Source organism: Streptomyces rimosus (assembly GCF_008704655.1).
Taxonomy (GTDB): Bacteria; Actinomycetota; Actinomycetes; order Streptomycetales; family Streptomycetaceae; genus Streptomyces; species Streptomyces rimosus.
Genome location: NZ_CP023688.1, coordinates 8,465,584 through 8,522,012, shown reverse-complemented (window position 1 = coordinate 8,522,012; position 56,429 = coordinate 8,465,584). Strand labels below are relative to the sequence as shown.

At 72.9% G+C, this 56,429-nt stretch carries 53 protein-coding genes and 1 pseudogene; 33 read left to right on the top strand and 21 right to left on the bottom strand.

What is annotated here, in order from left to right; translation table 11 throughout:
* The first annotated feature begins 63 nt into the window (after positions 1-63).
* On the top strand, positions 64-513 hold the full coding sequence (locus CP984_RS37370; protein WP_202480332.1) for a hypothetical protein: 450 nt from the start codon (positions 64-66) through the stop codon (positions 511-513).
* 100 nt (positions 514-613) lie between these two features.
* On the opposite strand, the gene CP984_RS37365 is transcribed toward CP984_RS37370, so the two are convergent.
* Positions 614-1,576: an NAD(P)-dependent alcohol dehydrogenase gene (locus CP984_RS37365; RefSeq protein ID WP_003983099.1), complete on the bottom strand. Its 963-nt coding sequence runs from the start codon at positions 1,574-1,576 to the stop codon at positions 614-616.
* A 98-nt stretch (positions 1,577-1,674) separates the two neighbouring features.
* On the opposite strand from CP984_RS37365, the gene CP984_RS37360 reads away from it, so the two are divergent.
* The gene (locus CP984_RS37360; RefSeq protein ID WP_003983100.1) at positions 1,675-2,256 is read left to right on the top strand and encodes a TetR/AcrR family transcriptional regulator; all 582 of its coding nucleotides are present in this window, start codon (positions 1,675-1,677) and stop codon (positions 2,254-2,256) included.
* A gap of 222 nt (positions 2,257-2,478) precedes the next feature.
* Here CP984_RS37360 and CP984_RS37355 read toward each other — a convergent pair whose 3' ends face one another.
* The 3 genes from CP984_RS37355 to CP984_RS37345 form a co-directional block, all read right to left on the bottom strand.
* Entirely contained in the window at positions 2,479-3,027 is a 549-nt protein-coding gene (locus CP984_RS37355; protein WP_003983101.1) for a GNAT family N-acetyltransferase, read from the bottom strand.
* Between the two features lie 377 nt (positions 3,028-3,404).
* The gene (locus CP984_RS42380) at positions 3,405-3,500 is read right to left on the bottom strand and encodes a class I SAM-dependent methyltransferase (protein WP_231512735.1); all 96 of its coding nucleotides are present in this window, start codon (positions 3,498-3,500) and stop codon (positions 3,405-3,407) included.
* Positions 3,501-3,709: 209 nt separating this feature from the next.
* A complete protein-coding gene (locus CP984_RS37345; RefSeq protein WP_003983102.1) occupies positions 3,710-4,087 on the bottom strand; it encodes a hypothetical protein in 378 nt (125 codons plus the stop codon).
* 148 nt (positions 4,088-4,235) lie between these two features.
* Here CP984_RS37345 and CP984_RS37340 point away from each other — a divergent pair, with 148 nt between their 5' ends.
* Complete coding sequence (locus tag CP984_RS37340) at positions 4,236-4,820, top strand: hypothetical protein (protein ID WP_043977267.1); 585 nt, start codon at positions 4,236-4,238, stop codon at positions 4,818-4,820.
* A gap of 167 nt (positions 4,821-4,987) precedes the next feature.
* On the opposite strand, the gene CP984_RS37335 is transcribed toward CP984_RS37340, so the two are convergent.
* Positions 4,988-6,577, bottom strand: a complete 1,590-nt coding sequence (locus CP984_RS37335; protein ID WP_030177679.1) for an alpha/beta hydrolase — start codon at positions 6,575-6,577, stop codon at positions 4,988-4,990.
* A 335-nt stretch (positions 6,578-6,912) separates the two neighbouring features.
* Here CP984_RS37335 and CP984_RS37330 point away from each other — a divergent pair, with 335 nt between their 5' ends.
* The 8 genes from CP984_RS37330 (at position 6,913) to CP984_RS37295 (ending at position 21,999) form a co-directional block, all read left to right on the top strand.
* Positions 6,913-7,584 carry a histone deacetylase gene (locus tag CP984_RS37330; RefSeq protein ID WP_129820916.1) on the top strand — a complete coding sequence of 224 codons (672 nt, stop codon included), beginning with the start codon at positions 6,913-6,915 and terminating at the stop codon, positions 7,582-7,584.
* Positions 7,585-7,850: 266 nt separating this feature from the next.
* Entirely contained in the window at positions 7,851-9,182 is a 1,332-nt protein-coding gene (locus CP984_RS37325) for an MFS transporter (protein WP_003985946.1), read from the top strand.
* Positions 9,183-9,403: 221 nt separating this feature from the next.
* The gene (locus CP984_RS37320; RefSeq protein ID WP_003985947.1) at positions 9,404-10,804 is read left to right on the top strand and encodes a condensation domain-containing protein; all 1,401 of its coding nucleotides are present in this window, start codon (positions 9,404-9,406) and stop codon (positions 10,802-10,804) included.
* 141 nt (positions 10,805-10,945) lie between these two features.
* On the top strand, positions 10,946-14,107 hold the full coding sequence (locus CP984_RS37315) for a non-ribosomal peptide synthetase (protein WP_003985948.1): 3,162 nt from the start codon (positions 10,946-10,948) through the stop codon (positions 14,105-14,107).
* Positions 14,104-15,264, top strand: a complete 1,161-nt coding sequence (locus CP984_RS37310; RefSeq protein WP_003985950.1) for an acyl-CoA dehydrogenase family protein — start codon at positions 14,104-14,106, stop codon at positions 15,262-15,264. The genes CP984_RS37315 and CP984_RS37310 overlap by 4 nt, the downstream gene beginning before the upstream one ends.
* A gap of 90 nt (positions 15,265-15,354) precedes the next feature.
* On the top strand, positions 15,355-17,259 hold the full coding sequence (locus CP984_RS37305) for a non-ribosomal peptide synthetase (RefSeq protein ID WP_030177684.1): 1,905 nt from the start codon (positions 15,355-15,357) through the stop codon (positions 17,257-17,259).
* 1 nt (position 17,260) lies between these two features.
* Positions 17,261-19,084, top strand: coding sequence for a non-ribosomal peptide synthetase (locus tag CP984_RS37300; protein WP_003985952.1), 1,824 nt, complete (start codon positions 17,261-17,263; stop codon positions 19,082-19,084).
* Positions 19,081-21,999, top strand: a complete 2,919-nt coding sequence (locus tag CP984_RS37295) for a condensation domain-containing protein (RefSeq protein WP_030177686.1) — start codon at positions 19,081-19,083, stop codon at positions 21,997-21,999. The genes CP984_RS37300 and CP984_RS37295 overlap by 4 nt, the downstream gene beginning before the upstream one ends.
* 136 nt (positions 22,000-22,135) lie before the next feature.
* Here CP984_RS37295 and CP984_RS37290 read toward each other — a convergent pair whose 3' ends face one another.
* Positions 22,136-23,587: an amidase gene (locus tag CP984_RS37290; protein ID WP_030177688.1), complete on the bottom strand. Its 1,452-nt coding sequence runs from the start codon at positions 23,585-23,587 to the stop codon at positions 22,136-22,138.
* Between the two features lie 143 nt (positions 23,588-23,730).
* Between CP984_RS37290 and CP984_RS37285 the strand changes: the two genes are divergently transcribed.
* Positions 23,731-24,360 carry a TetR/AcrR family transcriptional regulator gene (locus tag CP984_RS37285; protein ID WP_030177690.1) on the top strand — a complete coding sequence of 210 codons (630 nt, stop codon included), beginning with the start codon at positions 23,731-23,733 and terminating at the stop codon, positions 24,358-24,360.
* 25 nt (positions 24,361-24,385) lie between these two features.
* On the opposite strand, the gene CP984_RS41645 is transcribed toward CP984_RS37285, so the two are convergent.
* From CP984_RS41645 to CP984_RS37250, 7 genes are all read right to left on the bottom strand, one after another.
* Entirely contained in the window at positions 24,386-24,562 is a 177-nt protein-coding gene (locus CP984_RS41645; protein WP_176564561.1) for a hypothetical protein, read from the bottom strand.
* Between the two features lie 91 nt (positions 24,563-24,653).
* Entirely contained in the window at positions 24,654-25,475 is an 822-nt protein-coding gene (locus tag CP984_RS37275; protein WP_003987019.1) for an urease accessory protein UreD, read from the bottom strand.
* Positions 25,472-26,173, bottom strand: coding sequence for an urease accessory protein UreG (ureG, locus tag CP984_RS37270; RefSeq protein WP_030177692.1), 702 nt, complete (start codon positions 26,171-26,173; stop codon positions 25,472-25,474). The genes CP984_RS37275 and ureG overlap by 4 nt, the downstream gene beginning before the upstream one ends.
* A gap of 130 nt (positions 26,174-26,303) precedes the next feature.
* Complete coding sequence (locus CP984_RS37265) at positions 26,304-26,978, bottom strand: urease accessory protein UreF (RefSeq protein ID WP_030177694.1); 675 nt, start codon at positions 26,976-26,978, stop codon at positions 26,304-26,306.
* A gap of 48 nt (positions 26,979-27,026) precedes the next feature.
* Positions 27,027-28,748 carry an urease subunit alpha gene (locus CP984_RS37260; protein ID WP_003986519.1) on the bottom strand — a complete coding sequence of 574 codons (1,722 nt, stop codon included), beginning with the start codon at positions 28,746-28,748 and terminating at the stop codon, positions 27,027-27,029.
* Complete coding sequence (locus tag CP984_RS37255; RefSeq protein ID WP_003986520.1) at positions 28,741-29,052, bottom strand: urease subunit beta; 312 nt, start codon at positions 29,050-29,052, stop codon at positions 28,741-28,743. The genes CP984_RS37260 and CP984_RS37255 overlap by 8 nt, the downstream gene beginning before the upstream one ends.
* Before the next feature lie 17 nt (positions 29,053-29,069).
* Complete coding sequence (locus CP984_RS37250; RefSeq protein ID WP_003986521.1) at positions 29,070-29,372, bottom strand: urease subunit gamma; 303 nt, start codon at positions 29,370-29,372, stop codon at positions 29,070-29,072.
* 420 nt (positions 29,373-29,792) lie between these two features.
* Here CP984_RS37250 and CP984_RS37245 point away from each other — a divergent pair, with 420 nt between their 5' ends.
* A complete protein-coding gene (locus tag CP984_RS37245) occupies positions 29,793-30,773 on the top strand; it encodes a M28 family metallopeptidase (protein WP_003986522.1) in 981 nt (326 codons plus the stop codon).
* A gap of 58 nt (positions 30,774-30,831) precedes the next feature.
* Here CP984_RS37245 and CP984_RS37240 read toward each other — a convergent pair whose 3' ends face one another.
* The 4 genes from CP984_RS37240 to CP984_RS37225 form a co-directional block, all read right to left on the bottom strand.
* Positions 30,832-31,173 carry a type II toxin-antitoxin system Phd/YefM family antitoxin gene (locus CP984_RS37240; RefSeq protein ID WP_003986523.1) on the bottom strand — a complete coding sequence of 114 codons (342 nt, stop codon included), beginning with the start codon at positions 31,171-31,173 and terminating at the stop codon, positions 30,832-30,834.
* A gap of 90 nt (positions 31,174-31,263) precedes the next feature.
* On the bottom strand, positions 31,264-31,575 hold the full coding sequence (locus CP984_RS37235) for a hypothetical protein (RefSeq protein ID WP_003986524.1): 312 nt from the start codon (positions 31,573-31,575) through the stop codon (positions 31,264-31,266).
* Between the two features lie 315 nt (positions 31,576-31,890).
* Complete coding sequence (locus tag CP984_RS37230) at positions 31,891-32,559, bottom strand: GntR family transcriptional regulator (RefSeq protein ID WP_003986525.1); 669 nt, start codon at positions 32,557-32,559, stop codon at positions 31,891-31,893.
* Positions 32,560-32,663: 104 nt separating this feature from the next.
* Positions 32,664-33,308 (bottom strand): hypothetical protein, encoded by a 645-nt coding sequence (locus CP984_RS37225; RefSeq protein ID WP_129820915.1) that lies wholly within the window; start codon positions 33,306-33,308, stop codon positions 32,664-32,666.
* Positions 33,309-33,691: 383 nt separating this feature from the next.
* Here CP984_RS37225 and CP984_RS37220 point away from each other — a divergent pair, with 383 nt between their 5' ends.
* The 5 genes from CP984_RS37220 (at position 33,692) to CP984_RS37200 (ending at position 37,318) form a co-directional block, all read left to right on the top strand.
* The gene (locus CP984_RS37220) at positions 33,692-34,327 is read left to right on the top strand and encodes an ATP-dependent Clp protease proteolytic subunit (protein WP_003986527.1); all 636 of its coding nucleotides are present in this window, start codon (positions 33,692-33,694) and stop codon (positions 34,325-34,327) included.
* Positions 34,328-34,333: 6 nt separating this feature from the next.
* The gene (locus CP984_RS37215; protein ID WP_003986528.1) at positions 34,334-34,639 is read left to right on the top strand and encodes a hypothetical protein; all 306 of its coding nucleotides are present in this window, start codon (positions 34,334-34,336) and stop codon (positions 34,637-34,639) included.
* Between the two features lie 688 nt (positions 34,640-35,327).
* Positions 35,328-35,801 (top strand): C40 family peptidase, encoded by a 474-nt coding sequence (locus CP984_RS37210; protein WP_003986529.1) that lies wholly within the window; start codon positions 35,328-35,330, stop codon positions 35,799-35,801.
* A gap of 185 nt (positions 35,802-35,986) precedes the next feature.
* The gene (locus tag CP984_RS37205) at positions 35,987-36,559 is read left to right on the top strand and encodes a DUF6328 family protein (RefSeq protein WP_003986530.1); all 573 of its coding nucleotides are present in this window, start codon (positions 35,987-35,989) and stop codon (positions 36,557-36,559) included.
* Between the two features lie 180 nt (positions 36,560-36,739).
* Positions 36,740-37,318 carry a hypothetical protein gene (locus CP984_RS37200; protein ID WP_086026296.1) on the top strand — a complete coding sequence of 193 codons (579 nt, stop codon included), beginning with the start codon at positions 36,740-36,742 and terminating at the stop codon, positions 37,316-37,318.
* Between the two features lie 24 nt (positions 37,319-37,342).
* Here the strand turns inward: CP984_RS37200 and CP984_RS37195 are convergent, their stop codons facing one another.
* A complete protein-coding gene (locus CP984_RS37195; RefSeq protein ID WP_030177698.1) occupies positions 37,343-37,771 on the bottom strand; it encodes an ATP-binding protein in 429 nt (142 codons plus the stop codon).
* Between the two features lie 301 nt (positions 37,772-38,072).
* On the opposite strand from CP984_RS37195, the gene CP984_RS37190 reads away from it, so the two are divergent.
* A complete protein-coding gene (locus CP984_RS37190) occupies positions 38,073-38,957 on the top strand; it encodes a helix-turn-helix domain-containing protein (protein ID WP_003985692.1) in 885 nt (294 codons plus the stop codon).
* Between the two features lie 9 nt (positions 38,958-38,966).
* Positions 38,967-39,203: a DUF397 domain-containing protein gene (locus tag CP984_RS37185; RefSeq protein ID WP_003985693.1), complete on the top strand. Its 237-nt coding sequence runs from the start codon at positions 38,967-38,969 to the stop codon at positions 39,201-39,203.
* A 59-nt stretch (positions 39,204-39,262) separates the two neighbouring features.
* Here CP984_RS37185 and CP984_RS37180 read toward each other — a convergent pair whose 3' ends face one another.
* The gene (locus CP984_RS37180; protein ID WP_003985694.1) at positions 39,263-40,504 is read right to left on the bottom strand and encodes an 8-amino-7-oxononanoate synthase; all 1,242 of its coding nucleotides are present in this window, start codon (positions 40,502-40,504) and stop codon (positions 39,263-39,265) included.
* A 146-nt stretch (positions 40,505-40,650) separates the two neighbouring features.
* On the opposite strand from CP984_RS37180, the gene bioB reads away from it, so the two are divergent.
* The 5 genes from bioB to CP984_RS37155 all read left to right on the top strand — a co-directional run bounded on the left by bioB (position 40,651) and on the right by CP984_RS37155 (position 46,124).
* Positions 40,651-41,844 carry a biotin synthase BioB gene (bioB, locus tag CP984_RS37175; RefSeq protein WP_003985696.1) on the top strand — a complete coding sequence of 398 codons (1,194 nt, stop codon included), beginning with the start codon at positions 40,651-40,653 and terminating at the stop codon, positions 41,842-41,844.
* A complete protein-coding gene (locus CP984_RS37170) occupies positions 41,837-43,147 on the top strand; it encodes an adenosylmethionine--8-amino-7-oxononanoate transaminase (protein ID WP_003985697.1) in 1,311 nt (436 codons plus the stop codon). The genes bioB and CP984_RS37170 overlap by 8 nt, the downstream gene beginning before the upstream one ends.
* A 51-nt stretch (positions 43,148-43,198) precedes the next feature.
* Positions 43,199-43,885, top strand: coding sequence for a dethiobiotin synthase (bioD, locus tag CP984_RS37165; RefSeq protein WP_003985699.1), 687 nt, complete (start codon positions 43,199-43,201; stop codon positions 43,883-43,885).
* 119 nt (positions 43,886-44,004) lie between these two features.
* Positions 44,005-44,664 carry a class I SAM-dependent methyltransferase gene (locus CP984_RS37160; protein WP_003985700.1) on the top strand — a complete coding sequence of 220 codons (660 nt, stop codon included), beginning with the start codon at positions 44,005-44,007 and terminating at the stop codon, positions 44,662-44,664.
* A gap of 200 nt (positions 44,665-44,864) precedes the next feature.
* A complete protein-coding gene (locus CP984_RS37155) occupies positions 44,865-46,124 on the top strand; it encodes an alpha/beta hydrolase family protein (protein ID WP_032921891.1) in 1,260 nt (419 codons plus the stop codon).
* Here the strand turns inward: CP984_RS37155 and CP984_RS37150 are convergent.
* Positions 46,111-46,487: pseudogene (locus CP984_RS37150) on the bottom strand (dihydrofolate reductase family protein); the annotation flags it as partial. The gene CP984_RS37155 and the pseudogene CP984_RS37150 sit on opposite strands and share 14 nt — an antisense overlap.
* Before the next feature lie 100 nt (positions 46,488-46,587).
* Here CP984_RS37150 and CP984_RS37145 point away from each other — a divergent pair.
* The 8 genes from CP984_RS37145 (at position 46,588) to CP984_RS37110 (ending at position 55,837) form a co-directional block, all read left to right on the top strand.
* The gene (locus tag CP984_RS37145; RefSeq protein ID WP_003985704.1) at positions 46,588-47,163 is read left to right on the top strand and encodes a TetR/AcrR family transcriptional regulator; all 576 of its coding nucleotides are present in this window, start codon (positions 46,588-46,590) and stop codon (positions 47,161-47,163) included.
* A gap of 216 nt (positions 47,164-47,379) precedes the next feature.
* Positions 47,380-48,297, top strand: coding sequence for an ABC transporter ATP-binding protein (locus CP984_RS37140; RefSeq protein ID WP_003985705.1), 918 nt, complete (start codon positions 47,380-47,382; stop codon positions 48,295-48,297).
* Positions 48,298-48,303: 6 nt separating this feature from the next.
* Positions 48,304-50,880: an ABC transporter permease gene (locus CP984_RS37135; RefSeq protein WP_003985706.1), complete on the top strand. Its 2,577-nt coding sequence runs from the start codon at positions 48,304-48,306 to the stop codon at positions 50,878-50,880.
* Positions 50,881-50,965: 85 nt separating this feature from the next.
* Positions 50,966-51,856, top strand: a complete 891-nt coding sequence (locus CP984_RS37130) for an LLM class F420-dependent oxidoreductase (protein WP_003985707.1) — start codon at positions 50,966-50,968, stop codon at positions 51,854-51,856.
* A gap of 105 nt (positions 51,857-51,961) precedes the next feature.
* Positions 51,962-52,390 carry a GNAT family N-acetyltransferase gene (locus CP984_RS37125; protein ID WP_003985708.1) on the top strand — a complete coding sequence of 143 codons (429 nt, stop codon included), beginning with the start codon at positions 51,962-51,964 and terminating at the stop codon, positions 52,388-52,390.
* Between the two features lie 179 nt (positions 52,391-52,569).
* Positions 52,570-53,910: a hemolysin family protein gene (locus CP984_RS37120; RefSeq protein WP_003985709.1), complete on the top strand. Its 1,341-nt coding sequence runs from the start codon at positions 52,570-52,572 to the stop codon at positions 53,908-53,910.
* Positions 53,907-54,959, top strand: coding sequence for a hemolysin family protein (locus tag CP984_RS37115; RefSeq protein WP_043977277.1), 1,053 nt, complete (start codon positions 53,907-53,909; stop codon positions 54,957-54,959). The genes CP984_RS37120 and CP984_RS37115 overlap by 4 nt, the downstream gene beginning before the upstream one ends.
* A 107-nt stretch (positions 54,960-55,066) precedes the next feature.
* On the top strand, positions 55,067-55,837 hold the full coding sequence (locus CP984_RS37110; protein WP_003983815.1) for an SGNH/GDSL hydrolase family protein: 771 nt from the start codon (positions 55,067-55,069) through the stop codon (positions 55,835-55,837).
* A 115-nt stretch (positions 55,838-55,952) separates the two neighbouring features.
* On the opposite strand, the gene CP984_RS37105 is transcribed toward CP984_RS37110, so the two are convergent.
* Entirely contained in the window at positions 55,953-56,357 is a 405-nt protein-coding gene (locus tag CP984_RS37105; RefSeq protein WP_003983813.1) for a hypothetical protein, read from the bottom strand.
* Positions 56,358-56,429: the final 72 nt, after the last annotated feature.

The window sequence follows — 56,429 nt, the reverse complement described above, 5'->3', positions numbered from 1 at the left end:
CGAAGGCAGTCGTACGGTGTCCTCGTGGGGAACGTTTTCAGTGGCGGGAAGCAGAGTCTGTACTTGACCAACGGCGGCACCGAAGCGTTCATCGACGTGCTGACGCCGGCGGTGACCGGCCTCGCCGAGGACCTGTGGGACTTCCGCTTCGCGGCTCTGTTGACGTTGCAGGACCAGCAGGTGATGGGACGAGGGGCGGTCGGGTTCGATCTGCACGGCATCGCGTGGAGCGCGACCGCGCGGGAGCGAGCCCGGTCGAAGGACTTCGTGCTGCGCGCCAGGACCCTCGCGCTTAGCCGTCACCGCTGGAACGAACTGGGGTACACCCCTTCCTCCGTCCATGGCCACTTGCGCCAGTTCGAGGCCATGGTCGAGCCCTTCGCGCCGGCCTACGGCCCCGACCTCGCCACAGGCTTCCCCGGGCCGGACGAGCGCGCGATCGTCTCATGCTCACGGCACCGGATTCTCAGCGCGCTTCCGCTCTGGGACGGGTGCTTCCTGTGCCACCGGTGAGCGAGTCGGCGCCGACCGCCCTCCTATTCCGGCCGCGCGTATGTCAAGGCCCCTCAATGGTGTTCGTGTCGGCAGCGAGAGGTTTCGGGCGCCCGCGTGGCTAGGAGCGTTCGCGTTCCATGTCGATCACGTACTTCCCCCGGACGCCGCCGGCTTCGAGCCGTCGGTGGGCCTCCGCGATGTCGGCCATGGGGAAGACCGCGTCGATCACCGGCCGTACGCGGTCGGTCTCGGCGAAGTGGGTCAGCTCGGCGATCCGGTCCGGCGAGGGGTTGTTGCTGAAGAGTTTGAACCGTCGAGGGGCGACGGCCGCCCGCAGCCCGACCCCGAGCACGGAGGTGAGCATGCGCTCCGCATCGAAAGCGAGGGCCACCATGCGTCCCTGCCGGGCCAGTCGGGCCTGGTAGGCGCCCAGGTCGGTGCCCACGAGGTCGACGATGACGTCGAAGCGGCCGAGATCCTTGGGCCGGGTGGTGCGGTAATCGAGCGCCGCGTCGGCTCCGAGTGCGGTGATCCAGTCGAGGTTGTGGGCCGAGGCCAGGGCGGTGACGTGGGCCCCAAGGGCCTTGCCCAGCTGTACGGTGACGCTGCCGACGCCTCCGGTCGCACCGCGGACCAGGAGCCGCTCACCGCGGGCGAGCCGGGCCTTGTCCGTCAGCGCGGTCAGTGCGGTGGTCCCCGAGACGGGAAGAGCCGCGGCTTCGAGGAGGCTCAGGTTCTTCGGCGCGCGGGCCAGCCTCTCCTGGGGGACGCGGACGTAGTCGGCGATGGCGCCGAAGGTGAAGTGGGGCATCAGCCCCCACACCGCGTCTCCGGCTCGCCAGGCGTGAACGCCCGGTCCGGTCGCCGAGACGCGGCCGGTGAAGTCGCTGCCGACGCCGCGGGGAAAGCGTGCCCGGCTGATATGGCGCATCCGTCCCGCACGAAAGGTGACCTCCCCCGCTTCCACGCCGGCGGCGTGGACTGCGACGAGCACCTCTCCCGGGCCCGGCTGCGGGACGGGCACCTCGTTCACACGGAGCACCTCGGGCGGACCGAAACGGTCGTACTGCACGGCGCGCATGTTGTCTCCCGTCGCTCACCAAAAGCGGAGGGCACCTCCACCTGACTGGGCTACAGTAACCGGAGGGCCACCCCATTTCGCAACCCCCGGAGGTCACCGTGACCGAGTCCGCCCGGCAACGCCCCCTGCGCGTGGACGCCCGGCGCAACTACGAGCGCATCGTTGCCGCGGCGCAGGAGATGTTCGCCGCGGACGGCGTCGGGGCCTCACTGGAGGAGATCGCGCGCCGGGCCGGGGTGGGATCGGCGACCCTGCACCGGCACTTCCCGTCCCGGCGCTCGCTGCTCGAAGTCGTCTTCCACGACCGCGTCGAGGCGCTCTGCTCCAGAGCGCGGGAACACGCCGCGCACAGCAGCCCCGGCGACGCGCTCCTCGCCTGGCTCCGCGACCTCAACACCTACGCCGCGGCCAGCCGCGGACTGGCCGCCTCCCTGCTGCACGACGGCCGGGACGCCGACCTCCTGCACCACAACGAGAGTTGCCGGGCGGCCATCACGGCCGCGGCCGCAGAACTCCTGCACCGCGCACAGCAGGCAGGCACGGTACGACCCGACGTACGCGCCGAAGACCTCCTCGCGCTCGTCAACGCCATCTCACTCGTCACCGAGCAGCACGATGACGACGCCCAGGCGAACCGACTGCTCGACATCGCCATCGACGGAATCCGCCCGTCCCGGTGAAGCCCCGCCTGTTCCCCGAAGCGCCGTGGTCCCGCGCGGCCGCGGGTGGCGAGACTCCGCTGCGGCTCCGTCTGCGGGGCTGCGGTTACGAGTAGTCGCGCACCGCAGAGTTCCGCTGAGGTCGATCATGGCCGGTTGACGTGGCGGGCAGCGGTCAAGCGGTGCTCTGGGGCCTCCGGCGACCGATCGTGTCCTCCTGGATCCGCGCCGTGGGAAGCGAGTTCAGCCGGATGACGCGACCGGGGACCATATGCCCATCCACTGTTCGGCGCCCCACGCCTCGTACCGCTGCACCTCGGTGAAGCCCAGCTTCGCCGCGAGGCGCATCGAGCGGTCGTTGGCGGTCTGGGTGCAGAGCACCACCGGCTCGCCGGGAAGCACGTCGGCGAACCAGCCGAGCACCGCCGCGCACGCCTCGGCGGCGTACCCGTATCCCCATGCCTGTGGCAGGAGCAGGTAGCCGAGTTCGGCTTCCCCGGCATCCGGGCGGACCTTGCTCCGGCGCTCCGCGTCGCGCCGGTTGAGCTCGACGGTGCCGATCATCGCGCCGTCCAGCTCGATCACGAAAAGGCCGACGCGGCGGCCGGGTATCGCGGGCAACGTGCGCTCGCACTCATCACGCGGTCGGGGGCCGCCCAGGTAGGTGTTCACCTCCGGCGAGGTGAACAGCTCGATGAACGCCACACGGTCCCGGGCCTCGGACTCACGGAGCACGAGCCGCTCCGTCTTGATCGGGGCGGGCGGCCAGGCGACGCGTTCGATTCCCGACATGGCGGGCAGCCTACCGCCCGCCAAGATCAATCTCAGCCGCACGTGTCGTCCCGGACGATGCACCGGCCCCGATCGAGCAACCCGCGCGGAGAAGGCCGGCCGCCAGCTCGTGCCGCAGCGCCTTGGGCAGACGGCGCGCCCGGCGGCGGGTCAGGCGCTGGCCAGGAAGGCCCTTGGGAGGAAAGCCCTCGGAGGATGCCTGCACCTCTCCCGGCGCCTGGCCGTCAGCCGGGGCGCCTGACCATCACGACCAGTCCGGGCCCGCTGTATTCCTCTGCAAGAAGGCGGAGTTCGGCGACCGGAGACAGGCCAGCCCGCTGAATCAGGTCCACGAGTTGTTCAGGTCGCCCCACCCGAGCACGTCGGCGAGTGATGCTTCACCAAGGGCCGAGGTCGGTAACAGAGGCGACGCTGAAGCGGCAGTGCGGATGGAGACGGCGCGCGTTCTCGACCATGCGGGGAGAGAGATCCACTCCTGACACGTCGAGTCCGCGTTCGGCGAGGTAGGCAGTCACCGTTCCGGGGCCCGTCGAGGACAGGCCCGACCTCCCTTCGTCACCACCATGCAGGCGTGATTGTCGACCACCCGGCCATAGGACCCACGAACCACGTCGCGACCGGCTGCGCAGGGCCGCGACCTGTTGCCCTGATGGACAGGAGTGCGACCTACGAGGCCAAGGATTCAGGCCCGTCGACGACGTCGTACGACGGCACCTCCCGACACGGCAACGGCCGTGCCAGCGGCGGTCCAGAACACGAACTTGCCGGTCGGCCCGTTCACCGTCCGCAATTCCCCGTCATCGTGCCGGCAGAACGAGTCGGGCGGGAAGTATTGCGTGACCGGAGTTCCGGTGCGGTGGCACGGGGATGTTTCCGGGAACAGAGTCCCGTGTGCTCGCTGCGAGAGGATTCCGCCGACGAGTACCGCCAGCCAACCGGCCGGCACGAACACGATCAGCATCCGGGCGGGGACCTTCGCCCGCCGTCCCAGCAGCCAAACGCCGGCAGTCGGCACGGCGAACACCAGGAGCAGGACGGAGAGTACGAGCAGCGACTTCACGATCCGATTACAGCATTGGGCGTCGGCGGGCTTCTGCCTGGTTCGCCGCTTCGGAACCGACCCATCGGGCGGGGAATGACGGCCACGACGGGCAACGCACTTGCTTGCGGTCTGCGCTCCGGGCGAGCGCACCTCAGCGCTCGGTAGCATGATCGCCTTGGGGCCGGGAGGGGATGCTCTGGTGTTACCGGTGTTGTTGGTGGACGTGGATGGGCCGCTGAATCCGTACGCGGCGAAGCCGTACCGGCGGCCCGAGGGGTATGGGACGCACCGGCTGCTGACGCCTCGTTGGGAGGCGGCCGAGCGGCGACGGCTCACCGCGGAGGGGCTGCCGAACAAGCCGGCGAAGCCGTTGCGGGTGTGGCTCAACCCGGGCCATGGGGCGGCGCTGGCCGCGCTTCCGTTCGAGCTGGTCTGGGCGACGACGTGGGAGGAAGAAGCCAACGACTTCGTCGCGCCGGTCCTGGGGCTGCCCGCCCTGCCGTTCATACGGTGGCCCTCGCCACGGCCCGAACCCGGCAGCGGCGTGTTCTGGAAGACGCCGGAGATCGTCGCGTGGGCGAAGGGCCGCGCGTTCGCCTGGGTCGACGACGAGATCACCGACGTGGACCGCGCGTGGGTCGCGGAGCACCATGGCGGTCCCGCCCTCCTGCACCGGGTCGATCCCCGACGCGGTCTGACGGCCGACGATTTCGGCGTACTGGAACGCTGGGCGGCGGCGCTGCCGAGGTAACGGGCGATGCGCCTGAGGCTCGTGGGGCGCCAGCACACGGCACCGGGCCCCGCGAGTCCGTCACCAGCTGAGGCTGGGCGGGCTCGCGGGGCCCGGGATGCCGGTACGTGGCCGAGCCGTAGGACCGGCTGGGCCACGGGACGGCTAGGCCGTGGCGCGGCTTTCGGTTACGCCTTGCTCGGCTGCGGGGTGGCGTGCGGGGTGCACGTCACGTCCTTGGGGTCGGTCTTGCCGGTGAGGAAGTAGGTGTCGACCCGGTTGTTGATGCAGGGGTTGACCAGGCTGGTGACACCGTGCGAACCGGCGCCCTGCTCGATGATCATGCGCGAGCCCTTGAGGCGCTTGTGCAGCTCGACGGCGCCCTCGAACGGGGTGGCCGCGTCGCGGGTGCTCTGCACGATCAGCACGCTGGGCAGGCCCTTGCCGGTCTTGACGTCGACGGGGGTCAGCTGCTTCTCCGGCCAGGTGGCGCAGGGCAGGTTCATCCAGGCGTTGGCCCAGGTCATGAACGGGGCCTTCTGGTGGACGCGGGTGTTGTCCCGGTCCCACTTGCGCCAGCTGGTGGGCCACTTGGCGTCGTTGCACTCGACGGCCGTGTAGACCGCGTTGCTGTTCTCGGAGGCGATGTTGCCCGCGATGTCGCTCATGTCCGGGCCGGCGCCCTGGATCAGCGGCTTCTCGTCACCCTTCAGGTACGCGCTCCACGCCTGGGCGGTCGGGGCCCACGAGGAGTCGTAGTAGGGCGCCTTCTGGAAGAAGTTGATCAGCTCGGCCGGGCCGACGACGCCACCGATCGGGTTCTTCTTGGCGGTGGCGCGCAGCTGCTCCCACTTCGCCTGGACCTTGGCCTCGGTGTCGCCGATGTGGTAGGCGGCGTCGTTCTTGGCGACCCACTTCTTCCAGTCGCCCCAGCGCGTCTCGAAGGCGACGTCCTGGTCCAGGTTGGCCTGGTACCAGATGTTCTCGCGCGAGGGGTTGACGACGGAGTCGACCAGCATCCGGCGGACGTGGTCCGGGAAGAGCGTGGCGTACACGGCACCGAGGTAGGTGCCGTAGGAGACGCCGAGGTAGTTGAGCTTCTTGTCGCCCAGGGCGGCGCGGATCACGTCCAGGTCACGGGCCGTGTTCGGCGTCGTCATGTGCTTCAGCAGGGCGCCGCTGCGCTCCTTGCAGCCGAGCGCGTACTCCTTGGCCAGCTTGCGCTGGGCGCGCTTGTCGGCCTCGCTGTCGGGCACCGGGTCGGCCTTGGGCGCCTTGGCGTACTCCTGCGGGTCGGCGCAGGAGATCGGGGCGGAGTGGCCGACGCCGCGCGGGTCGAACCCGACGAAGTCGTACGCCTTGGCCAGGTTGGCGTACAGCGGGTTCTTGCCGGTGACGCGGGTCGGGAACTTCATGCCCGAGCCGCCGGGGCCGCCGGGGTTGTAGACGAGGGAGCCCTGTCGCTCCTTCTTGCTGCCGGTGTTGCCGACGCGGTCCACGGCGATCTTGATCGTGGGACCGTTGGGCTTGGCGTAGTCGATCGGGACGGTGACGTAACCGCACTGGATGGGAGCCTTCAGCCCCCAGTCGGCGGGGCAGGTCTGCCAGTCGATGCCCTTCTTGGCCGCGCGGTCGGCGGCGACCTGCACGCCGCGGTCCTCGGCCGACCCGCGGTGGTGCTGCTGGCCCGCGCTGGCGGGCGTGGCGGCGATGGCTCCGGCTATGAGCGTGCCGGTCACCAGGGTGCCGGCAGCGCCGAGCGCTGCTGTTCTTCTCACGTGGGGGTCCCCCTGCATAAAGCGCCGCGCGAGGGCGGCGGTGATCACAGAGCTGCACGGGGGATCCTGTCGCCTGTCACCCCACTCTGAACAGGGCTCACAGCCTTTTCTTTACCAAACCGCAGGATTCGTTCAGCGATCTGCGGTAGCGGCGGGCGCACCATGGCGTACGACTCGGCTTTTGCCCTGAGGTGCGGCATGACGCACGGATCGCCCGGGTCACGTGTCTTGGTCGGTTGATGCGGGTCGGGAAGGTTGCGCGGCTTGTCCCGGGCCCGCGGGTGAGCTGAGGGGATGAGACGGTGCAGGTCTGGTACGTGTCCTACGGTTCCAACATGCATGCCGCACGGCTGCGGCACTACTTGACGGGCGGGCGTCCGCCGGGCGGCATGCGGACCTGTCCGGGCTGCCGCGATCCCCGGCCGCCGGCCCGCTCGGTGCCGGTCGTTCTGCCGGGCGTCATGTACTTCGCGCTGGAGTCGCTGAACTGGACGGGCGGCGTCGCGTTCTACGACCCGGACGGGCCCGGCGAGGTGTGGGGCCGCGCCCATCTGGTGACGCGCGGCCAGTTCTCCGACATCGCGGCGCAGGAGATGAACCGGGCCCCGGCGGGCGACCTGGACCTGTCCGAGGCGCTGGACCGGGGCCGGGCGCGGCTCGGTCCCGGCCGCTACGAGACGCTGGTGCACCCGGGCACCCTGGAGGGGCTGCCGCTGCTCACCTTCACCGCGCCGTGGCGCGTGGACGAGGTTCCGCGCACCCAGCCGACCGACGCCTACCTGGCGCACTTGTGGTCGGGGCTGCGGGAGGCGGGCGGGTGGGACGACGAGGAGATCACGGACTATCTGGACCGGTGCCGGGCGGGGTTGCCGGTCCACTCCGGTACGGGTCTTCGGCGACGCCGCCTCCGGGGCTCGGCGCCGTGGCCCCGGGCGCTGGAGCCGGACCACCGGGACCCGGGAACCGCCCCGGGGAACTCCGCGCAACCCCGGGTTCACGGCCTGTAACACATTTCGCGGCGCACGTCAGCGGTCCTTACGGGTCCCGAACACACCCGGCCACGCTAATCAGACATTCACTCGACGGCCGAAAATATGGTCGCGCGGTGAACATTTGGTGAGGGCGTAGCAGGTCACCCCATGAGTGGGTGGACCGGAGAGAACGGACGGTTTACGACAAAACTTGCGAGCAGCGTCCGGAATGCGGAGGAAGCTGTCCGGAAAACCTCCGCTCGTTTTGACCCGCCCCCTCTTCATCACCAAATGTCAGCCATGTGACCACCTCACGAGCCTCCGGCCGCGGCGCCGGCGACGGGCTCCTCCGCCATCGCGACTTCCGGCTGCTGCTCGCCGGGGCCGCGGCCAGCCAGGCAGGTACCCAGGTCGCCCTGGTGGCGCTGCCCCTGGTGGCCGTCGTCGGGCTGCGCGCCTCGGCCTTCGAAGTGGGCCTGCTCACCGCGGCCGAGACCGCCGCGTTCCTGCTCATCGGCCTGCCGGCGGGCGCCTGGGTGGACCGGGTCCGGCGGCTGCCGCTGCTGATCCGTACGGACGTGGTGCGCGCGGTGGCGATGGGCAGCGTGCCGCTTGCGGCGCTGTGCCACGTCCTGACGATGGCGCAGCTGTACGTGGTGGCCTTCGTCACCGGCGTCGCCACCGTGTTCTTCGACGTCGCCCACCAGAGCTACCTGCCGCGGGTACTGCCCGGCCCGCAGCTCGTGGCGGGCAACGGGGCGCTGGAGACGGCGCGTTCGGCGGCGCAGGTGGCCGGGCCCGGGCTCGGCGGCGGCATCGTCCAGCTGCTCGGCCCGCCGGTCGCCGTACTGGCCAACGCGGCCGGATATCTCGCCTCGGCCCTGTTCCTGCGCGGCATCCGCGTCCGGGAACCGGAGCCGGAGGCGGCCGCGGGCGGCTCGTTGGGCGCCCAGGTCAAGGAGGGGCTGGCCTTTGTGCTGCGGCATCCCGTCCTGCGCGTGATCGCGCTGACGACCGGGGTGGCGAACTTCTTCTCGGCGATGCTCGTCGCCGTACAGACCGTGTTTCTGACGCGGGAGCTGGGACTGCCGCCCGGCGTGCTCGGCCTGATGCTGTCCGCGTCCGCCGTCGGCGGACTGGCCGGGGCGCTGTGCGCCGGGCCGGTGGCGCGGCGGCTGGGGCAGGCCCGCATCATCTGGCTCGCTCCCGTGGTCACCGGGCCGTTCGCCCTGCTGTGGCCGCTGTCCGGCCAGGGCGCGGCCGCCGGGTGGTTCGCGCTGGGCTCCGGTGCCGTCTTCTTCGGTGCCGTCGTCTACAACGTCGCCCAGGTGAGCTTCCGCCAACTGCTGTGCCCCGACGCCCTGCTGGGTCGGATGAACGCCACGTTGCGGTTCATGGTCTGGGGGACCATGCCGCTCGGCGCACTGGCCGGCGGCGCCGTCGCGGAGGCGGCCGGTTCGCGGGCCGCCGTGTGGGTGTGCGCGGCCGGGTTCCTGCTCGTACCCGTACCCCTGCTGCTGTCTCCGCTGCGGAAACTGAGGGACCTCCCTGCCGGGACAGGGCCCGCGGCGGCGGACGAAACGGCTTCCGGACCGGTTCCCGAGGCAGCTGATGCGCCCGGAGCCGCCGTCTGATCCCGGTTGACGGGCCGGAGAGCTGAGCTTCCGCTCGGCCCCGGCCCCGCGAAAAACATCTCCGATCACCGGTAGCGCCTGTGATCGCGGTCCGTGGCGCGCGCACGCCCCACCGTGGCCGCGGTCCGTGAGCGCGCGCCCGCAGGTGATCACCGTACGCAGCTCTGCTCGAACGTCTTCATCGGCGGCGCCCCGTCCGCGGCGCCGCAAGGGAGGTCATCGTGGACCCCAGCACGACCGCCGGCATCCGTACCGGCGCCAGCATCACGGAGCAGTACCTCGCCCGTTACGAGAAGGCCGCCGCCGGTGCGGGCGACCCGGCCGGGCTGCTGCCCGTCACCGGTGCGCAGCGGCGGTTCCTGCTCGCCCGGCGGCTGGCGCCCGGCGGGCGGCCCGACATCGTCCCGCTGTTCTTCGCGTTCCCGCGCGGCACGGTCGACGTGGAGCGGCTGCGTGCCGCCGCCGGTCATCTGGCCGCCGTGCACCCGGCGCTCCGTATGCGGCCCGATGTGCTGCGCGGCGCGCCCGTACAGCGGTTCGGCGCCCCTGTGGCCCAGGTGGAGCGGGTCGTACCGCGGTCCGGCGAAAGCGCGACGGCCGCCCTGCGCCGCACGCTGCTGGAGTGGTCCGCCGAGGGCCCGCCCTTCCGGCTGTTCCTCGCCGACGCGCACAGCTCACTCGACCCGCAGGGCGGCGGCGCCCCCCTGTCCAGCGCTGCCGGAGCCGTCGAGATCCTCGCTCTCGCCCTGGATCACGCCGTGTGCGACGAGCAGTCGCTCGGCCGGATCTCCGCGGATCTCGCCGACGCGTACGAGCGGCGGCTCGGCCCCGACGACGTACCGCCGCACCGCGCCGCCGAGGAGGCCGCCGGCTACCGCGAGGCCGTCCACCTGCAACTGGACGCCGAGAAGCGCGCTTCGCGGCCGGAATCGCTCGCCTACTGGGCGCGGCGGATCGCCCCGGCATCGGCGCCGACGGGCGGTGCGCCGACCCCCGTTACCAGCACCAGGACGCAGCAGCCCCGCCCCACCGGCGCCCTCCAGACGCGCCTGCCCATCCGTGCCGACGACGGGCGGGCCACGGCCTTCCCCGTCCTGCTCGGGGCGTGCGGCAGCGCCGCGCGCGCTCTGACGGAGGCGGACGCGCCGGGCCGTACGCCCCTGCTCGGCTACCCCTGGGGCGGCCGGCCCGCAGCGGCGCCCGATGTCCTCGGCTGCTTCCTGAACACCGTCGTCCATCCGGTCACCGCCCGCGGCCTCGACGACCTGACCACCACCTGGTGGGACGACCTCGACCACGCCGACACCCCGTTCGACGAGGTGGTCCGCGCGGCCCGGTCGGCCGCCGTGCCCTGGACGGGACGGCTGGACGGCCTGCTGACCTTCGAGGACCTGCACCGCCGGCCGCCGCTGCGGCTGGGCGGCGTCGCGGGCCGGGAGGTCCACATCGACGGGCGGCCGCTCCAGGCGCCGTTCGCGGTCTCCGTCTCGTACGGCACGGATCTGCTCGTACGGATGGCCTGGGACCGGGACGCCGTCCCGGCCGGCCGCGCGCACGACGCCTTCGCCCGCATGACCGCCGAGCTGGCCGGGGAACCGGCCGGTCACGCACCCGTGGGCTGACCCCCACCGCTCCGGCCGCCGGCCCGACCCCGGGCCCGGCACCGGATTCCCGCAACACCGCTACTCCCCCGGTTCCCGCGTCCGATCGACGGCGGGCACCGGACCGAGCTCACCTCTCATCCACCACCCGAAGGATGGACCATGTTCGGATTGTCACCGTCACAGGACGTCGTCTGGCTGCACGAGCAGATGCTGCCGGGCAGCCGTGCCTACAACTTCACGGCCTCGATCGACCTCTGGGGCCGGCTCGACGAGGCGGCGCTGCGCCATGCGCTGGGCGCCGCGCTTGACCTGCACGCCGGTCTGCGTCTGGAACTCGTCGAGCAGCCGGGCGAAGTGCCCAAGCAACGGGTGCGCGAACGATGTGCGCCACGGGTGCGCACGGTGGACCTGTCGCAGGAGCCCGATCCGGAGGCGGCGTTCCAGGAGCTGCTGCGGGCCGAGGCCGAGACCCCGCTCGACACCACCGAGGCGCCGCTGCTGCGCTGGTGCCTGGCCCGGCTGGGCGAGGGGCACCACCGCGTCGTGCACGTCGAGCACCATCTGATCCACGACGGGCACTCGTTCGCGATCCTGCTGCGCGACGTGTTCTCCGCGTACCGCGCCCGGGTGCTCGGCGAGCCGCTGGAGCTGTCCCCGGCCCGTTCGTACGAGGAGCACGCGCGGGCCGCCGCGGGCGCGGACCGGCAGGCGAGCCTGGCGCACTGGACGGCGGAGCTGGCCGACGCGGCCTTCGACCTGCCGCTGCCGGGCCTGGCCCGGCCGGGTGCCCAACGGCGGCACGCGGGCGGCCAGTTCCGGCAGGCCATCGGCGCCGACCTGGCCGAGCGGCTGCGGGAGTGCAGCCGTACGCAGGGGCACACGCCGTTCTCCACGCTGCTGAGCCTGTTCGCGGAGTTGCTGCGGCGGCACAGCGGACGTACCGACATCGTTGTCGGCACCGCGGTGGGCAACCGGCCCAAGGGCTTCGAGGGCACCGTGGGCATGTTCGTCAACACCATCCCGCTGCGCCTGCGGCTGAATCCGGCGGCCGACGCGGTGGAGGCCGTGGACGAGGTCACCGACACCCTGATCCGGGCGCTGCCTCACCAGGAGGTGCCGGTGCAGGAGCTGACCCGGGCGCTCGGCCGGCACACCACCGGCGCGGACAACCCGCTGTTCAGCGTGATGTTCAGCGCGCACGACGCGGCGCTGCCGGAGATCGAGGTGCCGGAGCTGGAGGTGGCGCTGTACGAGGGGTTCAACACCGGTACCACGCGCTTCGACCTGGACCTGGTGCTGATGCCGGACGACCGCCGCGTGGTCGGTCCGCGGGTGGGCGCCGCCGGGATGACGCTGGTGTGGGACTACGACCGGGACCTGTTCGACGAGGACGTGGTCCGGCTGCTGGCGGAACGCTTCCTCGGTGTGCTGCGCGCGTACCTGGAGACGCCGGACGCGCCGCTCGCTTCGCTGGGCGCCGCCCGGCAGGAGGCCGGTGACGCGGAAATCAGTGCGGCCCCGCCCACCGACGAGGTGCTCGACCCCACGGCCCGTCAGGACCCCGCTCACCCGGCCCTCGTGGGCGGCACGAAGAGCCTGTCCTACGGTCAGCTCGACACCCTCGTGGACGACCTGGCACGCCGCCTGCGCGCTGCCGGGGTCACGCAGGGCCGCCCCGTCGCCGCCGTGCTCCCGCGCGGCACCGACTCCGTCGTCGCACTGCTCGCCTGCCTGCGCACCGGCGCCGTCTACTGCCCGCTCTCCCCCAACGACCCGGCCGCGCGCCTGAAGACACTGCTGGAGCGGCTGGACCCGGCGCTGGTGCTGGCCACCCGCGAGAGCGCGCTGTCCCTCCCGGCCGAGGGCCTGCCGGTGGGGCTGCTGGACGGCCCCGCGTTCCCCGGGGCGGCGCCCGCCGGCCGGCACACCGGCCCGGACGCCTTCAAGGACGCCGCGTACGTGATCCACACCTCCGGCTCCACCGGGCTGCCCAAGCCGGTCGTGGTCAGCCGCGCGGCGCTGGCGCAGCACGCCCGCGCGACGGCGGAGCGGTACGGCCTGACGGACGCGGACCGGGTGCTGCTGTTCGCCCAGCCGTCCTTCGACGTGGCACTGGAAGAGGTGCTGCCGTCGCTGCTGGCCGGTGCCTGCCTGGTGCTGCCGCAGCGCGAGGTGCCCACCTCGGACGAGCTGACCGCGGTGCTGGCGGCCCGCCGCGTCACCGTCGCCAACCTGCCGACCAGCTACTTCCTGGCCGTACGGACGGAGCTGGGCGAGGCGCTGCGGGACGGCCGGTGGGCGCCGCGGCTGCTGGTGCTGGGCGGCGAGCGGCTGCCGGTCGGCGCGCTGCGTGAGCTGTTCGACGCGGTGGACGCGGCCGTCGGTACCCCGTCGGTGAGGGTGCTCAACGCGTACGGTGTGACCGAGGCGGCGATCACCAGCACCGTCCACGAGGTGACGCGCGACGACCTGCGGGACGGTGCGGAGGTGCCCCTCGGCACGGAGCTGCCGGGCACCCGGATGCACGTACTCGACGCCGGGCTGCGGCCGCTGCCCGCGGGCGCGGTCGGCGAACTGGCCGTGGCGGGCGCCGGACTGGCCGACGGTTACCTGGGCAATCCGCAGGTCACCGCCGAGCGTTTCGTGACGCCGGACGCGCTGGGCGGCGAGCGGGTGTACCGCACGGGCGACCTCGGCTACCGCGACCGGGCCGGGCGGCTGTGCTTCCTGGGCCGCCGCGACAACCAGGTCAAGCTGCGCGGCCACCGCATCGAGCTGGAGGAGGTGGAGGCCGCGGCCTCGGCCGAGCTGGGTGGGCGGTCCTGTGCCGTCGTGCTCGACGCCGACGGTCCGGCCGGCCCTCGCCTGCTGGGCTTCCTGGAGTCCCGCGACGGCGACGCCCCCGATGACCAGGCACTGCACCAGGCCCTGTCCCGGCGGCTGCCCACCGCGCTCGTACCGGCACGCTGGATACGGCTGGACGCCATGCCGACGCTGCCGGGCGGCAAGCCCGACCGCGGCGCCCTGGCCCGCCGGGTGGCCGAGCTGCCCACCGAGGAGACCGACGGACACGCCGCGTCCGCGGCCGAGCCGGTGGACCCGCAGGTGGCGCTGGTCGCCGAGGGCTGGCGCGAGGTGCTGGGCCACGACGACTTCACCCCGGCGTCGCACTTCTTCCAGATCGGCGGGCACTCCCTGCTGGCCGCGCAGCTCGCCGCCTGGCTGGAGCCCCGGCTCGGCAGCCGGCCGCCGCTGCGGCTGTTCTTCCAGAACCCGGTGCTGGCCGACCAGGCCCGCGCGGTGGCGGAGGTCGCGGCGTGAGCACCCACCCCTCGTCGGTCCTGGAGGCCGACCACCGGGAACTGGTGGCGTCCTTCGAGACGTTCATCCGCAAGGAGCTGGTACCGCTGGCGGCGGACCTGCCGGAGGACGCCGACCTGCCCCCGGCCGAGCTGCGCGACTACGTACGCCGTCGCTCGGCGGCCCTCGGCTTCTACGCGGGCGACTATCCCGAGGAGCTGGGCGGTTCCGGCATGCCGTTCACGGCCGTGGTGCTGCTGCACCACGCGGCGGGCCGCAGCGGCTGCCCCCTCGCGCCGTACGCCCTCGCCGGTTCGGACGGCCCGAGCCCGCTGCTGCGCCACGGTACCGAGGAGCAGATCGAGCGCTATCTGAAGCCGCTGGTGCGCGGCGAGGCGGTGCGCTGTCTGGCGCTGACCGAACCGCACGCCGGATCGGACGCGTTCCAGCTGACCACCACCGCCGTGCGGGACACGGCGACCGGTGAGTGGGTCCTCAAGGGCCGCAAGACCTTTGTGAGCAACGCCGACCGCGCGGACTTCACGCTGGTCGTCGCGTCGGCCGAGGGCGAGCCGACCGCCTTCGTGGTGGAGGCGGGCAACCCTGGGCTGCGGATCGGGCAGCGCTACGACGGCATGTCCGGCGAGCCGCTGTACGAACTCCTGCTGGAGGACGCGCGGGTGCCGGGCGACGCGGTGATCGGCGGTCCGGACGCCGTCGGTTCGGCGCTCGGCAACGGCATGGACAGCCTGTCCCGGGGGCGGCTGGTGGTGGCCGCGATGTGCGACGGCATCGCCGAGTACGCGCTGGAGCAGGGCATCGCGTATGCCCGTGAGCGGCGGGCCTTCGGCGAGCGCATCGGCGCGTACCAGCATGTGCAGGAGCACCTGGTGACCAGCCGCGCGGAGATCGAGGCGGCCAAGCTGCTGACACTGGCCTGCGCGCGGCTGGTGGACGGCGGCACGGAGGCGCCGGAGAACGCGGCGCTGGCCAAGCTGACCTCGTCGGAGACGGCGGTGCGGGTGGTGGACCGGGCCCTTCAGGTGCACGGCGCCACGGGCTGGGTGCGCGGGCACCCGCTGGAGTTCCTGTACCGCTATGTCCGGTCGATGACGATCATCGAGGGCACCTCGGAGATCCAGAAGGTGATCGTCGCCCGGTCCATGGGTCTCGGCTGAGCCGGCCGCCCTCCGGGGCCCGGGAGCCGCACCGCCGCCCTGGGCCCCGCCCCCTTACGAATGCGTGAACTTGCGAACCGCAGAGGAATCATGAGTACTTCAGCGCACGAACGTCCCGGCAGCAGCCCGCAGGACGTGCGGCCCAGCATCGCGTACGGCACGGCGCCGGACACCACGGCACAGGGGCCGGACCGCTCGGACATCCTGGCCCGGTACGAGCACTGGGTGCGCAGCACCCCCGAGGCGCCCGCCGTCGAGGACGGCGCTCTGTCGTGGAGCTACGCCGAGATCGACGCGCTGGCGAGCGTCGTGGCCGACTCGCTGCGCGGCCGGGTCTCCCCCGGTGACCTGGTCGGCGTGTGCCTGGACCGCTCCGCCGCGCTGGTCGCGGTGGCGGTCGGGCTTGTCCGGCTGGGCGCCGTCTACCTGCCGCTGGGGCCGCGGCCCGGTGAGCGACGGCTGGCCGCGGTGACCGAACGGCTGGGCGTGCCCTGCCTGCTCGGCGATCCGGCGCTGCTGCCCGCGGCGTACCGTACGGGTGACACGCTCGCGCTGCCGCTGCCGCTGCCCGCCGAGGGGGCCAACGCGGCCGGCAGCGTGGTGGCGGCGTTCCGCACCGCGCCCGCCGACGGCGCCGGGCAGGCCGCGCCGCCGGGCACCTTCTACGCCGTCCTGACCTCCGGTTCGACCGGCACGCCCAAGGCCGTCGCGGTGGGCGGCGCGTCGCTCGGCGCGCTGCTGGACTGGTACCAGGCGTACACCGGCGCCGGCCCCGGGGACCGGCACAGCCTGCTGATCGGCGTCTCCTTCGACCCGCATGTCAAGGAGCTGTGGGGAGCGCTGACCTCGGGCGGTGCGCTGTGCGTGCCGCCGGAGGAGGTGCGCTGGGACCCGGACGCGCTCACCGGCTGGTGGCAGCGCGCGAAGGTGTCCGTCGCCGTGCTGCCCACACCGCTCGCCGAGGCCGTCCTCGAACGCCCCTGGCCCGAACTCCCGGCGCTGCGGCACCTGATGGTGGGCGGCGACCGGCTGCGCCGCAGGCCCGCGCCGCAGGTCACGGCCCGGGTACACAACGCGTACGGCCCCGCCGAGGCCACCGTCGTCACCACGGTGCACCACGTCGAGGCGGACGACTCCGACACCGCTCCCCCGCCGATCGGTACGCCCATCGACGGTGCCGTGGTCTGCGTCACCGACGAGGCGGGCCGCGTGGTGCCGCGCGGCGAGAGCGGTGAGCTGCGCATCGGCGGCGGCGTGCTGTCGCTGGGCTACCTGGACGCCGATCTGACGGCGGCCCGCTTCGTGCCCGCGCCGGACGGCGTGGCCGGGACCGAGCGCGTCTACCGCACCGGCGACCGGGTACGGATGCGCCCGGACGGGGTGCTGGACTTCCTCGGGCGGCTGGACGACCAGGTCAAGGTGAGCGGCGTCCGTATCGAACTCGCCGAGGTTGAGGCCGCGTTCGAGCACCACCCGGGCGTACGGCGGGCCGCGGTCGCGGTCCGGACCGCCGCGGGCGGCGTCAACCAGCTCGTCGCGTTCGTCCTGTCCGTGCCCGGTGAGCCGGTGCCGACCGCGGACGAGCTGATAGGCGAGGCGCGCGGCTGGCTGCCCGAGCAGGCGGTCCCGGCCGTCGTACGGTTCCTCGACCGCTTCCCGCTGGACGCGAACGGGAAGGTCGACCGGGCCGCCCTCCTGGCGGCCGAGGCGGCGGAGAGCGCCGAGGCCCCGGACGGTACGGCACCGCAGACGCCCACCGAGGAACTGGTACTGCGCCTGTGCCGCGACCTGCTCGGCGCTCCGGCGCTCGGCACGGCCGACAACTTCGCGGCGGCGGGCGGCAATTCGCTGTCCACCGCCCGGCTGCTCACCGGCATCGAGGAGCACTGCGGCGTACGCCTGCGGGCGCCCGAGGTGCTGCGGCAGCCCGATCTGCGGGCGCTGGCGGCCCTGGTGGACACCCGGCGCGGCGCCGCCGATCTGGCGGGGGTGTGAGATGACCAGCATCGATGCCGGTCTGCCCGGCCTCATCTCGCACTACGCCCGCACCACCCCCGACGCCCTCGCCGTGACCGATGGCGAGACCACACTGACGTACGCCGGGCTTGAGGCGGCGGCCCGCGACTTCGCGCAGGTGCTGCGCGAGCGGGGCATACGTCCCGGCGATGCCGTCGGCGTCCTGCTGCCGCACTCGGTGCCCACCGTGGTCACCCAGCTCGCCGTCTGGTGCGCGGGCGGGCACTACGTACCGCTCGACCCCGACTATCCCCCGCCACGCATCGCCACCATGCTGGAAACGGCCGGTGCGGTCCTGACCGTCGGGAGCAAGGACCTGACGGAGGCGGCGGGCATCCCCGGGGACCGGGCGCTGCTGCCGCCCGCCGGATCGGAGCAGGCCGGGGACGCCACGCCGTTCGCGGAGTACGACCCGGACGCCGTCGCGTACGTGATGTTCACCTCCGGCTCGACCGGGCGGCCCAAGGGCGTGGCCGTCACCCACCGGGGCATCGCGGGCCTGGCCCACCGGCCCGAGTACGTGACGATCACGCCGCGCGACCGGGTGCTGTTCCACTCCCCCGTCACCTTCGACGCTTCGGCCTTCGAGGTGTGGGGCGCGCTGGCGAACGGCGCGGCGGTGGCGGTCTCCACCGCCGACCGGCTCTCGCCGACCGGCCTGGCGCGGGACGCGGAGCGCCTGGGCGCGACCGTCACCGTGCTGACCACCGCGCTCTTCCACCACCTGGCGGCCCGGCGCTCGCCGCTCTTCGGGGTGCTGCGGGGCGTACTGGCGGGCGGCGAGGCGCTGTCCGCGCAGCACGCGCGCTCCGTACTGCGGGCGCATCCGTGGCTGGAGCTGGTCAACGGCTACGGACCGACCGAGGCGACCACCTTCGCCACCGCGCACCGCGTCACCGACGCCGACTGCGACGGCCCGCCGCCCATCGGACGGCCGGTCGCCGGGACGACCGCGTACGTCATGGACGAGCACGGCGAGCCGGTGGCGCCGGGCGTACGCGGCGAGTTGTGGCTCGGCGGGCCGCGGCTGGCGCTCGGTTACGTCGGGCAGCCGGACCGTACGGCGGAACGCTTCGTCGACCACCCGGCGGCCGGGCGGCTCTACCGCACCGGCGATGTGGTCTCGGCGCGGCCCGACGGCACGCTGGACTTCCACGGCCGGACCGACGACCAGATCAAGGTCCGTGGCTTCCGTATCGAGCCGGGCGAGATCGAGCACGCGCTGCGCGAGCACGCCGGGGTCGCCGACGCGGCCGTGGTCGTGCAGCGGCCGGCGCCGGACGACGCGCGGCTGGTGGCCTTCGTCGTGCCGGAGGACGGCGCGGCGCCCGGGGCCGCCGCGCTCCGCGCGCATCTGGAGGAGCGGCTGCCCGCGCACCTCGTACCCAACGTGTGGGGCTTCGTGGACGCGCTGCCGATGACGGGTGTGGGGAAGGTGGACCGGCGGGCGCTGGCCGAACGGCCGGTGGACGGGGATGGCACCGACAGCCCTCCTGCTCCTGCCGCCTCCCTCTCCCCCCTCCAGCAGGTGGTCGCCGACCTGTGGAGCCAGGCCCTCGGCTTCCCCGTCGATGATCCCGCCGCCGACTTCATCGCGCTCGGCGGGCACTCGCTGCTGGCGCTGTGTGTTGTGGAGGACCTGCGCGAGGACCTGGGCGTGGAGATGTCGCTCGCCGACTTCTTCGCCGCTCCCACGGTCGCCGCGCAGGCGGCCCACGTCGAACAGGCCCTGCTGCGCCTGCACGAGGGCCCCGGCACGCCCGACGACGCCCCGTCCCCGTCCGTTGTGGAGGACCCCCGATGACCACCGCTTCGGACACCGCACGCGAGGCGGCGCTGCTGCGGATCGCCCGGCAGCGGCAGGCCGCGAAGCGCGACGGCGCGGCGCACGAGGCCGCCGCGGGCCCGGCCGGACCCGCTCCGCTCTCCTCCGCGCAGCGCCGGATGTGGCTGATGGACCGGCTCGGCGGCAGCGGCGCCGCGTACCACGTGCCGTTCGCCACCCGGGTGCGCGGGCCGTTCGACCCGCAGGCCCTGGGCCGGGCGCTGACCGCTCTCGTCCGGCGGCACGAGGTGCTGCGCACGCGGTACGGGCAGTGCGACGGCGAGCCGTATCAGGAGGCGACGGACGCGGCGCCGGTACCGGTCGAGGTGGTTCCGGCGGAGGGTGACGCGGCGGAGCTGCTGCGGGAGGCCGCGGCGCGCCCCTTCGATCTGACGGGCGGCCCGGTGCTGCGCGCCCTCGTCGTACGGCATGCCGCGGAGGACCACACCGTACTGCTGACGCTGCATCACATCGCGATCGATGGCGGGTCGTTGGCGGTCGTGGCGCGCGAGCTGAGCACGCTGTACGGGGCTGCCGTCGGCGGCGATGAGGCACTGTCCGGAACGCTGCCGGGCCCGGCGCCCCAGTACGCGGACTTCGCCCGCCGGGAGCACGCGGCCATGGACGTGCTGGAAAGCGGGCTGGAGTACTGGCTCAGGCGCCTCGCGGGTGCCCGGCCGGTGCCGCTGCCCGCCCCGGCGGCCGGTTCCGGCGCCGCGGCCCGGCGCGGGGAGGCGGCGCTGCTCGCCGAGCCGCTGCCGCCCGCCGTCCTCGAAGGGCTGCGGGCGACGGGCCGCGAGCACCGGAGCACCCTGTTCACCGTCGTCCTGGCCGCCGCGTACGCCACCGTGCTGGCGGCGACGGGCTCCACCGACCTGGTGCTCGGGTGCGCCAGCAGCCACCGCGACCGCGCGGACGTGCGCGACCTGGTCGGCCTGTGCGTCAACACCCTGCCCGTGCGGGTGGACGCGCAGGACGCCGGGGTGTTCGGCGAGCTGCTGGACCGGGTGCGGGACGCGCTGCTGGAGGCGCAGCAGCACCGCGACGTGCCATTCGACCTGATCGTCGAGCGGCTGGGGGCGGCGGCCCGCGGGGCGGACGGCCAGCCGCTGGTGGATGTCACGGCGGACGTGGTGCGGGCACCGATCGCCCTGGATCTGCCCGGGTTGGTGAGCGAACCGGTCGAGATCGATCTGGGGACGGCCAAGTTCGGTCTCGGTTTCTACGTGGAGGAGGACCGGAGCGACGGCGGGCCGCCGCGCTGCCTGGTGCAGTACGACCGGGCGCGGCTCGACGAGCCGACGGCCCGGCAACTGCTGCGCGGCTTCGCGGACCTGCTGGCGGCGGTCGCCGCGAACCCCGGCCATCCGCTGCCCGAGGCCGGTGTCCGGGCGGCCCACCCGGCCGAGCTGTTCCTCAGGGACCGGCCGGAGGTGGCGGAGGCCGTCCTGCTGGAGACCGACGGTGGGCGGCCGCTCGCGTACGTCGTGCCCAGCGGCGTGGGCACGCTCGAACCGATGGGCCTGCGGGCCGCGTTGCGTTCGCGGCTGGCGCCGGAGCTGGTCCCGGCCGCGGTGACGGTCCTGGACGCGCTGCCGCGTACGGCTGACGGCACCGTGGACCATGCTCGGCTGCCGGGCGCACCGGCGTCGGCCGCACCCGTGATCGCCGGTGGGCCACGCGAACAGGCCGTACTGGAGGCGTTCTCCGAGCTGCTGGGGCGGCGGCCCGCTCCGGACGCGGACTTCTTCCTGCTCGGCGGGCATTCGCTGATGGCGGTGCAGTTGGCCGACCGGTTGCGCGAACGGCTGGGCCTGCCGCTGACCGGCCTCGACGTGATGGAGCACCGCAGCCCGCGCGCGATCGCCGCCCTGCTCGACGGGCGGGACCAGGAGCGCGCGGCAGCGCTGGCCGCCGTACGGACCGCGGCCCGGCCGGCGACTCCGGCACACGGCGCCTCCCGCACCACCGCGGCCCGCACCGGAACGGTCCTGGTCACCGGCGCCACCGGCGGCGTGGGCTCGTTCGTGCTGCGGGAGCTGGCGGCGCGCGGCATCCCCGTACGGGCCCTGGCGCGGCCCGAATCGGCGCACCTCCTGGCGGCCGACGGAATCGAGGTGGCCGAAGGGGACCTGAGCGATCCGGACAGCCTGCGGGCGGCCGCGGCCGGGGCGGACGCGGTGATCCACGCCGCCTGCACCTTCACCTCCCCGGAGGTGGACCTCGCGGCGATGCGGGCGGTGCTGGACGGCTGGCGGCGGGGCGCCTTCGTCTTCGTCAGCAGCGTGGACGCGTACGGGCAGCCGCCGGTCACCGACGTGACCGCGGAGACCCCGCCGGCGGGTCCGTTCACCGCGTACGGGCGGGCCAAGCTCGACTGCGAGCGGATGCTGCTGGAAGCCGCCGGGACGGGCGGGCGGGGCGGGGCCACCGTCGCACGGGTGCCCATCGTGTGGGGACCGCACGCCCGGCTGCGCGACCAACTGCGCTGGGGCGCGACCGGACAATTCTTCCAGGCGGCGCGCGGCGGCGAGCCGATCGAGCTGCCCGCGCGGGACCGCGGCTGGTACGGCGCGCCCTGGGTGCATGGTGCCGCGCTGGCCCGCGCGCTGGTCAGCTGTGTGGAACGGCCGTCCGGCGGCGTCGTGAACACGGTCGGCGGCCATGTCGACTGGCGGGACTTCGCCGCCGAGCTGATCCGCCTGCTCGGCAGCTCCAGCGAAATCCACGCCACGCACGCGGGCCCGGCGGACGATCAGCACCCGGCCCCGAGCCCTGACTTTCTCCTGCACCACCGCCGCCGCTACCGCCCCGCCGCCGCACTCGCCGGCGAACTGGCGGAGCGTCCGGGCGAGGACTGGAGGTCGGTGCTGGCCGCGATGCTGAAGCACTGACGGGCTTACGGCCTTCCACAAATTGCCCGCCAACCGACGGCACCGATTCCGTCCGATTGCCGTCTTCCAGTACGCGGCGCCGCTCTTTCCCCCAGGAGCGGCGCCGTGTCGCGTTCGGGGAGGCTGCTCGAAGGACTCAGCGGCCCGGGTGGTCCCCTGCCCACACCGCGGGAGTCCTGCCCGACCACGGGCTTGCCTGTTCGAGCTGTCCGGCGAGGCGGAAGAGGCGGCCTTCGAGCCCGTAACCGGCGGCGAACTGCATCCCCACCGGAAGCCCCGTCCCGGCGTCGGCCGTCAGCGGCACGGACATGGCGGGCGTACCCGCCACATTGAACGCCACGGTGAACGGCGAGATGTCGAAGAGGCGGCGCAGCCAGCCCAGACCGTCCAGTGCCTCGGCGCCCTCGGCATGCGTGCCCAAGGGCACGGGCAGCTCCGGCAGGGTCGGGGTGAGCAGCACGTCGTAGGCGTCGAAGGAGCGTGCCAGGCTGCGGGCGACCCGGTTGCGGGCTTCGAGCGCGGTGACGAACTGCGCGCCGCTGACCCGCTGCCCGTAGTGGTAGCCGGCGAGGATGGGCGGTTCGAGGGTCGAGGAGTCGACGGGCCGGCCGAAGGCGGCGGCCAGTTCGTCGATGGAGGCCGCGAGGTTCGCCGTCCACTGGCGGGCACTGGCCAGGAGGAATTCCTCCCAGTCGACCCCGAGGTCGACCTCGGCCTCTTCCACCTGGTGGCCGAGGGATTCCAGCAGACGTACGGTGCGGGAGAGCGCGTCGGCCACGGGTGCGGTGGTGCGGTGTCCGCCCCATGCGTGGGTGAGGACACCGATGCGCAGGGCGCCGGGATGGCGGGTGACTTCCTCCGCGTACGGCCGCGACGGCTCCGGGGCGTAGTAGGGGTCGCCCGGTTCCGGGCCGCGGATCTGGTCGAGCAGCACCGCACTGTCGCGTACGGTCCGGCTGACGCTGCCCTGTACGGCCAGGCCGTTGAAGACCTCGTCGAAGCCGGGGCCCATGGAGACCCGGCCGCGGGTGGGCTTGAGCCCGAAGAGGCCGTTGCAGGCGGCGGGTATCCGGATCGAGCCAGCGGCGTCGGTGGCGTGGGCGATCGGGACCACCCCGGCGGCGACCGCCGCGCCCGCGCCTCCGCTCGATCCGCCCGCGCTGCGCGCGAGGTCCCACGGGTTGCGGGTCGCGCCGTACAGCACCGGTTCCGTCGTGTTGCTGTACGCCATCTCCGGTGTCGCCGTACGCCCGAACGTCACCAGCCCGGCGCGGCGGAAGCGCCGCATCAGGAAGGAGTCGGCGCCGGCGACGTTGCCTTCCGCGAGGCGGCTGCCCAACTCCATGCGCCGCCCGGCCATGGCGACCCCGATGTCCTTGATCAGGAAAGGCACACCGGCCAGCGGAGCGCTGCCGGGGGCGGGCCGGTCGTCGGTCGGCCACGTCTCCACGACGGCGTTGATCCGCGGGTTGACCGCCCGCGCGGCCTCACGTGCGGCGGCCTCCAGTTCGGCGGGGGTCACCTCGCCCCGGGCCACCAGCTCCGCCAGCCCGACCGCGTCGTGGCTCACGTACTCGGCACCTTGCACTGTCACTCCCAGCAGGACGAAAACGATACCGATGAGCCCCCGACGATACCGATCGGTATCGCATGGGACGGACTGGTACCGTAACAGGGGGTGAGAGGCCCCACAACAGACAGACCCGGACCGGACGTCACGGAGCAGCGGACATGGCATCGACCGTCAGAAGGCCGAGCAGGGTGGCGAAACTGCCGCCCCGCGAGCGCATCCTCGACGCGGCGGAGGAGCTCTTCCAGAGCGAGGGCATCAGTCGGGTGGGCGTCCAGGCGATCGCCGAGAAGGCCGAGACCACCAAGATGGCGATCTACCGGCACTTCGACACCAAGGACGCGCTGGTCGCGGAGTGGCTGCGGATCGTCGCCGCCGACTACCAGGCGGCCTTCGACCGGGCCGAGACCGAACACCCCGGCCAACCCCGTGAACAGATCCTGGCCCTGGCCCGCTTCATCGCTGACGGACTCCCGAAGATCTCCCACCGGGGCTGCCCGTTCATCAACTCCCTCGCCGAACTCCCCGACCGCTCCCACCCCGCACGGCAGGTCATCGAGGAACACAAGGCCCGCCAGACCCGCAGACTGACCGCCATGTGCGCCGGAGCCGGACTGCCCGACCCCGAGCAGACCGCGGCCGAGATCACTTTCGTGCTCGAAGGAGCGCAGGTCAGTACGCAGAACGGCAGCATCGATCGGGCGGGGGATCGACTGATGCGCATGGTCGAGGGGATCGTGGACCGGAACGGCTCCCAGCGATCGTCAAGGGCCGCATCCGGGCTCGACTGACGGCCGTCCGTCGCCATCCGTCCGATCAGCTGAGCGCGCCGCGCTCTTCACCTGGTGCGAATCCCCGTACGCGCACCGCCGTCGGGCGCATGTCGTCGTCCGCGGCTTCGGCGTGGAATCCGGCGGAGGTGAGGATGCGGATCAGCGCGTCCGGGGCCACGGCCGTGGTCAGCGCGGCGGGCCCGGCCGGCGGCGTACGCACGCCCTGATCCTCGACCGGTTCCCCGTCGGCGTCCCAGCCTGGAACGCCCCCCGCAAGACCACCGGACCCCTCGGCCGAGGGGCCCACGCCGCTACCCGCCCGCCTCCAGCAAACGCCGCACCCGCAGCGCGTCCGGGGCCACGGCCGTGGTCAGCGCGGCGGGCCCGGCGAGCGGCGTGCGCACGCCCTGACCCTCACCCGGCGCCCCGCCGAGCACCCGGACCTCAGCGGGCTTCTCCTCGAACTCCGGCCCTGCGGCGAGCAGTTGACCGACGGCTCGGTGACCGCCGAGCACCGCGCCGGTGTCCCAGCCCGGAGCGCCTGGGCCGTAGGCCGTTTCCTGGTCGAGGAGCGTGTTCCCGGCGCGGTGGACGGTGAGGCGGCTGCGCAGTCGGCCGGGCCGTTCGCCGCTGCGTCCCAGGACCTGTTCTTCGCGCAGGAGCAGGCGTGCGGTGGGTGCGAGGTGGACGGTCGTCGTCATCCGCAGATCGCTGCCTTCGGCGGAGATGAGCGGTTCGGGGAGCCATTCCAGCCGGGCGCCCTCGCCGACGGTCAGTTCCACGTCGTACGTGGCGTGCCCGGGGACGCGCCCCGGCAGCGCGACGGTCGCCGCGGCCGCCGTGACGCGCAGGTCGGCGCCGTCCTCGGCGGTCACCTCGATGCGCAGCCGGTCTCCGCCCAGCGGCGCGCTCATGGCTCCGACGACGCACACCGTGGCCTGCGTTCCGTACGAGCGGACGCGGCGCAACGCGATCGGGCCGTCACCGTCCAGGACGGGCAGGCCGGTCACGCCGTCCGCGCCGGCCCGCGCGGTGATACGGGCCGTGGCGCGCAGGCCGTGCGGCACCGGGCCGGCCGCCGGGAGCGGTTCGGGGGCCTGCGGCCGGGCCCGTTCGGGGGGCGCGAGGGTCATGCGGGGCCTGCGGTCCAGTCGGTGAGGTGGGTGCGGACCCAGTCCGAGACCGGCCGTACGCCGTCTTCGGCCTTGAGGGAGGTGAAGACGACGGGCAGGTCGCCGCGCTGGGCCTTGGCGTCGCGGGCCATGCCCTCCAGATCGACGCCGACGTAGGGGGCGAGGTCGGTCTTGTTGATGACCAGGAGGTCGGCGGTGGTCACCCCGGGGCCGCCCTTGCGGGGGATGTCGTCGCCGCCCGCCACGTCGATCACGAAGATCTGGGCGTCGACCAGGCCCTTGGAGAACGTCGCGGTGAGGTTGTCGCCGCCGGATTCCACCAGGATCAGATCCAGCGGGCCCACCGCATCCTCCAGGTCCTCGACGGCTTCGAGGTTGGCGGAGATGTCGTCGCGGATGGCGGTGTGCGGGCAGGCCCCGGTCTCCACCGCCGAGATGCGCTCGGGCGGCAGCACCGCCTCGCGCAGCAGGAACTCGGCGTCCTCGCGGGTGTAGATGTCGTTGGTGACCACCGCCAGGGACAACTCGTCGCGCAGCGCACGGCACAGCGCGGCGACGGTGGCGGTCTTGCCGGTGCCCACCGGCCCCCCGAGCCCGATGCGCAGCGCCCGCCGGGTGCCGTCGGGGCGCTTGGGGTCGGCGGCGCTGTAGGTGTGCCGGTGCGGGAAACGCTCGTCGAGGTCGTGGTCGAGGTGCATGGGCTGCTCCGGGATCGTGTCGGGGGCGGAGGGGTGGGGGCGCCGTACAGAGTGCGGGTACGGGGCGCGGTAGGCGGTGGCGGGCGCGCCGGGCGGCCCGGCGCCACCCGTAACGCGGGGCGGCGACCGGTCACGACGCGAACAGCCGGACCGGCCAGGCCGCGTGCTGTTCGGCGGTGATGTCCAGCAGCGGCGCGGACGCCGCCGGCAGCGCGCCGATGCCCTCCGCCGGGATGCGCCGTGCCGCGGCGGCGGCCTGCTCGGCGACCTGGTCCAGCGGCGCGGCCAGGCGGGCCAGCACGGCGGTCGCCTCGAAGGGGTCCAGGCTCAGCAGGCGCACGGCGGCGGTGGCCGGGCCGCTGAGGTTCTCGTACGCCGCGGCATAGGCGGCATCCAGCGGCGCCAGGCCCGCCGACCGGGCCGCCAGCCCCAGGACCACGGGCTGGTGGGCGCCGCGCGGCCGGGCCGCGGCCAGCGCGTCCAGCGCCGCCGAGGGCCACGTCGCGCGGGCCGCGCGCATCATCTGCCGCCCCAGCCGACGCGCCGTGGTGCGCAACGCCGGCACCGGGGTGCGGGCATCGGCGGCCTCGTCCAAGACCAGCGGGTCGCAGCCGCCCGCCGCCGCGGCCGCCAGCGCGGCCGCGACCAGCCCCGCGGTGTGCAGCCGCCCCTGGCAAAACGCCTCCAGGCTCGCCGCGTCCGTGATCCGCCCCGCGGTGACGGCCGCCTCCGCGCCCCCGGAGTGGGCATGCCCGCCCGCCGGAAACCGGCCGTCCGCCAGCACCAGCAGCGCCGCCCGGCTCATCTCCGCACCCCCTTCATCGGCCTCTCGCACATCGCATCTCCGGGCCGCTCAGAAGAGGAAGTAACGCTGAGCCATGGGCAGTTCGGCGGCCGGGGCGGGCTCGACCACATCGCCGTCGATGGTCACCGTGAAGGTGTCGGGATCGACGTGAACCCGCGGCAGCGCGTCGTTGTTGCGCATGTCCGCCTTGGTCACGCCGCGGGTGCTGCGGATGGCCTGGAAGTCCTTGGCCAGCCCGAGGCGTTCCGGCAGCCCGTCGGCTACGGCCTGTTCGGAGACGAAGTTGACCGAGTTGCCGCCGGGCGCCTGCCCGATGGCGCCGAACATCGGGCGGGGCAGCACCGGCTGCGGCGTCGGGATGGAGGCGTTGGCGTCGCCCATCTGCGCGTACGCGATCTGCCCGCCCTTGATGACGAGCTGCGGCTTGACGCCGAAGAACGCCGGGTCCCACAGCACCAGGTCAGCCAGCTTGCCGTCCTCCACCGAGCCGACCTCGTGGTCGATGCCCTGCGCGATGGCCGGGTTGATGGTGTATTTGGCGACGTAGCGGCGGGCGCGGACGTTGTCGGCGAGCAGGTCGCCGGGCAGTGCGCCGCGCCGCTTCTTCATCACGTGCGCGGTCTGCCAGGTACGCAGCACGACCTCGCCGATGCGTCCCATGGCCTGGGCGTCCGAGGACATGATCGAGATGGCGCCGAGGTCGTGCAGGATGTCCTCGGCCGCGATGGTGGAGGGCCGGATACGGGATTCGGCGAAGGCCAGGTCCTCCGGTACGGCGGGGTTGAGGTGGTGGCAGACCATCAGCATGTCGAGGTGTTCCTCGACGGTGTTGACGGTGTGCGGGCGCGTCGGGTTGGTGGAGGCGGGCAGTACGTTCGGCTCGGAGACCATGGCGATCATGTCGGGCGCGTGGCCGCCGCCCGCGCCCTCGACGTGGTACGCGTGGATGCCGCGGCCCGCGATGGCGGCCAGCGTGTCCTGGAGGAAGCCCGCCTCGTTCAGCGTGTCCGTGTGGATGGCCAGTTGCGCGCCGCTCTCCTCACAGACGCGCAGACACGCGTCGAGTACGGCGGGGGTGGCACCCCAGTCCTCGTGGATCTTGAAGCCGAGGACGCCCGCGCGCAGCTGGTCGCGCATCGAGGCGGCGGACATGGTGTTGCCCTTGCCCAGCAGGCCCACATTGACGGGCAGCCCGTCCATCGAGGCGAACATCCGGGATACGTGCCAGGCGCCGGGCGTGATGGTGGTGGCCTTGCTGCCCTCGGCCGGGCCCGTACCGCCGCCGACCAGGGTGGTCACGCCGGAGGCCAGCGCCTCGTCCACCTGCTGGGGGCAGATGAAGTGGACGTGGGTGTCGATGGCTCCGGCGGTGAGGATCTTGCCGTTGCCCGCGATGATCTCGGTCTCCGGGCCGATCACCAGGTCGGGGTGGACGCCGTCCATGGTGTCGGGGTTGCCGGCCTTGCCGAGCGCTGTGATCCGCCCGTCCCGGATGCCGACGTCGGCCTTCACGACGCCCCAGTGGTCCAGGACGATCGCGCCGGTGATGACGGTGTCGGGCGTGCCCTCGGCGCGGGTGGCGCGGGACTGGCCCATCGATTCGCGGATCACCTTGCCGCCGCCGAAGACCGCCTCGTCACCGGCGTGCCCCGGACCGCCCGAGCGGTCCTCGGTGATCTCGACGAGGAGGTCGGTGTCGGCCAGCCGTACGCGGTCGCCCACGGTCGGGCCGTACAGATCGCTGTAGGCGGCGCGGGTCAGATCAGCCATCGAGGGAGCCTCCGGTCTCGCCGCGCAGGCCCGCGATGATCCGCTTGCCCGCGACGGGGACGAGTTCGACCTCGGTGGGGATGCCGGGCTCGAAGCGCACGGCGGAGCCGGCGGGGACGTTCAGGCGCTTGCCGTGCGCGGCCGCACGGTCGAAGTCGAGGCCCGGGTTGGCCTCGGCGAAGTGGTAGTGGGAGCCGACCTGGACGGGGCGGTCGGCGACGTTCAGGACGGTCATACGGGTGACGGGGAGCCCGGGGTTCAGGCGGACCGGCGCTTCGGCGTGGAGGACCTGTCCGGGGATCATGGTCGGCTCTCCCGGGGTCAGTTGATGGGTTCGTGGACGGTGACGAGCTTGGTGCCGTCCGGGAAGGTGGCCTCCACCTGGACGTCGTGGATCATCTCGGCCACGCCCTCCATGACGTCGTCACGGGTGAGGACCTTGCGCCCGGTCGACATCAGCTCGGCGACCGTACGGCCGTCCCGGGCCCCTTCGAGGATGTGCGAGGTCAGCAGCGCGACGGCTTCCGGGTGGTTGAGCCGCACCCCGCGTGCGCGGCGCTTTTCGGCCACGTCCGCCGCCACATGAATCATCAGGCGTTCCTGTTCATGCGGGGTCAGTTGCATACCTTTACCTCACAGTCTTCGCACTGGGCACATAAGCCCAGGTCACGGGTGTCAATACACCCGCAAAGCAGATGTATCACACACTAATTAAAGGCGGAGCAAACTGCTCACCAGCTCCGTGCCATCAATCACCCGGTGTCCGCAGGTTAGTTCGGCGCGATTTCGACGGCGTTAACTCCGCGGCGCAAGCGCGGAACTTCACCGGTTGGGCCGCATCGCCATGTCCCGGGCGGCCCGTCGCCCCCCTTCCGCCCGATGTGTCTGCTGTGCGGACACCGGAGTCCGGTATCCGCTCTTGACGCGGCACAGATCGCCCGTAATTCTCATGCGCACGTCAAGCACCTATGCGCTTCGGCGTCACCACCCCCCACAGCGCCACCCCACGGCGCACCCCCCACATCAGTATCGGAGCCCCCCACTGTGAACCGCGCGTCCCGCACCTCCCACCGCTCCCCCGCCACCCGAATACGCCGTACCGGCCTGGCCGTCGGCGCGTGCACCGCCCTGGCCGCCGCCCTGATCGGACCCGTCGCCGGAGCACAGGCCACCGCCTCCGCCGCACCCGCCGCGCCGGACATCCCCGTCGCCGGTGTCAAGGCCCACCTCGACCGGCTGCAGGCCGTCGCGGACGCCCACGGCGGCAACCGCGCCCACGGTACGGCCGGCTACCAGGCGTCCGTCGACTACATCAAGGAGAAGCTGGACGCGGCCGGGTTCACCACGACCGTCCAGGAGTTCACCCGCAACGGCAGGACGGGCCGCAACCTCATCGCCGACTGGCCCGGCGGCGGCACGGACCGGACCGTGATGACCGGCGCCCACCTCGACTCGGTGACCGAAGGCCCCGGCATCAACGACAACGGCTCCGCCGCCGCGGGCATCCTGGAGGTCGCGCTCGCCGTCTCCCGTACGCACCTCGAACCCGCGAAGCACCTGCGGTTCGCCTGGTGGGGCGCCGAGGAGTACGGCATGGTCGGGTCCCGGCACTACGTGGACAAGCTGTCCGCCGACGACCGCGGGAAGATCGACGCGTATCTGAACTTCGACATGATCGGCTCACCCAACCCGGGCTACTTCGTATACGACGACGACGCGCGCCTGGAGAAGGTCTTCAAGGACCACTTCGCGGCGAAGAACATCGCCACCGAGGTCGAGACGGAGGGCGACGGGCGCTCGGACCACGCGCCGTTCAAGGACGCCGGTGTCCCGGTGGGCGGCCTGTTCTCCGGCGCCGACTACATCAAGACCGCCGAACAGGCGAAGAAGTGGGGCGGCACGGCGGGCAAGGCGTTCGACGCCTGCTACCACGCGTCCTGCGACACCGTGAAGAACATCGACGACACAGCGCTGGGCAACAACACCGCCGCGATCGCCGACGCGGTGTGGAAGCTCGCTTCCTGACACCGCCCCGCCCGGGCACGGCGCGTCCGGACAGCGACGGCCGCCCGCGCGGGACCGGTCAGTGCTCCCCCGCCGGACCGCCGTGCTCCGCGAACCCGCCGGACGCCCCCCGCTCGCCGGCCGCGCCATGGTGCTCCGCCGCGATGCCGAAGCGGCGCCACTCGCCGGGCGCGGCCGGGAACGGCCGCACCGAGGAGACGGTGCTGACCACCTGCTCCTCCGCCGCGGCCGCCTCCGCTTCCCGGCAGGCGTCCAGGCGCTCCAGGTCGGCGGCGGACACCAGGCCCACCAGCGGCTTGCCGTGACGCGTGACGACCACCCGCTCGCCGCCGTAGACGACGCGGTTGATCAGGTCCGCCAGCTCCGCCCGAGCCTGTGTCACCGGAATCTCGTAAGCCATGCTCCTAGCTTAGGTCGCGTCCACGACATTCCGGCCGGGGCGGCAGCGAACGGCCCGGCAGCGCTGCCGGGCCGCGTGCGCCGGCTGCACTCAGGTGGTGTTCCGGTCGGTGGGGTCGGTGGGCTCGCGGCTGCCGCACTTGGCCAGGCCGCGGCTGATCATGTATCCGACGGTCAGCAGGGTGATGTACCACCATGCCCGGTCGGCGGGGAAACGGTCCGCCCGGACGGCGTTGCCGCCCACCACGGCGGAGGCGACCAGTACCGCCACGACGGCGGCGAGATAGACGAAGAGCTCGGTGCTCTTGAAGGCGGGCTTGGTCTCCGTACTCGTACGCCGCTCGGTGCGAACGGCCTGGGACCGGCCGGATTCCGGGTATCCGGCCGATGAAGCGGTAGCCATCGCGTCCTCCTGGACTCGATTCGGCCCGACGGACTCGGGTCCGCCCGGCGGGTACCCGGGCGGCCGGGCGGCAACGAGCCCATGCGTAGGGCTGGGTTCCGCAAGGGCACCCTTCGGCCAGGGACGCGCGGGCCGGGTGTCGTCTCCGCGGACCGGAGGGGTAGGCCGAGGGATCGGCGGTGCGACGGAGGCAGTCCGGTACGCCGCACGCCGGGCCACGGCGCGATCGCGTGGGGGACTTCGGCCGAAACATACTGAAACGAGGAACCCTGCCCGGGCATCGGGCCGCCCTTCGGCCGCCTGACGGCCGCCGGATCAAGCGCTCGTCACGCCACCCGCGCGCGCCCAGTGGTCGTCGACACATTGCAGCGCGCGCTGCCGGTCGCCTGCCGCACACGCGGCAAGCAGGTCGTCCCAGACGTTCCCGGGCTCGGCCGGCAACGGGATGTCGAGATGCTGCGCCCGCTGCCATACGGGGGCGAGCCGGGAGACGGCGTCATACAGGAACCGGTTGCGGCAGGCGTGGACGAAGACACTCCACAGCGCGCGCTCTGCAGCGCCGGCTTCCACCGCATTCCGGTGGGCGGCTGCGCGGGCGTACGCGGCAGCGGAGTTACGGAGGGCGTCGAGGCCGTCCTCGGTGAGCGGCCATGGCGCGGTGAGCAGCGCGGTGCGGTACAGGCCGTGCAGGACGGCCGCGGCGTGCCCGCGGGTGGCGGCGTCGGCCGTCGTCACCCGTACCGTGTCCGGCCCCGCGTACTCGACGAGCCGCTGCGAGGCGAGTTGGAGCAATGCCTCCCGGAGCGGGGCGAGGGGGGCGCCGAGATGCGTGGCGAGGCTCGCCTCCTCGTGCTCCTGGCCGGGCGCCAGAGTGCCGTTGACGAGCGCTTCGGTCAGCGCGCCGTGGATGCGTTCCCGCAGCGCGTGCCGGTCGTCGGTGGCGGCCTTCGGCGGCAGGGGTGACAGGTGGGACAAGTCAGGCATCGGGCGTCCTCTGCGGGGCGTCGCGGCGTACAGCGGCCATTCTGCACGCCGTCACCCGGGCGGGCTCCGGCCGGGCGCGGCGGCCGGAGCCTCCCGTACGTGGCTCAGCGGCCGGACGTACCGCGCTTGCAGAGGTTGTGGACCTTGCCATCGATGTCGTCCACGGAGAACATGTCGCAGCCGCCACGCCGGTTGGAGAAGATGTAACGCTGCTTGAGCTGCGGGTGCAGCGGGTTGCCCAGCGAGACGAACTGGAAGGCGTGGCCGCGGTGCCCGGCCCTCTCCAGCTGGTCGTAGGCGCGGGCCGGCGTCAGCCGCGGCCCCCTGATCGGGGCGTTGTCCAACCACACGCCCCGGCCCGGATGCGGCCTCTCGATGGCACCGCCGAGTACGGCGTCGATGTACACGCCCTGGACCGCCCGGGCTCCTCTGTGGCGGGGCGGCACTTCGTAGATGAACCGCCAGTGGTCCACCTTCGCCATGTTCGTGGTGGGGCCGCCCGGCGCGTGCCCGAACGCGGACACCAGCCGCGCGCCGGGATAGACGGCGCGCGCCCTGTGGGTCGCCCGGCCGTAGCTGAGGCGCCACGAGGCATGGGCCCGGTCGTCGACCTGGTGACGGGCCGGCCTCTCGTGGGTGGCGGAGGGACCGCTCGCCGGCGGGACGGGGGCAGCGGCGGAAGTGGTGACGCTGCCGAGGGCGGCGGTCGCGGTGAGGGCCGCGGCTCCCAGAAGGACGCGTATGCGCATGGTGCGGTTCTCCCTGTCGAGGGGGTCGGGGTACTCCCAGGGCAGCCGATGCTCGGCCAGGACGCACGGCCGGTGCGGGCATTCGCGTGACACAAGGAAAGCGGGCGGTCACTCCGGGCTTACGGCGGCAACGGGGACGTACGGGGCGGCCCGGGAACGCCGCGAGGCCGGGCCGCGCCGAGGTGACAGGCGCAGACACCTCACGGGCAGTCAGTTCGCCCGCAGTTCAGAGCCGCTGACGCACCATGAGCCGTTTCGCTCTCAGCGAGCGCCCGGCACTTCCCCCCCGACAGCCATTGCCTTCGGCACCGGAACCGTGCTCCCATCAAGCCCTACGTACGTTCTGTACATTTTTTACAGATGGACAGCGAAGAGGAGTCCCCATGAACCGCCCCGAGGCCCGATATGTCCTCCCGGAGTTCACCGAGCGCACCTCCTACGGGGCCCGGACCATGGCCCCGTACTCCAAGCTGCTCAGCGAGCGGATCGTCTTCCTCGGCACACCGATCGACGACACCGCGGCCAACGACGTGATCGCGCAGCTCATGCACCTCGACTACGACGCGCCCGACCGGGACATCTCGCTCTACATCAATTCGCCCGGCGGTTCGTTCACCGCGATGACCGCGATCTACGACTCGATGCAGTTCGTGGGCTGCGACGTCGAAACCATCTGCCTGGGGCAGGCGGCCTCCGCCGCCGCGGTGCTGCTGGCGGCCGGCACGCCCGGCAAGCGCCTCGCCCTGCCGGGCGCCCGGATCCTCATCCACCAGCCCTCGTTCGGCGAACCGGTGCAGGGCCGGACCGACGACCTGCGCATCCAGGCCGACGAACTGCTGCGCACCCGCGCGCTGCTGGAGGAACTGCTGGCGAAGCACACCGGCCGGCCCGTCGAGCAGATCACCGAAGACCTCGAACGCGACAAGATCCTCGACGCCGCGGCCGCCGTCGAGTACGGACTGATCGACGGACTCACCCGCAGCCGCAAGCCGCGCTCCGCGGCGCCCGGCGCGAGGTGAGCCGGGATGCTGCCACCCGAACTGCCGCCGCTGCCCGCACTGACCCGTGCCGAGGGTGAGTTCATCGACAGCTACTTGGCGGTCCTGGACCTGCTGGGCCGGATCAATCCGGCACGCGGCACGGACACCTACGGCGGGCTGCGCGCCGCACAGGCCCTGGTCGGCAAGTCCATCGCCCTGCGGGACGCGTTGACGCTGATGCACGACCGGGGCGAGAAAGAGGTGCACTCCGGCACGCTGGCGCAGGCCCTGCGCGTCCTGGACGGCGAACGCCGCGCGCGGCTCGTTTCCGTACCCCCGGCGCGTAGCTGACCCGCGCCTTCACCGCGCGACCGGCGCACGGAGTTGACGTCGCGCCGCGCGCACCCGGAGGGCGCTCGTACGGGGGTCGGGCGCCCTCCCCCCTGCCATCAGCCGCCTTTTGGGACCCTTCCATCCCAACAGGAACGCGCCGGACGGGAGCGACAGAGCAGGACAGGAGGCGCCGGAGCACCCCAAGAGCACAGGAACATGCCGACACGGAGCCCGATCGGGCTCGCCCGAACGGCGTAGCCGCGGGGTCGCGCTCTGCGTCACACCGCTTGCGCGGCATGCGTACGCGTCGCCCGGAACGCCAGGTTCCGGGCCTGGTACACGGGTCCTCACCCTTCTCGGCGTCCCCGCGAAACACCCACTGTCCACCCGAACAGCGCAGACGTGACCAACCTCACATATCATTGTTTCTGCTCGGAATCCGGGCGTCGGTTGCGCAACGATCGCTGCGACGACAAGCCCCCGCCACCGCGGTGGGGCGGTCCGGACGGACGCCCAATCCTGCCGCCGTACCGGATGTCCGGTCGATGCGCCTGGATCGGCAGGAGCGGAGGACCCGAGCACGACGGGACCGGCGGCCACCGCGGCCGCACGGGCCCTTGGGGTGAAGTCGCCACCGCGACCGGGCATCTTCGCCTGCCCGAACCCGACAGGTACTCCTTCGTCGGCGGCTGACGAAGGGTTGCGCATGAGTGCGCGTACCACCATGTCCCCCCTGCTGGTGCGAGCCGGACTGGTGTCCGCCGTCGCGCTGGCCACGGTCGGCGGAACACTGGTCGTACCGGGAGCCTCGGCGGACGCCGAAGCCGCGTCGAGTTCGGCGGCGGCACTGCGGATAGCCGCCTCCAAGAAGGGCTCGCCGTACAAGTACGGGGCCACCGGGCCGTACCGTTTCGACTGCTCGGGGCTGACGCTGTACTCGTTCAAACGGGCCGGCAAGCGGCTGCCACGCACCGCGGCGGCCCAGTACAACCGCACCCGGCACCTGTCCGCGTCCGCGCGCCGCCTCGGCGACCTGGTCTTCTTCCACTCGCGCCGAGGGGTGTACCACGTGGGCATCTACGCGGGCAACGGCAAGATCTGGCACGCGCCCAAGCCGGGCACCGTGGTGCGCCTGGAGCGCATCTGGTCGCGCAGCGTCTCGTACGGCAGAGTCCGCTGACGCGGCCGTACCGAGCTGTCCTGTAGACGGCCTGCAACTGTCCTGAAACAGCGTGCGTACGGGACCGGGTGCGCCCCGGGCCCCGTACCGGGGTACGCGCCCCGGCACCCGTACGCGCGTCAGGGCACCCGTACACACATGAGCGCGTCAGGAATGTTCAACGCGTCGGTGGATACCCGGACACAATGGCCCCCCTCACCGAAGACGACCGGAACGCATCGCCCCGATCGCACCAGCCGTCCGGATCCGACCGGTACGCCGTGTGCGCGGACCGCAACGAGACGCCTTTGGAGCGCTACGACCGCAATTTCGGCGAACTGCTCCAGGAACTGCGCGTCCTGCAGACCGGGGTGCAGATCCTGTTCGCGTTTTTGCTGACGCTGGCCTTCACCCCGCGCTTCGTGTCCCTGGACACCACGCAACGTGCCTTCTACGTCGGTACGTTGCTGTTGGCCGTGCTGGCGACGCTGCTGCTCACGGCGCCGGCGGCGGTGCACCGGGTGCTGTTCCGGCGGCGCGCGAAGAGGCTGGTCGTGGAGGTCTCGGCGCGTCTGACGGCGGCCGGCATGGCGGTGCTCGCGCTGGCGCTGGCCGGTGCCGTACTGCTCGTGGTCGACGTCGTGCTGGGGCGCGGCGCGGGCGTGACGGCGGGGGCCGTGACGCTGGTGACGTGCGCCGGCCTGTGGGCGCTGCTGCCGCGCGTACTGGGGCACCGGAACGGGCACATCAAGCCGGCGGTGCGCGACTCGTCCTCCTGAGCCGTCCGGCTCGGAGAACCCCCGTGGTCCCCCGGGAGGCCGCCGGACACCGCGCGGTGGAAATCTTTTGTGACCTGGTCGTCCTTGCTTTGGCGACGGCGAACCGATGGAGTCTCCTTAGCACGTGAGGAGACCCATGCACACGCACCTGCCCCAGCCCCCGCACACCGGGACCGACTCGTGAACCTGCGCGGACTGCTGCGCCGCCGCTCCCCCGCCGCCCCCTGCCCGGCCTGCGGCAGCACGGACGTGCTGTGGGAGGACGAGGGGGTCTACGGCGCCGGCGAACTCCTGTGGTGGTGCGCCTCCTGCCTGCACCAGTGGCATCCGGGCGATCTCGCGGGCGGGGAAGCGGTGGACGGCGCTCCCGTACCGGGCGGTCCTGTGCCAGGTGCTCCCGTACAGGGCGGTCCCGCGCCTTCTGCGGCACCCGTACCCCCGCCGCCGTTCGCGCCTCCCCCGCCACCCACGGTCCCGCCCGCGCCTGCCGCTCCTCCCGTCACCGCGGCTTCGGCCGTGCCCCCGGTCGCCGCGGCGCCGCCCGCCCCCGGACCGGCCACCGTCGCCGAACGCGTCATGTACGCGGCCGGGCTCACGCCGCTCGTCCCCTGCCCCGGTGCCTACGAGCCGTGGCCGTGCCGCTGTTCCCGCTGCGGGCGGGAGAGCAGTCCTACGTACCGGCAGGTGCGGGACGAGGGCGTGGGCTGTGCGTGCGGCGGGGGCCGGCGCCGCAGGCCGCGCTTCCTCGCCAAGCCGTGAGGTGCCGCGGGGCGGGCCGGGCCGCTACGGAAGGAACAGCTTCCACGGCAGCGTGATCCACACCGTCTTGCCCCCGGCTTGCGTCGGCTCGACCGTCAGCTGCCCGCCGGACTCCGCCGTGAGGAAACGGACGATCACCATGCCGCGCCCGTTGTCCTGCTGGACGGCCGCCGGCAGCCGCTTCGGCCAGCGCGGATGGTCGTCGGTGACACCGATGCGCAGCCGCTCGTCGCGGTCGAGCCGGACATCGATGGTGAAGGCCGGGGACCGGCCGAAGGTGTGCTGCACGGCGTTGGTGGCCAGCTCCGAGACCATCAGGCGCACGGTGTCGGCCGTCTCCGTGCGGTCCGGCAGGCCCCATTCGGCGAGGACGCCCGTGACGTACCTGCGGGCCTCGGCGACCGAAGCCGGTGTGCTGGGCAGAGTGAGTGAGGATTCCTGGTGGTCTGCCATCGCGACCCGTCCCTTTCCCACCGAGGCTCGGCTCCGGCCCGCCGCCGGAGGAAGCCGCCAACGCTTTCCGGTCTTTTCGGCACCCTCGTCTCCGGCCTCGGACCGCTGCTGTGCGCCAGACTGCCACTCCTGCTGCGACTGTGACGGGTCATCCACCAAGATGTGCATATATCTGTCGCCCGAAGCAGTGAACTCTGCTACGCGAGACCGTATTTGCGCGGCACACTGTCGGATCGGAATCGGCCACCGGGGCCGGGTGCGCGCACGGGGTGGCCTCGCGGAACGGGACGGAGGAACAGGCATGGGGCACGGGCCCGTGGTACGCCGTCGCAAGCTGGGCGCCGAATTGCGGCGTCAGCGGGCGCTCGCCGGACTCACCAGCGACGAGGCGGCCCGCCGGGCGGGATGGCACCAGTCAAAGGTCAGCCGCATCGAGACCGGTCGCAGCGGGGTGAAACCGGGCGACGTCGAACTGCTGCTGGACGTGTACGGCGTCCGGGACGCGGAGCTGCGCGCCCTGCTGGCGGCGCTGTGCGGGGGCGGCGCGCAGGACGGTACCGCCCGGCGGGGCTGGTGGCACACCCACCGGGACCTGTTGCCGCCGGAGTACCGGGACTTCATCAGCCTGGAGTTCGGGGCGTCGCGGGCGCGCACGCTGGAGACGACGGTGGTGCCGGGGCTGCTCCAGACGGCGGACTACGCGCGGACGGTGACCCGCGCGACGCTGTCGGACCTGCCCGCGCGGCAGGTCGACGAGCTGGTGGAGGTGCGCATGGCCCGCCAGGAGGTGCTGCGGGGCGCGCGGCCGCTGGAGCTGTGGGCGGTACTGGACGAGGCGGTGCTGCGGCGGGAGATCGCCTCGCCCCGGGTGATGGCCGCGCAGCTCCGTCACATTCTGGACATGGGGCAATTGCCGCATGTGCGACTACAGGTGCTGCCCTTCGCGGCCGGTGTGCACATCGGCATCACCGGCCCTTTCGTTATCTTCTCCTTTCCGCTCACTTCTGACTTGGATGTGGTTGTTCTCGACCACTTGACGAGTAGCCTCTACTTGGAACGTAAAGAGGACCTCAGGGCGTACAGCGATGCGTTCGACACGCTGCGGGGGCGCGCCCTCTCCTGCGAGAAGTCAGCGGAATTCATCGCCCGGGCCGCCGATACCTCATGGGCCGGCACCGGCGTCTGAGGAGGCACCATGTCAGTCCCGTCCGGGCACGCCCGGCCCCGCACCGTCCGGCCCGGCCTCCGATGGCGGCGCAGCAGCCGCAGCACCGGGATGAACAACTGCGTCGAGACGGCCCGCATCGGCCCCGGACTGCTCGCGGTGCGCGACTCGAAGAACACCGCGGGCCCGGCCCTGCTGTTCACCTCCGCCGCCTGGACGTCCTTCGTCGGCGGGCTGGCCGACCACCGCTTCACCAAGGTGGGGTGAAACGGGCCCGCGAAGTGAGGTGAACCGGCCCGCCGTACGAAACCGGCGGCCAACCCCTCTCAGGCGCCCGGCGCGGTCCGCAGGATCGTGCGGACCGCTTCCCGCGTCTGCCGCGCGGTCAGGTCCGCGCGGGCGGTCAGCCGGAGCCGGGAGATGCCGTCGGGTACGGACGGCGGGCGGAAGCAGCCGACCAGGAGGCCCGCTTCGCGGCAGTCCGCGGCCCACCGGACGGCCTGTTCCGGCGAGGGCGCCCGTACGGACACCACGGCGGCGTCCGGGCGGGCGACCGTCAGCCCGGCCTCGGTGAGCCGCTGGTGCAGTTCGTCCGCCACCTCGCGGGCCCGGCTCGCGCGCTCCGGCTCGCGGCGCAGCAAGCGCAGCGCTGTACGGGCCCCGCCGGCCGCCGCGGGGGCCAGCCCGGTGTCGAAGATGAACGTCCGCGCGGTGTTGACCAGGTGCTCGATGACCCGGGCCGGTCCGAGGACCACGCCCCCCTGGCTGCCGAGGGACTTCGACAGGGTCGCGGTGGCGACCACGTCCGCGTCCCCGGCCAGCCCGGCCGCGTGCAGCGTGCCGCGCCCTCCGTCGCCGAGCACGCCCAGCCCGTGCGCGTCGTCGACGAGCAGGGCCGCGCCGTGCGCCCGGCAGCCGTCGGCGAGGGACCGCAGCGGCGCGGCGTCGCCGTCCACCGAGAAGACTGCGTCGGTGACGGCGAGTGCCGGGCCGTCGTGCCCGTCCAGGGTCTTGCGTACCGCGTCGGGGTCGGCGTGCGGGACCACCACGGTGCGGGCCCTGGCGAGCCGGCAGCCGTCGATGAGTGAGGCGTGGTTGCCCGCGTCCGAGACGATGAGGCCGCCGGGGCCGCCGAGGGCGGTGACGGCGGCGAGGTTGGCGGCGTAGCCGGAGGACAGTACGAGGGCGGCCTCGAAGCCGCAGAAGTCGGCGAGTTCGGCCTCCAGGCGGGCGTGCAGCTCGGTGCTGCCGGACACCAGGCGCGAGCCGGTGGCGCCCGCGCCCCAGCGGTGCGCGGCCTGCGCGGCGCCGCGGGTGACCTCCGGATGCCGCGCCAGGCCGAGGTAGTCGTTGCTCGCCAGGTCCAGCAGGGGCGACTCGACCGGCCGGGGCCGGAGGGTACGGACGAGACCCGCCCGGCGGCGCTGTTCGCGGGCCGCGTCGATCCAGCCGAAGGCGGCGGTCCGCGCGCCGGCGCCGCGGCGGTCCGCGACCGGTTCCACCGGCGCGTCGTAGGGCGGTGGCGGCCCGCCGCGGGGCGCCGGCGGAACGGGGTCGTCCTGGTGCATCGGTTTCCTTCGCGTTTGTGGGCTGTCGATAGACGTTAGCGGTCGTTACAGGGTCCTACGGTGTGGCCATGCACACACCCCTGAAGAGCGCCCTTGTTGGGTTCCTCCATGGTCGCGGACGGTGGCCGTACGCCAGGATCAGCGCCATGGATCTGCTGACAACGCTGGTGGACAAGGGGCTGCGGCGCGAATCGCCGACCCGCGAAGAGGCGCTCGCCGTGCTGGCGACGTCCGACGACGACCTGCTCGACGTGGTGGCCGCGGCCGGAAAGGTGCGCCGCCGGTGGTTCGGGCGGCGGGTGAAGCTGAACTACCTCGTCAACCTGAAGTCCGGGCTGTGCCCGGAGGACTGCTCGTACTGTTCGCAGCGGCTCGGGTCCAAGGCGGAGATCCTCAAGTACACCTGGCTCAAGCCGGAGGAGGCGTCCGAGGCCGCCGCGGCCGGGGTGGCCGGCGGCGCCAAGCGGGTGTGCATCGTGGCCAGCGGCCGGGGCCCGACGGACCGTGACGTGGACCGGGTGTCGGCGACGATCGCCGCCATCAAGGAGCAGAACGAGGGCGTCGAGGTGTGCGCGTGCCTGGGCCTGCTCTCGGAAGGGCAGGCGGCCCGGCTGCGGGCCGCGGGCGCGGACGCCTACAACCACAACCTCAACACCTCCGAGGCCACCTACGGGGACATCACCACCACCCACACCTACGCCGACCGGGTCGACACGGTGCAGCAGGCGCAGGCGGCGGGCCTGTCCGCCTGTTCCGGGCTGATCGCGGGCATGGGCGAGAGCGACGCGGACCTGGTGGACGTGGTCTTCGCGCTGCGCGAGCTGGACCCGGACTCGGTTCCGGTGAACTTCCTGATCCCGTTCGAGGGAACCCCGCTGGCCAAGGAGTGGAACCTCACGCCCCAGCGCGCGCTGCGCATTCTGGCGATGGTCCGCTTCGTCTGCCCTGACGTGGAGGTACGGCTGGCCGGCGGCCGCGAGGTGCACCTGCGCTCGCTCCAGCCGCTCGCCCTGCACCTGGCCAACTCCATCTTCCTCGGTGACTATCTGACCAGCGAGGGCCAGGCCGGCAAGGACGACCTGGCGATGATCGCGGACGCGGGCTTCGAGGTCGAGGGCACGGACACCACCACGCTGCCGGAGCACCGCGCGGACGCGCTCGCGGGCGGCGGCTGCGGCGGGCACGGGGGCGGCGGCTGCGGGCCGTGCGGTGACGGCGACGCCGCGCCGGAAACAGTCGCGGAGGAAGGCGCCGACGCGTCGGCCGCCGGTAAGGCCCGTACGGACCTGGTCACCGTGCGCCGCCGGGGCGCGGGTACGGAGCTGCCGCCGAATGCCTGAGCCCGACCGGCTGACCGCCGCCGAACTGCGGGCGCTCGACCGGCAGCACGTCTGGCACCCGTACGGCCCGATGCCCGGCCGCGCCGACCCGCTGGTCGTCGCGTCGGCATCCGGCGTACGACTGCGCCTGACCGAACCCGTAGAGGGCCGGACCGAATTGGTGGACGGAATGTCCTCCTGGTGGTCGGCGGTGCACGGCTACAACCACCCCGTGCTCAACGACGCCGCGCGCGGCCAGCTGGACCGGATGAGCCATGTGATGTTCGGCGGGCTCACCCACGAGCCCGCCGTACGGCTCGCCGCCCGGCTGGTGGAGATCTCCCCGGACGGCCTGGAGCACGTCTTCCTCGCCGACTCCGGATCGGTGTCGGTCGAGGTCGCCGTGAAGATGTGCCTCCAGTACTGGCGCTCGGTCGGCCGGCCCCGTAAGCAGCGGCTGATGACCTGGCGCGGCGGCTACCACGGCGACACCTGGCAGCCGATGTCGGTGTGCGACCCGGAGGGCGGCATGCACGGGCTGTGGCAGGGCGCCCTGCCACAGCAGCTGTTCGCCGACGCGCCGCCGCCGGGCTTCGACGCCCCGCCGGACCCGGCCTACGAGGCGCACCTGCGCGACCTCATCGCCCGGCACGCCGACGAGCTTGCGGCGGTCATCGTGGAGCCGGTGGTCCAGGGCGCGGGCGGCATGTCCTTCCACTCCCCCGCCTATCTGCGGGTGCTGCGCGAGGCGTGCGACGAACACGGCGTTCTGCTCGTTCTTGACGAGATCGCCACCGGTTTCGGCCGTACGGGATCGCTGTTCGCCGCCGGGCACGCGGGCGTCACGCCCGATGTGATGTGCGTGGGCAAGGCGCTGACCGGCGGGTATCTCACCATGGCGGCGACGCTGTGCACGGCGGCGGTGGCGGACGGGATCTCCCGGGGCGAGGTGCCGGTGCTCGCGCACGGCCCGACCTTCATGGGCAACCCGCTGGCCGCCGCGGTCGCCAACGCCTCCGTGGACCTGCTGTTGTCCCAGGACTGGGCCCGCGAGGTCAAGCGGATCGAGGCCGGTCTGCGCGACGGGCTCGCCGGTGCCGCGGCCCTCGAAGGCGTACGGGACGTACGGGTCCTGGGCGCGATCGGCGTCGTCCAGCTCGACCACGAGGTGGACATGGCGTCCGCGACCCGGGCGGCGGCCCGGGAGGGCGTCTGGCTGCGCCCGTTCCGCGACCTGGTGTACACGATGCCGCCGTACATCACCGGGGACGAGGACGTCGCGCGGATCTGCGCGGCGGTGTGCGCGGTGGCCCGGGAGAGCTGAGGGGCGCCCACCACGGCGACGACAACCTCTACGACAGGAGAAGAACCACTCATGCCGGTGCTGTTCGTTACCGGAACCTGCACGGAGATCGGGAAGACCGTGACCACGGCGGCGCTCGCCGCCACGGCGCTCGGTCAGGACCGTTCCGTTGCGGTGCTCAAACCCGCCCAGACCGGTGTCGCCGCGCACGAGCCCGGTGACACCGCGGAGGTCGTACGGCTCGCGGGCCCCGGCGTCACCGCGGCCGAACTGGCCCGCTATCCCGAGCCGTTGGCCCCCGCGACGGCCGCGCGCCGGGCCGGGCTGCCGCCGGTGCGCCCCGAGGAGATCGCCGAGGCCGCGGCCAAACTGGCGGCCTCGCACGACCTCGTCCTGGTCGAGGGCGCGGGCGGCCTGCTCGTACGGTTCGACGACGAGGGCTCGACCCTCGCCGACGCGGCGCGCCTGGCCGAATCCCCCGTACTGGTGGTGGCGCAGGCCGGGCTGGGGGCGCTCAACGCGGTGGCGCTGACGGCGCTCGCCCTGCGTTCGTACGGCATCGAGTCGCCGGGCATCGTCGTCGGCAGCTGGCCCGCGCGGCCCGGCCTCGCCGCCCGCTGCAATCTCGACGACTTCCCCGAGGCGGCCGGCGCGCCGCTCCTGGGCCGTATTCCGGAGGGAGCGGGAGGCCTGCCGCCAGAGGAGTTCCGTACGCGAGCACCGGGCTGGCTGGCGCCCGCACTCGGCGGCACCGCGTAATCCGCCGCCCGGCGCGCCCCGTGAGCCCGCACCCCGCATCGCGCTCCCACGGTGGTACCGCGGCACGGCATTGACGGACACTCGAACCGGCGAACGTCGTCCGGTGAAGGGACCCAGCCATGCCAGACCGCAGGACAGCCGAGCGGGCCATCGTGCACCACCCGGTCTTCGCCCACTGGTACGCGTGCTTCGCGGACCACCGCGCCGGGCTCGCGGGCCTGCGGCGCGAGATGCTGGCCGGGCTCTCGGGCCGGGTGATCGAGATCGGCGCGGGTACGGGGGCGAACTTCGCCCACTACCCCCGCAGCGTGGCGGAGGTGGTGGCGATCGAGCCGGAACGCACGTTGCGGCGCCGGGCGCTGACCGAGGCGGCCCGCGCCGGGATACCGGTGGACGTCGTACCGGCCACCGCGGAGGCACTGCCGGTCAAGAGCGAGGCGTTCGACGCCGCGGTGGTGTCGCTGGTGCTGTGCTCGGTACGCGACGTGCAGCGCTCGCTGTCCGAACTGCGGCGGGTGCTGCGGCCGGGCGGCGAACTTCGCTACCTCGAACACGGACGCTCCCGGAGGCGCGGCCCCGCCGCGGTGCAGCAGGCCCTGGACCGTACGGTGTGGCCGCTGCTCATGGGCAACTGTCATCTGGCACGCGACCCGCTGGACGAGATCCGGGCCGCGGGCTTCACGATCGGGCCGTACCGGCGGGGCCGGCTGCTGCGGCGCGACCCGGGTCCCGCTCTGCCGTGGACGGTGGTGGGGGTGGCGCGGCGGGCGGAGGAGTAGGGGGTGGGGTGGCGCCCGGTCCCCGCGGGTCTCTGGCGTGGCGGATCCTGGGCGCGGCCCCGAGGAGGCCCGGCGTCGGATGCGCTGCGGGACGCGACCAAAGTCGCAGCCCGGCGTCATCTTTAGTGGGCACATCGGCCGCCGAAGACCAACCCACGGGCTGACGCGCCGGGCCGGTACCGGAACCTACCGTCATACGCATGATCAGACGTCCGCGGACAGTCGCTGCCCTCGCCTTGACCATCGCACTCAGTCTCCCGCTGCCGCTCGCCGCCACGGCCGGTACGGCACTGGCCGCACCGTCGGCCACGGCATCCGCCGCCCCGCCCGCCACCGGCACCAAGGCCGCCGCGCGGCTGCAACTGCCCGCGCCCACCGGGCCGTACGCGGTCGGCCGCAGCACCCTGCCGCTCACCGACCACAGCCGCCCCGACCCCTGGGTGCCGACGGCGAAGGCCCGCGAGTTGATGGTCGACATGTACTACCCGGCCCGCCGCGGGACGGGCACGCCGGCGCAGTACGCCACCACCGATGAGATCCGCGCGCTGCTCAAACAGGCGGGCCTTGAAGGCAAGGTGGAGCCCGAGAGGCTGAGCGACACGGCTGTCCACAGTCGCACGGGAGCCCGCCCGGCGGCCGGGAAGTATCCGCTGCTCGTCCTCTCCCCCGGTTTCGGCGCCTCCCGCTACTCCCTCACCAGCCTCGCCGAAGACCTCGCCAGTCGCGGATATGTCGTCGCCACCGTCGATCACGCCTACGAGAGCATAGGAACGACGTTCCCCGGCGGCCGGACACTGACCTGCGCGGCCTGCGAGAAGGTGTACGGCACGGAGGGCGGCACCCGGTACGCCACGCAAGGCCGGGCCAAGGACGTCGCGTTCGTCCTGGACCAGCTCACCGGCCGCCACCCCGCCTGGCGCTACGCGCACCTGATCGACGGCAGGCGCATAGGCATGGCCGGCCATTCGCTGGGCGGTGCGAGCGCCGCTTCCGCCATGGCGGGCGACCACCGTATACGGGCGGGCCTCAACCTGGACGGCGCGTTCGGAGACCCCGTACCGGCCGACGGCCTCGGCTCCCGCCCCTTCCTGATGCTGGGCACGGACGACGGAGTCCACCGCCCCGGCGGCCGGGACAAGACCTGGGATCTGGCGTGGAGCCGCCTGGACGGGTGGAAGCGCTGGCTGACGGTCGCGGGCGCCGACCACTACAGCTTCAGCGACGCTCCCGTCCTCGGCGACCAACTCGGCTTCCCGGTCACCGGAGCGGGCCCCTCCGCCCCGCGGCCCGCCCTGTCCGGCGAACGCTCGGCCGCCCTCACCCGGTCCTATGTGGCCGCCTTCTTCGACCTGCACCTGCGCCACATACCCCAGCCGCTGCTCGACGGACCAGGCCAGGACTACCCGGAGGTGACATTCAACGACCCCACGGGCGCCCGTACGGCGCTCAGCGCCGGGTGAAGCGGGTGATCGTGACGTCGTTGGCGAAGGAGGTGCGCTCGGCCACCGCGAAGAGGGTGGGGTCGAACTCCCCGTCGAACACCGGGATTCCGGCCCCCGCGACCACCGGATAGCTCTTGATGATCAGTTCGTCGATCTCCGGCAGCAGCACACCGGCGAGCCGCCCGCCCTCGCACAGCCAGATGTCCCGCCCCTCCTCCCGTGCGCGAGGGTGCTCGACACCACGTACTGGCGCAGGTGCGCGTACGGGCTGGTGAGGCCCGCGTCCAGCGCGGGGCGGTAGGTGCCGAGGCCCATCACCACCGTGTCGAAGCGGAGGTTGGGCGCGTCGGCCAGACCGTGGGCCGATGCGGCCGTCGAGGGTGACGGCGATGTAGTAGACCAGCTTGCGCACATAAGGACTCCGCCCGTAGTACTCTGCTTGAAGTGGTTTGAACTCAGTACTACGTCTGGAGTGGTGCCAATGGCACGCAGGAACGACGAGCGGAGGGCCGCCCTGGTCGACGCCGCGATCGAGGTGCTGGCCAAGGAGGGCGCGCGGGGGCTGACCTTCCGGGCGGTGGACACCGAGGCCGCCGTCCCCGCCGGTACGGCCTCCAACTACTTCGCCAACCGCGACGACCTGCTCACCCAGGCGGGCGCCCGGGTCTACGAACGGCTGCAGCCCGACGAGGCCACCATCGCCCGGCAGCGGGCGAGCACACCGGACCGGGAGACGTACGCGCAGCTGATGCGGGAGCTGATCGGCCGGATCAGCTCCTTCCGTACCGGCTACCTGGCGCTGCTCGAACTGCGCCTCGAAGCCACCCGGCGCCCCGACCTGCGCGCGCTGCTGACCGAGCGCGTCCGCGCCGACGTGGACGCGAACGTGGCCTACCACGAGGAATCCGGTCTGCCCGGCGACGCGACGGCCGTCCGGCTGCTGTACCTGGCCTTCAACTGGCTCATCGTCGAACAGCTCACGCTGCCGGGGGTCTTCTCGGAGGCCGAACGCGACCAGCTCGTCGAGGCCGCGGTGGAACGCATCGTGACGCCATGAGGCGGGGCGGGGGCACACCCCCCACACCCGTCGCACCACCCGCCCGCCCCGGCGCACACGCGGATCATCAGGGTCGCGCTCCTCCGGCGGGACGAGAGCCGGGGCGGGGAGGTGGCCCGTAGGGGGATTCCGGGGCGATGGATGCTGCCCTACTGTCGGGGGCCACGCGGGAGTTGCCGCCCCGTGCCGGCACGGGGCCGACGTCGGGAGGCTGACGTGTCCACATCGGTCGCGGATACGGCGAAGGGCGCAACGGGCGGCCATGGGGCGGCCGCGCGGGCGGTCTCACTGGTCAAGACGTACGGAATGGGCGAGACCCAGGTCGTGGCGCTGGACGGCGTCGACGTGTCGATCGGGCGCGGGCGCTTCACGGCGGTGATGGGACCCTCCGGCTCGGGCAAGTCCACGCTGATGCACTGCCTGGCGGGCCTGGACACGGTGTCCGCCGGCCGGGTGTGGCTGGGCGAACGGGAGATCACGGGCCTGAGCGACCGGCAGCTGACCCGGCTGCGCCGGGACCACGTCGGCTTCATGTTCCAGTCGTTCAACCTGCTGCCGACGCTGACGGCCGAGGAGAACATCACGCTGCCCATGGACATCGCGGGCCGCAAACCGGACCGGGAATGGCTGCGCGAGGTCATCAGCACGCTGCGGCTGGGCGACCGGTTGCGGCACCGGCCCTCCCAGCTCTCCGGTGGCCAGCAGCAACGGGTGGCGTGTGCACGGGCGTTGGCCGCCCGCCCGGACCTGGTCTTCGCGGACGAGCCGACCGGAAACCTGGACTCGCGCTCCGGCCTGGAGGTGCTCCAGTTCCTGCGGGAGGCGGTGGACGGGCTCGGGCAGACGGTCGTGATGGTCACCCATGACCCGAACGCCGCGGCCCACGCCGACCGCGCGCTCTATCTGGCGGACGGCCGGATCGTGGACGAGATGGCACAGCCCACGGCGGAATCCGTACTGGAACGCATGCAGATCTTCGCCGCGGGCCCGCAGCCCGCGCAGTCCCTCCCGGACCCCGGTCACGGCACCGGCACATACTCCGGCCCTGGTCCTGGCTCCGGCTCCGGCTCCACAACCGAACCCCCCACCGCTCCCGGCCCCGCCCCCTCCCCCGACACCCCGCGGAACGGCTGACCCGCCGTGTTACGGGCCACGCTCCGGAGCTTCTTCGCGCACAAGGGACGGCTGCTGCTCTCCGCCCTCGCCGTGGTGCTCTCGGTGGCGTTCGTGGTGGGCAGCCTGATCTTCTCCGACACGACGGGCGCCACCTTCGACCGGCTCTTCGCCTCGACCGCCTCGGACGTACGGATCGCGCCGCGGCAGGACTTCGACGCGCCGGGCGGAATCGGTTCGGCGGAGACCCCGACCGTACCGGCGGCCCTGCGGAACCGGGTGGCCGGCGTCGCGGGAGTGGCGAACGCGCACCTCGACGTCTCGCTGAACCGGACCACCGTCACCGACGCCCGCAACGAGCCGGTGGGGCCGACACAGAACGCCTCCTCCATCGTCGGCGCCTGGTATCCGAGCGAGCACAGTCCGGTCCGGGTGACCAGCGGCCGACCGCCGCGCGGCCCCGGAGAGGCGATGCTCGACCGCGACTCGGCGGACCTGAAGGGCATTCGGATCGGCGACACCCTGCACGTCATCGCCCCGCCCGGCACGTTCTCCGTACGCGTCGTCGGCATCGCCACCCTCACCACCACCAACCCGGGCGCCTCGCTGGTCTTCCTGGAGACGAGGGCCGCCCAGCGCGGTCTGCTGGGCAGTACGGCCAAGGCGACCGGAATCTCCGTGGACGCCGCGCCCGGCGTCCCGGACCGCGTGCTCAAGAGCCGGATCAGCGCCGCGCTGGGCCCCGGCGCTTCCGCGTACGACATCCGCACGCGCGACGAGCAGAAGAAGAGCCAGGCCGAGGAGCTGGGCGACTTCCTCGGCATTCTCAAGTACATGATGGTGGGCTTCGCGGGCGTCGCCGTCCTCGTCGGCGTCTTCCTGATCGTCAACACCTTCTCGATGCTGATCGCGCAGCGCACCCGGGAACTTGGCCTGCTGCGGGCGCTCGGTGCGGACCGCCGCCAGGTCCGCCGCTCGGTGCTGCTGGAAGCGCTGCTGCTGGGCGTCTTCGGCGCCACGGTGGGGCTCGCGGCGGGCGTCGGGCTCGCGGTGCTGCTGGTCGTCGCGCTGGGCTGGTTCGGACTACGGCTGAACACCGCCGACCTGGTGCTGAACTGGCCGACCGTGGTCGTCGCGTACGCCGTCGGGGTGGGCGTGACCTTCGTCGCCGCCCTGCTGCCCGCGCTGCGGGCAAGCCGGGTCTCCCCGATGGCCGCCCTCGCCGATGTGGAAGTCCCGGGCGTGGGGCGGCCGTTGCGTGCCCGCGCGATCGCGGGTTCCCTGGTGGGCGCCGCGGGCGTGGCCGCTCTCGTGGGCTGCGCGCTGAGCGGCCGGACGGCGGTCGCCGGGACACTGCTGGCGCTCGGCGTGCTGCTGACGCTGCCGGCCGTGGTGATCGTGGGACCGCTGCTGGTGCGCCCGGTGATCCGGCTGCTCGGGCGCGGACTGGAGCCCGCGTTCGGCACGGTCGGCCGGATGAGCCGCCGCAACGCGCTGCGCAATCCCCGCCGTACGGGTGCGACGGCGGCGGCCCTGATGGTCGGGCTGGCGCTGGTGGCCGGGCTGTCGGTGGCCGGGGCGTCGGCCGCCGTGTCGGTCGGCCGGCAGATCGACCGGACGCTGGGCGCGGACTTCGTCGTGCAGAACGCGTCGTTCGCGCCGTTCTCCGGGGAGATCACCGAGCGCGTGCGCGCGACACCGGGCGTGGGCACGGTCGTACGCCAGCGGATCGTCCCCCTGCGCCTGAACCTGCCCGACGGCCGGTCGGTCACGACCGTGGCCGGGGCCTTCGACCGGGGCTTCGACGCGGTGGGCAAGGTGACGTACGCGGCGGGCGGCACGGCGGCGGCGCTGGCGCCCGGACGGGTCGGCGTACAGGAGAAGTTCGCGCGGGAGCACGGTCTGCGGGTGGGCAGCGGGCTGGACGCGGTGCTGCCGTCGGGGCGGCCCGCCCGGTTCACCGTCGGCGCGCTCACCGCGGACTCCGGTTCCGGGCCCGCGACGCAAGGGGGCATCTTCATGGGGATGGCCACTTTGGAGAAGTACGTGCCGCGCGGCCAGGACTCCGTGGTGTACGTGAACGCCGCCGACGGCGTCGATCCGCGGCAGCTGCGGGCGGACCTGGAACGGACGCTCACCCCCTTCCCGCAGGTCCAGGTCAACGACCGGGCCGACTACAAGAAGCTGGTCAGCAGCCAGATCCAAGGGCTGCTCAACCTGCTGTACGGGCTGCTGGGGCTGGCCATCGTGATCGCGGTGCTGGGCGTGGTCAACACGCTGGCCCTGTCCGTGGTCGAGCGCACCCGCGAGATCGGACTGCTGCGTGCCGTCGGCCTGTCCAGGAAGCAGCTGCGCCGGATGATCCGGCTGGAGTCGGTGGTGATCGCCCTGTTCGGCGCGCTCCTCGGCCTCGGACTCGGCCTGGTCTGGGGAGCCGCCACCCAGCGGGTGCTGGCGCTGGAGGGGCTGACGGCGTTCGCGGTCCCGTGGTCCACGGTCGCCGCGGTGGTCATCGGGTCGGTGCTGGTCGGGCTGCTGGCGGCACTGCTCCCGGCGCTGCGCGCCTCCCGGCTGAACGTCCTGGCCGCCATCGCCCATGAGTGACCGTACGTAGACTCGTCGACTGTCCGCACCACGCGTCGACCGCGCACCGGCCCGGAGCCGCGTGCACGCATCTCAAGGGGGCTCCATGGCACGTCCGTTCCGCTTCGGCGCCAACATGCTCACGATCGAGTCGGGGGCCGGGTGGCGGCAGAAGTGCCGCCGGGCCGAGGACCTGGGGTACGACGTGGTGCTCGTACCGGACCACCTCGGCATGCCCGCGCCGTTCCCCGCGCTGATCGCCGCCGCCGAAGTGACCGAGCGCCCGCGCCTGGGCACCTTCGTCCTCAACGCGGGCTTCTGGAACCCGGCCCTGCTCGCCCGCGAGGTGGCCACCGCCGACCTCCTCACCGGCGGCCGGCTCGAACTGGGCCTGGGCACCGGTTACGTACGCGCCGAACACGACACGGCGGGCCTGCCCTGGGGCTCGCCCGGCGAGCGGGTGGACCATCTCGTGCGGACGATCGAGGAGTTGGACCGCTCCCTGGGCGACCCGGAACACGCGCCACAGCCCGCCCAGCAGCCCCGGCCGCCGCTGCTGATCGGCGGCAACGGCCCGCGCATGCTGCGAATCGCCGCCCAGCACGCGGACATCGTGGCGTTCGCCGGCGGCCGGGCGGCCCCCGGCAAGCCGGAGGGTACCCTCGAACTCCTGACGCCGGACGCGCTCGACGACACGCTCGCCGTCTACCGCAAGGCCGCCGCGGACCGTACCCGGGCGGCCGAGCTGAACATCCTGGTCCAGCAGGTCAAGGTCACCGACGACCGGCGCGCCATGGCGCGCGAGATCGCCGGGCACGGCATCGGCGTGGACGAGGAGCAGGCCCTGGACGTCCCGACGTTCCTGTTCGGCACGACCGCGCAGATGGCCGATCAGCTCCGCGAACACCGCGAGCGCTACGGCTTCTCGTACATCACCGTGCTGGACCCGTCCATGGAGGCGTTCGCTCCGGTGATCGAGGAGCTGAAGGGGAGCTGAGACCCGTCAGCGCGGCGTTCCGGCCCCGCCGGGGGCCGGAGCACCCCGTCTCGGACTGCGAAAGCCCATGGCGGCCCGGAGCCGTTCCGTGCTTGGCTCGCGGGCATGATCGACATACGGATACGGACGGCCGTACCGGACGACGCCGAGAACGTGCTCGCCTTCTGGCGCGAGGCGGCGGAGGGCACCTCCATCACGGACGACGTGGACGGTGTGACCCGCCTCGTGCGGCGCGACCCGCAGGCGCTGCTGCTCGCGGAGTCCGACGGCCGCCTGGTGGGTTCGGTGATCGCCGGTTACGACGGCTGGCGGTGCTCGCTGTACCGGCTCGCGGTGCTCCCCTCGTACCGCCGCCGAGGGGTGGCTACGGCGCTGCTGGAAGCGGCCGAGCGGCGCTTTCTGGCCGTGGAAGGCCGGCGCGGCGACGCCATGGTGCTGGAATCGAACGAACGAGCCCACCGGGCGTGGTCGGCCGCCGGCTACCGGCGCGAGGACCACTGGCGGCGGTGGGTGAAACCGCTGACCCGGACCTGAGCCGCAGCGCTTCGCCCGCCCGCCACCTGCTTTGCCCATCCTTTACTATGGATGGTTCCCACGTCTCCCAGCGAAAGGAGTGAGCGTCCAGCCATGGGCGAGCCTCCCAGTTGTCATCCCGTCTCCACCCGGGGCGCGAACCTCCCGGTCCTGTTCGAACATGGGACGGAGGTGACCCGATGACCGAGCTGCTCCTCCTGGCCGTGGCCCTGCTCCTGACCCTGGCCTGCGGCGTCTTCGTCGCGGCCGAGTTCTCGCTGACCACCGTCGAGCGCAGCGACCTGGAACGCGCCGTGGAGCGCGGCGAGCGCGGCGCGGACAGTGCCCTCAAGGCCGTCCGCAGCCTGACGTTCCAGCTCTCCGGCGCCCAGCTCGGCATCACCGTGACCGGCCTGGTCATCGGCATGCTCGCCAAGCCGTCGATCTCCGCGCTGCTGGCCGGCCCGCTGGACGCCCTCGGCCTGCCGCCGTCCGCGGCGGACTCGGTGGCCCTGGTCCTCGGTACCGCGGTCTCCACCGTCGTCCTGATGGTCGTCGGTGAGCTGGTCCCCAAGAACTGGGCCATCTCCAGCCCGCTGCCCGTCGCCCGCCGCGTCGCCACCGCCCAGCGCGGCTTCAGCGCCGCCTTCAAACCGTTCATCGGGCACCTGAACAACACCGCGAACCGGATGATCCGCCGGATGGGCATGGAGCCCGCCGAGGAGCTGGCCTCCGCCCGCGGCCCGCAGGAGCTGGTCGCGCTGGCCCGGCACTCCGCCAAGGAAGGCGCCCTGGAACCGGACACCGCGGAACTGTTCGTACGGACCCTCGCGCTCGCCGATCTCACCGCGGAGAACGTGATGACACCGCGGGTGCAGGTCACCGCCCTGGACGTGCAGGCCACGGCCGAGGACGTGGCCACCGCGACCCGCGCCACCGGCCTGTCCCGCTTCCCGGTCTACCGCGGCAGCCTGGACGCCGTGGTCGGTGTCGCCCACATCAAGGACGTGCTGACCGTCCCCGCCGACCGGCGCCCCCGCCACCCCGTCTCCGAGCTGCTGCGCGAGCCGCTGCTCGTACCGGAGACGCTGACCGTCGACAAGCTGCTGGACCGGCTGTCCGGCAAGCAGACGATGGCCGTGGTCATCGACGAGTACGGCGGTACGGCGGGCGTCGTCACCCTGGAGGACATCGTCGAGGAGGTCGTCGGCGAGGTACGCGACGAGCACGACCCGATGGAGACGCCCGACCTGGCCCCGGCGGGCGAGGACGCGGACGGCCGGCCCCGCTACGAGGCGGACGGCGCCGTGCGCACCGACCAGCTGGAGCAGATCGGCCTGAAGCTGCCGGAAGGCCCGTACGAGACGCTGGCCGGCCTGATCGCCACCGAACTGGGCCGTATCCCGGCCGCCGGGGACAGCGTCGAGGTCGCGGGGTGGCGGATGGACGTCCTGGACGCCTCCGGGCACCGCGCGGCGCGGGTGCTGCTGCACGCGCCGCTGCCGGAGAGCGCCGACGAGGCCGGGGAGGACGCCCGATGACCGCCCTCCAGCTGTTCATCGGCCTGCTCACGCTGGTCGTCAACGCCTTCTTCGTGGGCGCCGAGTTCGCGATGATCTCGGTGCGCCGCAGTCAGATCGAGCCGCACGCGGAGGACGGCGACCGCCGCGCGGACCGGGTCCTGTGGGGGCTCCAGCACGTCTCAGGCGTGCTGGCGGCCGCGCAGCTGGGCATCACCCTGTGCACCCTGGTGCTCGGCGCCGTCGCCGAGCCCGCCATCGCCCACCTCCTGGAGCCGGTCTTCGACACGGTCGGCGTGCCGGCGGTCCTGGTGCACCCGGTCTCCTTCGTCCTCGCACTGGCCGTGGCGACGTACCTGCACATGCTCTTCGGCGAGATGGTGCCGAAGAACGTCGCGCTGGCCGAGCCGGTGCGTACGGCGCTGCTGCTGGGACCGCCGCTGGTCGCGCTGACCCGCGCGCTGCGCCCGGTGATCTTCGCGATCAACGCGTTCGCCAACGCGCTGCTGCGGCTGCTGCGGGTGGAGGCCAAGGACGAGGTGGCCGCGACCTTCTCCGACGACCAGCTGGCGAAGATGGTCGAGGACTCGCAGGCCGCCGGGCTGCTGGACGACCGGGCGAAGGAGCGCCTGCGGGACGCCCTTGAGCTGGGGCGCCGTCCGGTCGCCGACGTGGTGGTGCCGGTGACCAAGGTGGTCACGGCCCGGCTCGGCGTCACCCCCGAAGGCGTCGAGGAACTGGCCGCGACCTCCGGCTTCTCGCGCTTCCCGGTCGTCGACAGCACCCAGCGCATCCTGGGCTACCTGCACGTCAAGGACGCGCTCGACGCCTCGCCGCGCGATCTGCCGTTCCCGCTGTCCGCGCTGCGGCCGATCGCGCGCGTACGGGCCGAGACGCCGCTGGACGACGTCCTGACGGCGATGCGGGCCTCCCGTACGCACCTGGCCGCGGTGATCGGCAAGGACGGCCGGCTGGCGGGCCTGGTCACGATGGAGGACGTGCTGCGGGAGCTGGTGCTCCAGCAGCAGCCCCGGAAGGCCGGGCCGGCCGGGAGCACGGCCAGGCGGTAGGGGCGGGGCCCCGGGACGCGGATCTCCGCGTCCTGGGGCCCGGGTCCTTCCCGCGCCGGGCGGCCCGTCCGGGGCCCCGCTCCCGCCCCGGTAGGATGCCTCCCGCCATGGAGATCAATGCCACCTACACCAGTTTCGTCGCGGTGGGCGACAGCTTCACCGAGGGCATGTCCGACGCCCTGCCGGACGGCTCGTACCGGGGCTGGGCCGATCTGCTGGCCGCACGGCTCGCGGCCCGCACCCCCGGCTTCCGCTACGCCAACCTCGCGGTGCGCGGCAAGCTGATCGGGCAGATCGCCGCCGAGCAGGCCGGCCCCGCCGCCGCGATGGGCGCGGACCTGGTCACGCTGGTGGGCGGGCTGAACGACGTGCTGCGGCCCAAGTGCGACGTGAACCGGGTCTGCGCCCTCCTGGAGGAGGCCGCGGAACGGCTGGCCAAGGACTGCGGACAGCTCGTACTGATGCGCAGCCCGGGACGGCAGGGCCCGGTCCTGGAACGCTTCCGTCCCCGCATGGAACAGCTCTTCGCGCACATCGACATGCTGGCCGAGCGGCACGGCGCCATCGTGGTGGACCTCTTCTCCTCCCGCGCCCTGGCCGACCCGCGGATGTGGGCGGACGACCGCCTCCACCTGAACAGCGCCGGTCACGAACGCGTGGCCGAGGCCGTCTGGCAGGCCCTCGGCTTCCCGCCCGAGTCCGACTGGGACGCGCCGCTCCCGGCGTTCGTACCGCCGCGCTGGACCGCACGGCGCACCGCGGACGTACGCTTCGCGCGCCGCCACCTGATGCCATGGATCGGCAGACGCCTCACCGGTCGCTCCAGCGGAGACGGCCGCCCGCCGAAGCGTCCTGACCTGCTGCCGTACGAGGACTGAGCCGGGCCCGGCCTGCCGGGGCAGGCTCTGCGCAGCAGCCCCGTCCCGGACGCTGGCACAGCCTGCAAGAACAACGCACGCCGCCCGGCACCGTGCCTACCGGGCGGCGAGATGCTCAGCAGCCCGTGTTGTGCAGACCCGGCGTCTCGAAGTTGCCCTGGTCCGCGACGGCCAGGAGACCGTAGATCGTGCTGCAGCCCAGGTTCTGGTTCTTGAACTTGTACGTCTTCGTGTCTCCCTTCTTGACCGTGTACGCGTTGCTGAGGTGCTTCGTGTTGCCCTTCCGGTAGCCCAGCTTCACGGTCACCGGGGAGCCGCCGGTCTTCCCGTACACGACGTTCACGGTGTGGCCGCCGTCGAGGATGCCCACGCAGAGCGTGCCGTTGGAGAGCGAGGTGCAGGAGGGACCCGCGTTGCGGACCGCGGCGGCCGAACCGGCGGCCGAAGCCGGAGCGGCCAGACCCGCGGCCGTGAGGAGGGAGGTGGCGAGAATGACGCCGGCCCGAGTGTGGTTGCGCATGGGGAGAGTCCTCTTTCTGCAGGTCACAGTGCTGATCATCGGCAAGGGTACCCAGGCGAAATTCAGCCAACA

Excerpts from the sequence above, each read along its gene's own strand:
- CP984_RS37365 (WP_003983099.1), bottom strand. The coding sequence starts at position 1,576 with ATGCGCGCCGTGCAGTACGACCGTTTCGGTCCGCCCGAGGTGCTCCGT.
- CP984_RS37355 (WP_003983101.1), bottom strand. The coding sequence starts at position 3,027 with ATGTCGGGAATCGAACGCGTCGCCTGGCCGCCCGCCCCGATCAAGACG.
- CP984_RS37340 (WP_043977267.1), top strand. The coding sequence starts at position 4,236 with ATGATCGCCTTGGGGCCGGGAGGGGATGCTCTGGTGTTACCGGTGTTG.
- CP984_RS37330 (WP_129820916.1), top strand. The coding sequence starts at position 6,913 with ATGCATGCCGCACGGCTGCGGCACTACTTGACGGGCGGGCGTCCGCCG.
- CP984_RS37315 (WP_003985948.1), top strand. The coding sequence starts at position 10,946 with ATGTTCGGATTGTCACCGTCACAGGACGTCGTCTGGCTGCACGAGCAG.
- CP984_RS37305 (WP_030177684.1), top strand. The coding sequence starts at position 15,355 with ATGAGTACTTCAGCGCACGAACGTCCCGGCAGCAGCCCGCAGGACGTG.
- CP984_RS37300 (WP_003985952.1), top strand. The coding sequence starts at position 17,261 with ATGACCAGCATCGATGCCGGTCTGCCCGGCCTCATCTCGCACTACGCC.
- CP984_RS37295 (WP_030177686.1), top strand. The coding sequence starts at position 19,081 with ATGACCACCGCTTCGGACACCGCACGCGAGGCGGCGCTGCTGCGGATC.
- CP984_RS37285 (WP_030177690.1), top strand. The coding sequence starts at position 23,731 with ATGGCATCGACCGTCAGAAGGCCGAGCAGGGTGGCGAAACTGCCGCCC.
- CP984_RS37275 (WP_003987019.1), bottom strand. The coding sequence starts at position 25,475 with ATGACCCTCGCGCCCCCCGAACGGGCCCGGCCGCAGGCCCCCGAACCG.
- ureG (WP_030177692.1), bottom strand. The coding sequence starts at position 26,173 with ATGCACCTCGACCACGACCTCGACGAGCGTTTCCCGCACCGGCACACC.
- CP984_RS37265 (WP_030177694.1), bottom strand. The coding sequence starts at position 26,978 with ATGAGCCGGGCGGCGCTGCTGGTGCTGGCGGACGGCCGGTTTCCGGCG.
- CP984_RS37260 (WP_003986519.1), bottom strand. The coding sequence starts at position 28,748 with ATGGCTGATCTGACCCGCGCCGCCTACAGCGATCTGTACGGCCCGACC.
- CP984_RS37255 (WP_003986520.1), bottom strand. The coding sequence starts at position 29,052 with ATGATCCCCGGACAGGTCCTCCACGCCGAAGCGCCGGTCCGCCTGAAC.
- CP984_RS37250 (WP_003986521.1), bottom strand. The coding sequence starts at position 29,372 with ATGCAACTGACCCCGCATGAACAGGAACGCCTGATGATTCATGTGGCG.
- CP984_RS37240 (WP_003986523.1), bottom strand. The coding sequence starts at position 31,173 with ATGGCTTACGAGATTCCGGTGACACAGGCTCGGGCGGAGCTGGCGGAC.
- CP984_RS37235 (WP_003986524.1), bottom strand. The coding sequence starts at position 31,575 with ATGGCTACCGCTTCATCGGCCGGATACCCGGAATCCGGCCGGTCCCAG.
- CP984_RS37230 (WP_003986525.1), bottom strand. The coding sequence starts at position 32,559 with ATGCCTGACTTGTCCCACCTGTCACCCCTGCCGCCGAAGGCCGCCACC.
- CP984_RS37225 (WP_129820915.1), bottom strand. The coding sequence starts at position 33,308 with ATGCGCATACGCGTCCTTCTGGGAGCCGCGGCCCTCACCGCGACCGCC.
- CP984_RS37220 (WP_003986527.1), top strand. The coding sequence starts at position 33,692 with ATGAACCGCCCCGAGGCCCGATATGTCCTCCCGGAGTTCACCGAGCGC.
- CP984_RS37215 (WP_003986528.1), top strand. The coding sequence starts at position 34,334 with ATGCTGCCACCCGAACTGCCGCCGCTGCCCGCACTGACCCGTGCCGAG.
- CP984_RS37210 (WP_003986529.1), top strand. The coding sequence starts at position 35,328 with ATGAGTGCGCGTACCACCATGTCCCCCCTGCTGGTGCGAGCCGGACTG.
- CP984_RS37205 (WP_003986530.1), top strand. The coding sequence starts at position 35,987 with ATGGCCCCCCTCACCGAAGACGACCGGAACGCATCGCCCCGATCGCAC.
- CP984_RS37195 (WP_030177698.1), bottom strand. The coding sequence starts at position 37,771 with ATGGCAGACCACCAGGAATCCTCACTCACTCTGCCCAGCACACCGGCT.
- CP984_RS37190 (WP_003985692.1), top strand. The coding sequence starts at position 38,073 with ATGGGGCACGGGCCCGTGGTACGCCGTCGCAAGCTGGGCGCCGAATTG.
- CP984_RS37185 (WP_003985693.1), top strand. The coding sequence starts at position 38,967 with ATGTCAGTCCCGTCCGGGCACGCCCGGCCCCGCACCGTCCGGCCCGGC.
- CP984_RS37180 (WP_003985694.1), bottom strand. The coding sequence starts at position 40,504 with ATGCACCAGGACGACCCCGTTCCGCCGGCGCCCCGCGGCGGGCCGCCA.
- bioB (WP_003985696.1), top strand. The coding sequence starts at position 40,651 with ATGGATCTGCTGACAACGCTGGTGGACAAGGGGCTGCGGCGCGAATCG.
- CP984_RS37170 (WP_003985697.1), top strand. The coding sequence starts at position 41,837 with ATGCCTGAGCCCGACCGGCTGACCGCCGCCGAACTGCGGGCGCTCGAC.
- bioD (WP_003985699.1), top strand. The coding sequence starts at position 43,199 with ATGCCGGTGCTGTTCGTTACCGGAACCTGCACGGAGATCGGGAAGACC.
- CP984_RS37160 (WP_003985700.1), top strand. The coding sequence starts at position 44,005 with ATGCCAGACCGCAGGACAGCCGAGCGGGCCATCGTGCACCACCCGGTC.
- CP984_RS37155 (WP_032921891.1), top strand. The coding sequence starts at position 44,865 with ATGATCAGACGTCCGCGGACAGTCGCTGCCCTCGCCTTGACCATCGCA.
- CP984_RS37145 (WP_003985704.1), top strand. The coding sequence starts at position 46,588 with ATGGCACGCAGGAACGACGAGCGGAGGGCCGCCCTGGTCGACGCCGCG.
- CP984_RS37130 (WP_003985707.1), top strand. The coding sequence starts at position 50,966 with ATGGCACGTCCGTTCCGCTTCGGCGCCAACATGCTCACGATCGAGTCG.
- CP984_RS37125 (WP_003985708.1), top strand. The coding sequence starts at position 51,962 with ATGATCGACATACGGATACGGACGGCCGTACCGGACGACGCCGAGAAC.
- CP984_RS37120 (WP_003985709.1), top strand. The coding sequence starts at position 52,570 with ATGACCGAGCTGCTCCTCCTGGCCGTGGCCCTGCTCCTGACCCTGGCC.
- CP984_RS37115 (WP_043977277.1), top strand. The coding sequence starts at position 53,907 with ATGACCGCCCTCCAGCTGTTCATCGGCCTGCTCACGCTGGTCGTCAAC.
- CP984_RS37110 (WP_003983815.1), top strand. The coding sequence starts at position 55,067 with ATGGAGATCAATGCCACCTACACCAGTTTCGTCGCGGTGGGCGACAGC.
- CP984_RS37105 (WP_003983813.1), bottom strand. The coding sequence starts at position 56,357 with ATGCGCAACCACACTCGGGCCGGCGTCATTCTCGCCACCTCCCTCCTC.